51 protein-coding genes, 1 tRNA gene and 2 pseudogenes (2 of these 54 cut by a window edge) are annotated in these 57,229 nt (G+C 60.8%); 29 read left to right on the forward strand and 25 right to left on the reverse strand.

Annotated features, from left to right (window positions below; translation table 11 throughout):
* From BM017_RS25555 to BM017_RS25565, 3 genes are all read right to left on the reverse strand, one after another.
* Positions 1-1,043, reverse strand: partial view of a glutamine synthetase family protein gene (locus BM017_RS25555; RefSeq protein ID WP_092249714.1) — the 5' portion only. The gene continues 304 nt to the left of window position 1, outside the view; the window shows 1,043 of its 1,347 coding nt (coding positions 1-1,043); the start codon lies at positions 1,041-1,043; its stop codon lies off the left edge, out of view.
* Positions 1,044-1,054: 11 nt separating this feature from the next.
* The gene (locus BM017_RS25560; RefSeq protein WP_092249717.1) at positions 1,055-1,612 is read right to left on the reverse strand and encodes a helix-turn-helix domain-containing protein; all 558 of its coding nucleotides are present in this window, start codon (positions 1,610-1,612) and stop codon (positions 1,055-1,057) included.
* A gap of 85 nt (positions 1,613-1,697) precedes the next feature.
* Positions 1,698-5,963 (reverse strand): dermonecrotic toxin domain-containing protein, encoded by a 4,266-nt coding sequence (locus BM017_RS25565; protein ID WP_092249720.1) that lies wholly within the window; start codon positions 5,961-5,963, stop codon positions 1,698-1,700.
* Between the two features lie 174 nt (positions 5,964-6,137).
* On the opposite strand from BM017_RS25565, the gene BM017_RS25570 reads away from it, so the two are divergent.
* Positions 6,138-6,446: an RcnB family protein gene (locus BM017_RS25570; protein ID WP_092249723.1), complete on the forward strand. Its 309-nt coding sequence runs from the start codon at positions 6,138-6,140 to the stop codon at positions 6,444-6,446.
* Positions 6,447-6,523: 77 nt separating this feature from the next.
* A complete protein-coding gene (locus BM017_RS25575) occupies positions 6,524-7,717 on the forward strand; it encodes an MFS transporter (RefSeq protein WP_092249726.1) in 1,194 nt (397 codons plus the stop codon).
* Here BM017_RS25575 and BM017_RS25580 read toward each other — a convergent pair.
* Positions 7,680-7,952 carry a DUF1652 domain-containing protein gene (locus BM017_RS25580; RefSeq protein WP_071489650.1) on the reverse strand — a complete coding sequence of 91 codons (273 nt, stop codon included), beginning with the start codon at positions 7,950-7,952 and terminating at the stop codon, positions 7,680-7,682. The two genes, BM017_RS25575 and BM017_RS25580, sit on opposite strands and share 38 nt — an antisense overlap.
* Before the next feature lie 102 nt (positions 7,953-8,054).
* Positions 8,055-9,551, reverse strand: a complete 1,497-nt coding sequence (locus BM017_RS25585) for a PAS domain S-box protein (protein WP_071489649.1) — start codon at positions 9,549-9,551, stop codon at positions 8,055-8,057.
* Positions 9,552-9,670: 119 nt separating this feature from the next.
* Here BM017_RS25585 and BM017_RS25590 point away from each other — a divergent pair, with 119 nt between their 5' ends.
* Complete coding sequence (locus tag BM017_RS25590; protein ID WP_092249729.1) at positions 9,671-10,291, forward strand: transglycosylase SLT domain-containing protein; 621 nt, start codon at positions 9,671-9,673, stop codon at positions 10,289-10,291.
* 235 nt (positions 10,292-10,526) lie between these two features.
* Here the strand turns inward: BM017_RS25590 and BM017_RS25595 are convergent, their stop codons facing one another.
* From BM017_RS25595 to BM017_RS25605, 3 genes are all read right to left on the reverse strand, one after another.
* Positions 10,527-11,699 (reverse strand): hypothetical protein, encoded by a 1,173-nt coding sequence (locus tag BM017_RS25595; protein WP_170856120.1) that lies wholly within the window; start codon positions 11,697-11,699, stop codon positions 10,527-10,529.
* 14 nt (positions 11,700-11,713) lie between these two features.
* Positions 11,714-12,601, reverse strand: a complete 888-nt coding sequence (locus BM017_RS25600) for a nitrilase family protein (protein ID WP_092249731.1) — start codon at positions 12,599-12,601, stop codon at positions 11,714-11,716.
* Positions 12,602-12,713: 112 nt separating this feature from the next.
* Entirely contained in the window at positions 12,714-14,663 is a 1,950-nt protein-coding gene (locus BM017_RS25605) for a flavin monoamine oxidase family protein (protein ID WP_092249734.1), read from the reverse strand.
* A gap of 524 nt (positions 14,664-15,187) precedes the next feature.
* Here BM017_RS25605 and BM017_RS25610 point away from each other — a divergent pair.
* From BM017_RS25610 to BM017_RS25650, 8 genes and pseudogenes are all read left to right on the forward strand, one after another.
* Positions 15,188-15,315, forward strand: a pseudogene (locus BM017_RS25610) (type II toxin-antitoxin system HicA family toxin); the annotation flags it as partial.
* Between the two features lie 11 nt (positions 15,316-15,326).
* A pseudogene (locus tag BM017_RS25615) lies at positions 15,327-15,461 on the forward strand (type II toxin-antitoxin system HicB family antitoxin); the annotation flags it as partial.
* A 39-nt stretch (positions 15,462-15,500) separates the two neighbouring features.
* Positions 15,501-15,845: an FKBP-type peptidyl-prolyl cis-trans isomerase gene (locus BM017_RS25620; RefSeq protein ID WP_092249737.1), complete on the forward strand. Its 345-nt coding sequence runs from the start codon at positions 15,501-15,503 to the stop codon at positions 15,843-15,845.
* 446 nt (positions 15,846-16,291) lie between these two features.
* On the forward strand, positions 16,292-18,997 hold the full coding sequence (gene mgtA, locus BM017_RS25630) for a magnesium-translocating P-type ATPase (protein ID WP_092249740.1): 2,706 nt from the start codon (positions 16,292-16,294) through the stop codon (positions 18,995-18,997).
* Between the two features lie 16 nt (positions 18,998-19,013).
* Positions 19,014-19,730 (forward strand): MgtC/SapB family protein, encoded by a 717-nt coding sequence (locus BM017_RS25635; RefSeq protein WP_092249743.1) that lies wholly within the window; start codon positions 19,014-19,016, stop codon positions 19,728-19,730.
* Between the two features lie 301 nt (positions 19,731-20,031).
* Positions 20,032-20,658, forward strand: coding sequence for a response regulator transcription factor (locus BM017_RS25640; RefSeq protein WP_092249746.1), 627 nt, complete (start codon positions 20,032-20,034; stop codon positions 20,656-20,658).
* Between the two features lies 1 nt (position 20,659).
* Positions 20,660-24,274, forward strand: a complete 3,615-nt coding sequence (locus BM017_RS25645) for a transporter substrate-binding domain-containing protein (RefSeq protein WP_092249749.1) — start codon at positions 20,660-20,662, stop codon at positions 24,272-24,274.
* A 134-nt stretch (positions 24,275-24,408) separates the two neighbouring features.
* Complete coding sequence (locus BM017_RS25650) at positions 24,409-24,831, forward strand: ANTAR domain-containing protein (protein ID WP_092249752.1); 423 nt, start codon at positions 24,409-24,411, stop codon at positions 24,829-24,831.
* Here BM017_RS25650 and dkgB read toward each other — a convergent pair.
* A complete protein-coding gene (gene dkgB, locus BM017_RS25655) occupies positions 24,828-25,643 on the reverse strand; it encodes a 2,5-didehydrogluconate reductase DkgB (protein ID WP_092249755.1) in 816 nt (271 codons plus the stop codon). The two genes, BM017_RS25650 and dkgB, sit on opposite strands and share 4 nt — an antisense overlap.
* Positions 25,644-25,829: 186 nt before the next feature.
* On the opposite strand from dkgB, the gene BM017_RS25660 reads away from it, so the two are divergent.
* From BM017_RS25660 to BM017_RS25685, 6 genes are all read left to right on the forward strand, one after another.
* Complete coding sequence (locus BM017_RS25660; protein WP_092249758.1) at positions 25,830-26,468, forward strand: TetR family transcriptional regulator C-terminal domain-containing protein; 639 nt, start codon at positions 25,830-25,832, stop codon at positions 26,466-26,468.
* Positions 26,469-26,618: 150 nt separating this feature from the next.
* The gene (locus BM017_RS25665) at positions 26,619-27,410 is read left to right on the forward strand and encodes an enoyl-CoA hydratase/isomerase family protein (protein WP_092249761.1); all 792 of its coding nucleotides are present in this window, start codon (positions 26,619-26,621) and stop codon (positions 27,408-27,410) included.
* 27 nt (positions 27,411-27,437) lie between these two features.
* Entirely contained in the window at positions 27,438-28,598 is a 1,161-nt protein-coding gene (locus BM017_RS25670) for an acyl-CoA dehydrogenase family protein (RefSeq protein ID WP_092249764.1), read from the forward strand.
* Between the two features lie 18 nt (positions 28,599-28,616).
* Positions 28,617-30,725, forward strand: a complete 2,109-nt coding sequence (locus BM017_RS25675; protein ID WP_092249767.1) for an acetate--CoA ligase family protein — start codon at positions 28,617-28,619, stop codon at positions 30,723-30,725.
* Complete coding sequence (locus BM017_RS25680) at positions 30,715-32,322, forward strand: 5-guanidino-2-oxopentanoate decarboxylase (protein ID WP_092249770.1); 1,608 nt, start codon at positions 30,715-30,717, stop codon at positions 32,320-32,322. Before BM017_RS25675 ends, BM017_RS25680 begins: the two co-directional genes overlap by 11 nt.
* A 9-nt stretch (positions 32,323-32,331) precedes the next feature.
* Complete coding sequence (locus BM017_RS25685) at positions 32,332-33,030, forward strand: NAD(P)H-dependent oxidoreductase (protein WP_092249773.1); 699 nt, start codon at positions 32,332-32,334, stop codon at positions 33,028-33,030.
* Between the two features lie 15 nt (positions 33,031-33,045).
* Here the strand turns inward: BM017_RS25685 and BM017_RS25690 are convergent, their stop codons facing one another.
* Entirely contained in the window at positions 33,046-34,116 is a 1,071-nt protein-coding gene (locus BM017_RS25690; protein WP_092249776.1) for a 3-deoxy-7-phosphoheptulonate synthase, read from the reverse strand.
* Positions 34,117-34,724: 608 nt separating this feature from the next.
* Between BM017_RS25690 and BM017_RS25695 the strand changes: the two genes are divergently transcribed.
* Both BM017_RS25695 and BM017_RS25700 read left to right on the forward strand, forming a co-directional pair.
* Positions 34,725-35,474: a carbon-nitrogen hydrolase family protein gene (locus BM017_RS25695; protein WP_092249779.1), complete on the forward strand. Its 750-nt coding sequence runs from the start codon at positions 34,725-34,727 to the stop codon at positions 35,472-35,474.
* Entirely contained in the window at positions 35,475-35,906 is a 432-nt protein-coding gene (locus BM017_RS25700) for a GNAT family N-acetyltransferase (RefSeq protein WP_092249782.1), read from the forward strand.
* A 35-nt stretch (positions 35,907-35,941) separates the two neighbouring features.
* Here the strand turns inward: BM017_RS25700 and BM017_RS25705 are convergent, their stop codons facing one another.
* Positions 35,942-36,181, reverse strand: coding sequence for a DNA-binding protein (locus BM017_RS25705; protein ID WP_071489635.1), 240 nt, complete (start codon positions 36,179-36,181; stop codon positions 35,942-35,944).
* A gap of 82 nt (positions 36,182-36,263) precedes the next feature.
* On the opposite strand from BM017_RS25705, the gene BM017_RS25710 reads away from it, so the two are divergent.
* From BM017_RS25710 to BM017_RS25730, 5 genes are all read left to right on the forward strand, one after another.
* Positions 36,264-36,629, forward strand: coding sequence for a helix-turn-helix domain-containing protein (locus BM017_RS25710; protein ID WP_092249785.1), 366 nt, complete (start codon positions 36,264-36,266; stop codon positions 36,627-36,629).
* Between the two features lie 151 nt (positions 36,630-36,780).
* On the forward strand, positions 36,781-37,422 hold the full coding sequence (gene uvrY, locus BM017_RS25715) for a response regulator transcription factor GacA (RefSeq protein WP_003190387.1): 642 nt from the start codon (positions 36,781-36,783) through the stop codon (positions 37,420-37,422).
* Position 37,423: 1 nt separating this feature from the next.
* Entirely contained in the window at positions 37,424-39,247 is a 1,824-nt protein-coding gene (gene uvrC, locus BM017_RS25720) for an excinuclease ABC subunit UvrC (RefSeq protein ID WP_092249788.1), read from the forward strand.
* Positions 39,248-39,279: 32 nt separating this feature from the next.
* Entirely contained in the window at positions 39,280-39,840 is a 561-nt protein-coding gene (gene pgsA / locus BM017_RS25725; protein WP_003232771.1) for a CDP-diacylglycerol--glycerol-3-phosphate 3-phosphatidyltransferase, read from the forward strand.
* A 63-nt stretch (positions 39,841-39,903) separates the two neighbouring features.
* Positions 39,904-39,979 (forward strand) — tRNA-Gly (locus tag BM017_RS25730).
* 187 nt (positions 39,980-40,166) lie between these two features.
* Here BM017_RS25730 and BM017_RS25735 read toward each other — a convergent pair.
* Complete coding sequence (locus BM017_RS25735) at positions 40,167-41,381, reverse strand: MFS transporter (RefSeq protein WP_092249791.1); 1,215 nt, start codon at positions 41,379-41,381, stop codon at positions 40,167-40,169.
* Positions 41,382-41,479: 98 nt separating this feature from the next.
* On the opposite strand from BM017_RS25735, the gene BM017_RS25740 reads away from it, so the two are divergent.
* Entirely contained in the window at positions 41,480-42,430 is a 951-nt protein-coding gene (locus tag BM017_RS25740; RefSeq protein WP_092249794.1) for a LysR family transcriptional regulator, read from the forward strand.
* Between the two features lie 404 nt (positions 42,431-42,834).
* Positions 42,835-44,199, forward strand: a complete 1,365-nt coding sequence (locus tag BM017_RS25745; RefSeq protein ID WP_092249797.1) for an ArnT family glycosyltransferase — start codon at positions 42,835-42,837, stop codon at positions 44,197-44,199.
* Here BM017_RS25745 and BM017_RS25750 read toward each other — a convergent pair.
* Complete coding sequence (locus BM017_RS25750; protein WP_092249800.1) at positions 44,184-45,116, reverse strand: LysR family transcriptional regulator; 933 nt, start codon at positions 45,114-45,116, stop codon at positions 44,184-44,186. The two genes, BM017_RS25745 and BM017_RS25750, sit on opposite strands and share 16 nt — an antisense overlap.
* Before the next feature lie 137 nt (positions 45,117-45,253).
* On the opposite strand from BM017_RS25750, the gene BM017_RS25755 reads away from it, so the two are divergent.
* Together BM017_RS25755 and BM017_RS25760 are read left to right on the forward strand one after the other, a co-directional pair.
* A complete protein-coding gene (locus BM017_RS25755; RefSeq protein WP_092249803.1) occupies positions 45,254-46,585 on the forward strand; it encodes an MFS transporter in 1,332 nt (443 codons plus the stop codon).
* Between the two features lie 19 nt (positions 46,586-46,604).
* Positions 46,605-47,354: a creatininase family protein gene (locus BM017_RS25760; protein WP_092249806.1), complete on the forward strand. Its 750-nt coding sequence runs from the start codon at positions 46,605-46,607 to the stop codon at positions 47,352-47,354.
* Here BM017_RS25760 and BM017_RS25765 read toward each other — a convergent pair.
* From BM017_RS25765 to BM017_RS25820, 12 genes are all read right to left on the reverse strand, one after another.
* Positions 47,348-48,199, reverse strand: coding sequence for a DUF4198 domain-containing protein (locus BM017_RS25765; RefSeq protein ID WP_092249808.1), 852 nt, complete (start codon positions 48,197-48,199; stop codon positions 47,348-47,350). The genes BM017_RS25760 and BM017_RS25765 overlap by 7 nt on opposite strands.
* Positions 48,200-48,207: 8 nt before the next feature.
* Entirely contained in the window at positions 48,208-48,531 is a 324-nt protein-coding gene (locus tag BM017_RS25770) for a hypothetical protein (protein ID WP_071489626.1), read from the reverse strand.
* 13 nt (positions 48,532-48,544) lie between these two features.
* On the reverse strand, positions 48,545-49,483 hold the full coding sequence (locus tag BM017_RS25775; protein WP_256575689.1) for a metal ABC transporter solute-binding protein, Zn/Mn family: 939 nt from the start codon (positions 49,481-49,483) through the stop codon (positions 48,545-48,547).
* Entirely contained in the window at positions 49,480-50,385 is a 906-nt protein-coding gene (locus BM017_RS25780; RefSeq protein WP_092249810.1) for a metal ABC transporter permease, read from the reverse strand. The genes BM017_RS25775 and BM017_RS25780 overlap by 4 nt, the downstream gene beginning before the upstream one ends.
* Positions 50,382-51,050, reverse strand: coding sequence for a metal ABC transporter ATP-binding protein (locus BM017_RS25785; protein WP_092249813.1), 669 nt, complete (start codon positions 51,048-51,050; stop codon positions 50,382-50,384). Before BM017_RS25785 ends, BM017_RS25780 begins: the two co-directional genes overlap by 4 nt.
* Positions 51,050-51,997, reverse strand: coding sequence for a metal ABC transporter solute-binding protein, Zn/Mn family (locus BM017_RS25790; RefSeq protein ID WP_092249816.1), 948 nt, complete (start codon positions 51,995-51,997; stop codon positions 51,050-51,052). Before BM017_RS25790 ends, BM017_RS25785 begins: the two co-directional genes overlap by 1 nt.
* On the reverse strand, positions 51,994-52,695 hold the full coding sequence (locus BM017_RS25795; protein ID WP_092249819.1) for a DUF6162 family protein: 702 nt from the start codon (positions 52,693-52,695) through the stop codon (positions 51,994-51,996). Before BM017_RS25795 ends, BM017_RS25790 begins: the two co-directional genes overlap by 4 nt.
* Positions 52,695-53,183, reverse strand: coding sequence for a DUF6644 family protein (locus tag BM017_RS25800; protein ID WP_071489621.1), 489 nt, complete (start codon positions 53,181-53,183; stop codon positions 52,695-52,697). Before BM017_RS25800 ends, BM017_RS25795 begins: the two co-directional genes overlap by 1 nt.
* A gap of 32 nt (positions 53,184-53,215) precedes the next feature.
* A complete protein-coding gene (locus BM017_RS25805; protein WP_092249822.1) occupies positions 53,216-53,692 on the reverse strand; it encodes a DUF6644 family protein in 477 nt (158 codons plus the stop codon).
* A 21-nt stretch (positions 53,693-53,713) separates the two neighbouring features.
* Complete coding sequence (locus BM017_RS25810) at positions 53,714-55,201, reverse strand: alpha/beta hydrolase domain-containing protein (RefSeq protein ID WP_092249825.1); 1,488 nt, start codon at positions 55,199-55,201, stop codon at positions 53,714-53,716.
* A gap of 10 nt (positions 55,202-55,211) precedes the next feature.
* Positions 55,212-55,958 carry a hypothetical protein gene (locus BM017_RS25815; RefSeq protein ID WP_071489619.1) on the reverse strand — a complete coding sequence of 249 codons (747 nt, stop codon included), beginning with the start codon at positions 55,956-55,958 and terminating at the stop codon, positions 55,212-55,214.
* Between the two features lie 61 nt (positions 55,959-56,019).
* Positions 56,020-56,412 (reverse strand): DUF6152 family protein, encoded by a 393-nt coding sequence (locus BM017_RS25820; RefSeq protein ID WP_071489618.1) that lies wholly within the window; start codon positions 56,410-56,412, stop codon positions 56,020-56,022.
* A gap of 206 nt (positions 56,413-56,618) precedes the next feature.
* Here BM017_RS25820 and BM017_RS25825 point away from each other — a divergent pair, with 206 nt between their 5' ends.
* Positions 56,619-57,229: the 5' portion of an alginate export family protein gene (locus tag BM017_RS25825; protein WP_092249828.1), read on the forward strand. The gene runs 727 nt beyond the window's last position; the window shows 611 of its 1,338 coding nt (coding positions 1-611); its start codon is at positions 56,619-56,621; its stop codon lies off the right edge, out of view.

Below are 57,229 nucleotides of genomic sequence, written 5' to 3' on the forward strand. Positions count from 1 at the left end.
CGCAGGTTGCGCGGGTCGGATTCGGGGATGCGCACGCACGCGTCGCGGTCTTCAAAGCCCCAGCTGGCGCGGGTGGCGGCGTTGACCGTACCGCCCAGGCGGCGGAAGGCATTGTGGTTGGGTGAGAAGATCGGCATGCAGTGCGGCAGCAATTCCAGGCAGCCGGCCACGGCATGACGCAGTGGTTGCTGCTGGTGTGCCGCCAGCAAATTGTTACCCGCGCCATCATAGAGGCTGACATGCACGTGCATGCCACTGCCGGGGAATTGCAGGTAGGGCTTGGCCATGAAGCTGGCGCGGTAGCCGTGTTTCAATGCCACGCCACGGGTACTGCGGCAGAACAGGGCGGCCCAGTCGGCAGCGCGCATCCCATCGTCGAGGTGGCCGAAGTTGATTTCGAACTGGCCGGGGCCGATCTCGGCGGTGATCACGGTGATATCGATGCCCTGGTCCTTGGCGGTTTGCGCCATGTCATCCAGTACTTCGCTGAAGCGCGACAGCCGTTCGATATGCAGGTTGGGCTGGTCGTCGGCATCATCGCTCAGCGGGTCGCGGGCAAATTGCGGCAGGCCGTTGTCGAGTTTCTTGTCGAACAGGTAGAACTCCAGTTCAAACGCCACCACCGGGTGAATGCCCTTGTGTTGCAGGCGTTCCAGCACCTTGGCCAGCACTTCGCGCGGTTCGAACTCGATGGGCGCCTCGGTGCCGTCCGAGGTGATCAGCATCTGGCCCAGCGGCTGCGACTCCCAGCTCACCGGCTTGAGCGTGCCCGGCACCAGGCGGCGGTTGGCATCCGGGTCGCCGTCGTTGAAGCAGTAGTCGCCAATCTTGAACAATCCGCCCTGAGCCCCCAGCAACACGGCGTTCTGTGGCAGCTTCAACGGGCTGCCGGCGGCGACTTTTTCCAGCATCTCGATAGGGTAGCGCTTGCCGTAGAAGTGCCCGGGAATGTCCAGGGCGATCAGGTCGACATAACGCACGTCCGGATGGTTCTGGCGAAAGGTCCGTACTTCGGCCAGTAACGTGGAGGCATGACTTTTCACGGGTGTTGCTCCTAGTTGTAAACCCACAACACGCGGGCGGGCAGATCGGTGAGGTTGGCGTAACGGCAGTGAGCGAAGCTGGCCAGGTGAAAGCTGTCGCCAGGACCGAGGGTGACTGAGCCGGCTTCACCTTCCACCCACAACGTCAACTCGCCCTCCAGCACATACCCGGCCTGTTCGGCGCGGTCGCTCATGGTCTGTTCACCGCTGTTGGCACCGGGGGCCAGCAGGCTGTCGAGCATCGAGAAGGCGCCGTTCATGCTTGGCGAAACGAGGATGTCGGTGATGCCGTTGGCGTAATACACCGTGCGCCGCTCGTTCGGGCGGGTGATCCAGTCCACGGCCTTGGGTCTGGGCTGGCTGTAGAAGTACGTGGTAGGTACCCCGAGGGCGTGGCTGATGGCGGTCAAGTCGGCCACGGTCGGGCGTGACAGGCCGCGCTCGACCTGGGACAGGAAGCCCACCGAACGCTCGATTTTCTGTGCGAGTTGGGCGAGGGTGAGCTTCTTGTGCTTGCGCAGGTCATGGATCAGCGCGGCAAGGGTTGCAAGTTCTTCTTGAGGCGTCATGAAATTAATTTCAAATAATTCCATGAAAAATTACAGGAATTATTTCACGCAGACAAGCCGCTTTGTCTCCATCCACTCGCGGTGCTCAGGGTCGGAAGATGAAAGGTGATACCTGCGCCTGGCCGCTGCGTTGCACACCACCGATCAGCAGCTGCAGGTTGCCTGTGTTGCGTGCCTGGACAAGCATATCGCTCATCGGCGCCTGCTGTTTGCGCAGGTTGGCGGAAGTGGGAACCTCAGGGTTGTATTTGCGCGATGAAAGGACCCGGGCGTCCGTGTTGCGCAGCGTCATCCAATACACGGTCGGTTGGCCGGGTCGACGGAAGACCAGCTCGGTGTTGAACGCAGAGTCGAAGACTTCATAGTGACTGCCCACCAGCAGCTCTTTCATCAGCATCTTGGTGTTGGTGTTGGTAGTGCGTTCCAGCAGGTTGGCCATCAAGGTGGGTCGCAGGCCCTCGGTGTTGAACCGTATCAGTTCGAATTGATTGGAAACGTCCAATGACCATTCGAACGGGCTCAGTCCCTTGGACAACGTAGGCATCAGCGCCAGCGGGTCGCTCGCCAACACCGCGCTTTGCTCAGTCAGTGCCGCATCAACGCCCTTCGTCCAGGCCCTCCAGTCATGCACGTTCTTGATCAAGTGAGCGAAGCCATTCGCGTTCAACCCCAATGGGTTGGCCCGTTCGAACAGGCGCTGGCTCAGTTGCCCCAGCGTGTGCGGGGTGAAAAGAGGGAACATCTGGCTCATATGCCGGGTAAGGGGGCGGGGAAAGGGTACTTGGGGCACCACGAGCCAGTTATCCAGTTGAGCGTTGTATTCCACGATTCTGGGTTGTTCCAGGTTGGCATTCGCGAGGACATCTTCGAACTGCGCGAACGTCGAGTGCGGTCGGTTTGTCGGTGTAATGACGGTCTTGGCGCCTTGTACGGCGACGACGGTATCGCCGGGCAGAATCGCGTAGTAATGCTCGCCGATCTTGATGTAGTCCTGTAACGCCTGGCTGGGGGTGGCGTTGCTCCGCCGCCAGATGCCCGGGCGTCCCGGTACGGCGGTCATTGCCTGGTGTTCAAAGGCTTGCCCCCACTCCAGGAAGCGCTCGGCGGCCGGGCGTTGGGTGACCGTGGGCGGCGCAGGCGCAGGCGCAGGCGGTCGGTGCGGGCCGGGCGCGGGGTCGATTGTGCCGGCCGCGTGTGAGCCCGGCAGGTCTGTGCCTCTCAAACGTGCCCAGAAGCGCTCCTGGGAAATGCGCAGGTAGGTGAAGCTTGTATCGAGCTGGTCTGGCGCCAGCCTGAGGTGCAGCACCGTTTGCATTTGATGTTCCAGCACGCGGTTCACGGGAAAATCGAATGACTCGAATACCCGTCGGGCCTGCTGCTGATCCAAATGCGGGAAGAGGTCTATCAAGGCTCTTTCGGGCTGGGTCGGGTAAGAGTTTCCACCGCGCAAGCCCAGGTACGGAGAGCGTATTTCCCACACACCTTGTGCGGTGCGGTAAAGCGGGTCGCCTTTATAAGCGCTGGGCGCCCGCCGTGGGTCCCTCAGCCGCCAGACTTGCGCATCGTTATCCCGGCGGATCGAATACCAACGCTTGTTCTCCAGCAGAAAATGCCGGGGCGCCTCATAGGTGCCCGGCGTCACAGTGTCTTGCACGTAAATCTGCTGACCCGCCCAGCCCGCCAGGGGGGAGATGCCTTCCGGCTTCTTCCTTAATGCCAGCATTGGGTTGATCGCACGGCCGCGACCTATGGCAGTACCTGTGGGCGTGACGCGCGCAGCCCCCATGACGCCATCCAGCACGGCCCCGACCATCTCACCCAAGGCACGCACGACGTACCCAGCGGCGGCCGCACGGTCGCCGAGCTGTGCGGCTTCCACGGCATTGATGATCGACAGCAGACTTCTGGACAGACCGACAGGCAACATCACCTTCACCGGGAAAAACAGGGTCGCGAAGTCCAGGGCCGCGGTGAGGACGGTCGTCGCGCTCTCGAGATTGGCCTCCTGGGTGCTGGTCGACTGTGCATTCGCGTCATTGATCACCGCCGACGCTTCTGCCTGGTAGGCCTCTTCAAGAAAATGATCGGCGATGCGGCTCAAGGCGATCACTGTCTCGTTGGCGCCGCCTTTGAGCAGGCGCTGGATACGCGGGCGTGCGCTGAGTTCTACGCGGGCGGTCAAGTAGTCACGCCACGCCGCATGATTGATGAAGTCGCGGTGCATGGCCGATGCGTCGGCGTACTCGTGAAACAACCGCCCATTGGCGGCACCAGGGGTATACACCACTAGTGACGCGACACTCTGCGTCGCAGTGGAAAACACCAGGACGCCACGAACGCGTTCACCGCGCAGCTTCAGGCGGCTGACCATGATCCGGTGTTCTTCGACGGTAGGGCGCTTGTCGTCATCGACAGGCCCGGCGAGGGCGCTCATCACCCACTTGTAGCCGCGGTCCAGGCGGTCCGGCAGGAAGTCACCGGCGATTTTCGCTTCGATGGCGTCCACCCGCAGTTGCAGGGCCATGAAGCGGACGTAACGATCTTGCTCGGCTTGCGCTTCGTCGGAACTGATCAGGCGCTTTTTCAGGAATTGCTCGTAGCTGTTGCCAATGTTGACGCTGCGCACCAGGTCTTTGATTTGCTGCGTCGTCAAGGCGGAGTAAGGTTTCTGTTCGGTGTCCGTCAGCCGCGAAAAGTGGGTGAAGTTGAGATCCAGCCATTCGACGTTTTCAAGCGCCAACTCCGTCAGGCTGAGTGCGCGCTGCGTGTAGACCGGCGTGCCTGGCTCCGATGGATGCGGCTTGCCGCCGGGCACATAACTGCCGGTAGGCCGAAGCGCATAGGTTTTGGTGTGGATGATGAGGGTGTCGGGGTCGACCGCCAGGCTGTGGTCGTCGATAAGTCGCTGGCGCAGTTGTTCATTGCTGTAGGACAGCAATACGGAGGGATCACTGAATTGGGACAACGAAGGCAGCCCTTCCGACACGGTCAGGCCTTGTAATTCATCGGTGTAGTCCTTCACCGCATGCGCCCAGGTCTGCTGGTCGTCACGGCTTGCTTCCTTGAGAAACTGCTGGAGTTGGCGCCGCAGTTTCTTGGTGTGCCGGGCTATCAATACCCCACCGACGTCGAATGCGCGGGTGAAATCGGTCACCCTGTCGAGACTTGCCGGCAAGAGCCAGGCATCCAGCGTTGCGGCCTGACGCTGGTAGTGAGTGACCATCCAGGTGAAGTCCGCTTGCGTCCGTTCATGCAGTGAGTCCTGGCTATAGAGGAAGATCGATTCCAGCCGCTCGATGTAGCGAAATTGACCGCTGGCGATCTGTTGTTGATGAAACGCCAGGCCGCTCGCCCGGTCGTTTTCGCCCATCAGGCCCAGAATATCGGTGAACGCTTGGGGGTCGTTGAGTCGACGATGCAATTCGCGATCGAGGCTTGCCAGCGAATCGAAGGCTTCGAAGCCGCTGTTCGGCAGAAACAGCAAGACGCTGCCGACATTGGCCTGGGGTGTGATGTCACGCACCTGCGGTGGCGGCTCCTCACCCGCGCGGTGTACCTGGTCATCGTCCTGGTCACGGGCCGTGAGCACGAATGCGCCATACAGCGGGATATCCCGGGACAATTTGTCCTTGACCGCCAGCCCGTAGGCACAGGGACGATAGCCGTTCAAGGCACGACGGGATGCGGCATCCGGGTAGCCCATGACGCGCAGGAGCAGCAACTCGCTCGCTACATCGAGCACGCCATCAAGCTTCAACAGTTCCGCTTCGGCCCTCATTACGTCCAGGCGTTTCTCGGCCAGCCATTGCTTGCAGGTCCGCGTATCGTGGGGGCCGATGGGGGCATTCCAGAAGTGCTCCACATAGGTCTTGAAGCCCACGGCCAGGGTGCTGGTGAAGGTGTCGAGAAAACGGTCGAATGCTTGCGGGGTAAGACCCTGTACGGCACCGTCGTCACGGCCGTCGCTGGTCAGGTGGAAATGGGTCGGTTGCCCGGCATAGTGGGCGGCCTGTCGGGTGACCAGGCGTTCCACGACCGCATCCAGGAGGGTGGGTAGTAACGGGGTGGATGCGTCCTGCCGTGCGGTGGTGGTCGTGTTTGCTCCATGAGCTGTGGGCGCGGGGTCGATCCTGAGGAATGTCTTGGTCAGGTCGAGGGGCGTGGCCAGTGTGTTGAACGATTGATTGAACGCGTCCTGCACAAAGCTGCGGAAGGTGGGTTGTCGTTGGAACTGCTCGTTGATTTGGGCATTCAGCGTCTGGATTTTTTCGGTCAGGCGCATTTCCCGGCGGCTGTCGCGTGTGTGCAAAGTGGTGAGCATCGGGCTGGATAGGGCGTTGCTGTATCCCATGGCAATTACCTGCAAAGAAAGGTGAGCGGCCATGGTGGTGCTGGCGCGGGCACGCCGTGCGCTACTCAGGTAACACGTCAAGGCGGCACCTGGGAGGCGTCTGTCGCGGCGACGGAATGTTTGCGTGGCGCAGCGGTCCCAGCCTGGTAAGCCCCCATCATTGAAGGAGCACCCATGAAATCCAGATCCCTCGCTGCCTGCCTGCTGGTCGCCACCAGCCTGTCCACCGCCAGCTTTATCGTGCAGGCCGGTGACACCCCACAGGAAACCGTACAACCTTCGAACATCAATACCCGTGACTTGAAAGAAGGTGACCGTGCCCCGGATATCCTGATGCGCAAGGAGTCGGCCGTCAGCGACTGGAAAAAGCGCGGTCTCAAACAGCCTGAAGAAGACAGCCAGTGGGCGCGGGTAGGCGATAAGTTCGTGCTGCTCAAAACCACCAACGGCACCATTCTCGAGATCACCCCTGTCAAGAAATGACCTTGCATTTGTGCCCTGTTCCTGAGTTAAGGTAGCCGGCTGAAACGGCCGTGTTACCTTCAAGGAAAGAGAGCAGGATGCTTGCGACAATAAGAAACTACCCCCGCACTGTTAACCTGTTGCTGTCCGCCACATTGCTGCTCACGCTGGCCAAGGCAATCACGTTTCCCTACCTGGTGATCTACCTCACCCACCATTTTTCCCTCGACATCACCCAGGTTGGCCTGGTGATCGGCAGTTCGTTGATCGTCGGCTCGCTGCTCAGTGTGTATGGCGGTTTCCTGGTCGACCGTATCAACAGTTATCGGTTGTTGCTGACCTTCAGCGTGCTATTTGTGCTGGGCTTTGTCGGTACTGTTCTGGCCCAGAACATCTGGGCGTTCTACAGCTGCCTGATCCTGATCAACCTGGCTTATGCGGTGATCGATATCGCGGTCAAGGCCGGTTTTGCCAGCCTGTTGCCCGAAGACGCCCGCAGCGAAGTGTTTTCCATCAAGTACACCCTGACCAACATCGGTTATGCGGTTGGGCCCGCTTTCGGGGCGGTGCTGGCCAAGCTGGATATCAGCGTGCCGTTTATCCTTTCGGCGCTGTTGGGGGTAGGGTTTTTCCTGCTGTATTGGCGCTGGGGCGACCGTACCCTGGCCACCGTTGATGCCACGCAAAAGCCGGTGCCATTCCTTGCCGTCGGGCGAGTACTTTTAAGGGATCATCGTCTCGTGTGCTTCACTCTCGGCGGTGTACTCAGTGCCGTGGTGTTCGGCCAGTTCACCGCGTGGCTGTCGCAATACCTGGTGACCACCACCACCGCCGAATACACCTACACCGTGGTCAGCGCCGTGCTGACCACCAACGCGGTGTTGGTGATTGCCCTGCAATACCTGATCGGGCGGCGTATATCGCACCGTTACCTCGGCCAGTGGCTGGTCGCGGGCCTGGGCATGTTCATGCTGGGGATCATCGGGTTTGCGCTGTCCACCAGCGTACTGTGGTGGGTGCTGGCGATGGCGGTGTTCACCGTGGGGGAGATCATTGTGTTCCCGGCCGAGTACATGTTCATCGACCGGATCGCTCCGGACCACTTGCGCGGCATGTACTACGGGGCACAGAACCTGTCCAACCTGGGCGCCGCGCTGGGGCCGGTGTTGTGCGGGCTGGTGCTGGCCAGCCTGCCGGCGCATTACATGTTCTGGATGCTGGGAGCGTTTATCGTCGGGGGCGGGGTGTTCTACTTTATTGGGGCGTCGTTGAAGGCAAGTCATCCAGCGTGAGCTTGCCCATGGTGTTGCTCTGCAGTTCGTAACGCAGCTCTTCCACCATCTTTTCCACTTCTTGCGGGGTCTGCAGGCGGTTGGTGCTGATCCCGGTGACGACCAGGTCGACCCGGCCGGTTTCGGCGTCATAGACCTTGAGGGTCAGGGACGCATCCCGGCACAGGGTGAACTCGCACGTCAGCGGCGACAGGCCTTCTTCGATGCAGTTTCGCAGTTGAGAGAGGGTAAACATGCGGGTTCCTTCAGGCATTCAGTTTGATACCTTGAAGGTTATTGACTAGCCGTCGCCGCAATAAGGCGAATTCGCACTAGGTGCACTAGTGCATTTGCACTGTCACGGCTTGTTTTTGACCCGCAATTCCCCGGCGAACAGCCCGCGTTCACGGGCCCAGACGATGGCAGCGCTGCGGCTGTGCACCCCCAGTTTGGAGTACACCGTGGCCACATGATTACGCACGGTGTTGGGCGCCAGTTTCAGGCGCGAGGCGATCTCCTTGTCGGCCAGCCCCTCACAGATCAGGCCCAGTACATCGCGCTCGCGGGCGGTAAGGTCGGTAAAGGCCACGTTCGTTTGGCTGGCGCTGTTGACGCTCTTGGCGTTGGCCAGTTTTTCGATCAACGTCTGGCTGAACCACGAGGCGTCCTGCATCACTTCCTCGATGGCCGCCACCAGCTCCAGCTCCGAGCGTTTGCGTTCGGTGATGTTCATCATCACCATCAGGTAGCAGGGCACGTCCTGGATGATCACGGTGTCGGCGGAGACCACGCAGTCGATCACCTCGTTGCCTTTCTTGCGCACCTTGAGGTCCTGGCCGTCGAGGTTGCCGGCTTTTTCCAGGCTGGCGAACAACTGTGCGGCAGCCTGGGGGCTGTCGATAAAGTCGATGTCCTCGATCGATTTGCCGATCAGCTCTTCACTGATGTAGCCGGTGATGCTCATGAAGGCTTCGTTGATATCCACCACCTGGCGGTTACCGGCGCTGCACACCAGGGTCGGCACCGGAGTCAGGCGGAAGGATTTGGCGAAGCGCTCCTCACTCTGACGCAGGGCAATTTCCGCTTTGCGCCGTGGCTCCAGGTCCATGAAGGAAAACAGCATGCAGTCCTCTTCGTTCATGTCCAATGGCTGGCCAGCAACGATTACCAGCTTGCTGCCGCCTCCGGGCAGCCGTAGCTCCGCCTGCATCTGCGGGATGGTCGCGCCTTCGCCCAGGCGCTGGATGGCCAGGTCCTTGCGTTCGGCCTGTTCCAGTACATCCAGTTCATACACCGATTTGCCGATGACCTGGTCGCGGTTGTAGCCGGTCATCTCCAGGAAACCCTGGTTGACCTTGATATAGCGCAGGTCGCTGAGGCGACAGATCACCGCCGGCGCCGGGTTGGCATTGAAGGTTTTTTCGAAGCGCTGCTCGGCGCTGGCCCACTCGGTGGCGTCGCTGAGGATCAGCACCAGCAGTTCCGGTTCACCGTGGGAGTCGGTGATCACCAGGCTGCGCAGGCGGTGCACCCAGGTTTTTTCTTCGTCGGCGGTGGGCGTGACTTCCACCACCACGTCGCTGAACTCATCGCCCGCCGCGGCCCGGGCCAGCGGGTAGTTGTCTGCCTGCACCGGGTGGTTGTTGCGGTAGCGCAGGGCAAAGCGTTCGGCGTATTGCTGCCCGTTGGCCCCCAGCCCCATCACGTCACCCACGCCATGCATGGTCAGCGCGGCCTCATTGGCCCACAGGATGGTCTGGTCGACCTCGGCCAGAATCACCCCGTCGGACAGGCCGGAGATGATCTGCTGCAACTGGCGGCGGTTGGTTTCCTTGGCAAGCACATCCTGGGTCATAGGTCTTCCTGAGAGTGGGCGCATGGAATTACGACACCTGGGGCTCAGGATAGTGCAGGTGCACCAGGCGCAGACCTGCGTAAAATGCCCGTTTCATACGTATCAGGCACAGGTGCATTTTGAGCGCAGGCAAAGCCGTCGGACTGTTGTTACTCACCTCACTGCTGACGGCGTGCGGCACCTCGCCGCCACGTACACCAAATGATCTGTGCGGCATCTTCCGCGAAAAAGACGACTGGTACGACGCTGCCAAAGTCACGCAAAAACGCTGGGGCGTACCGATCCAGGTGCCGTTCGCGATCATGTATCAGGAGTCCGGCTTCCATCAGGACGCCTTGGCCCCGCGTAAATACCTGCTGTGGATCATTCCCTGGGGCCGCGTCTCCACCGCCGCCGGCTACGCCCAGGCCAAGGACGAGGTGTGGAACGACTACCGCAAGAGCACCGGCCGCAGCGGCGCCAGCCGCCAGGACTTCGACGACGCCATCGACTTCGTCGGCTGGTACATGGACAAGACCTACACCATCAACGGCGTCTACAAATACGACGCCTACGGCCAGTACCTGAACTACCACGAAGGCTGGGGCGGCTATCGCCAGCGCACCTACGCCGCCAAGGCCTGGCTGCCAACGGTAGCCAGCAAGGTACAGGCGCGGTCGCAGATGTATGCGGCGCAATATGCGCGGTGCAAGGATGACTTGGGGCGGGGGTTCTGGAGTCGGTTCTGGCATTGGTCTTAAGGGGCAGCCCTTTCAAGGTCTTAAGGTCACAGGCGGTAAGTACCCTGTGGCGAGCGGGCTTGCCCCGCGTTGGGTCGCGAAGCGACCCTGGAGGAAGGAATGCGGTGAATCAGGCACTCCTCGGCCGCTGGTTTTGGGGCCGCTTCGCAGCCCAACGCGGGGCAAGCCCGCTCGCCACAGTTGCAGTGACCGCCCTATTGGGAGGGTATCGTGAAGAGCACAGCGTGGGGATGAGCTACATCTGAATCAACCAACCCACCAAAGGCACTATCATCAGCGTACTCAACGCCATTGAGGTGACATTGCCAATGTACGGGTGAAAGTGTGCGGGCAAGCGACCTGCAATTGCACAGGCCAGTGGCGGCGCGATCAAAGCCCCGAGCAGTGCACTTGAACCGATGACGGTCCAACTGCCACCGTGGGTCAATACAGCCGCCGGGACCACTGAGACCAGTGGAACGTAGGTCGGATACCATCCGCGTTTCTTCCACTGTTTTCGCCAGATCGCGACACCCAGTGCCGATGTCAGCGCCTGGGCCGCTATCAGGGGCAACACCAGGCCTGATCCATACGCCGGGCTGATCGGGTTCAGCGCATAGGCTACCAGTACACCTGCCAGCAACCCGAGACTGGCAAGTTCGTTCCCGAAAAAAGGCGCTTCGGAAAAATCTGCGAGCACCCGACGCAGACTCCAGGCAATACCATAAGTGGGGGGCGGGGCGGGGGCCGGTTTGGCGAGGGCTATGTAATCAGAACTCACCAACGACGGCACTCGGCGACAAAGTACAAACGCAATGACGCTGCCGAGTGCCATGCCCACCACGTTGCCGATCACCACTGGAAGACCCAGTGGAACGCATACGAAGTTCACGATCAGCAGACAAAGGGGGGTCACCAGCAATGCGCCGAATACCGCACCGTTTACGGCAACTTTCCAGCCGCCGCCGAACATCAGCACCATGGCTGCCGGTAACGAGACGAATGCCGCAAACGTGGGTTGCCACGTTTGTGCGGTGACGCTCCAACCCCACAGAAGATTGCTCAACATCAGCCCCAGCAGTGAACTTGTCACCAACCAAGGCCATAGCCCTGTTCCGTAGGAAATAGAAAACCCTTGCCAGGCTTTACCGTGCTTGCTCGCCCACCATGCAAGGTAGGCGCCGCCCAACAAACCGAGCGATGCCAGTTCGTGCTTGTAGAAGGCTACTTCACTGATATCCCCGACTATCCACCGCAGCCAGGCAACGGGATGGGGCAGGCTTGTGATCATCTCGGTATAGCCCGGCCAGGACCACTGGTTGCTAAGTGCAACCCACAGCATCAATAGCACGCTGGCTAATCCCAACATCAGGACGGTTATATCGGCCATGGACCGGCGGGGCCTCGTTTCTGTAATGAGTGTTTTCATACAGAGCCCTCCGATCAGCGTGGAAGGGCAGGGTGGCGGGAGTAGCCAAGCATTTGATCGTAGAGATCATTGCGTCGATCACGCTGCAGGTCATTAAGGCTGTTCCAGATCGGAGCACTGCGGGCGCTGGTGATATCAATGTCGGCGAACAGGATTTCCTGGCGATTGGCTGAAGCTACCGGGCCTATAGGCCAGCCGTTGGTTCCGGCAATCAACGAGCATCCGAGGTAGCGCGCTTCCCGCTCTTCGCCAATGCGGCTGGCGGCAGCGATAAACACGTTATTGACGTGGGCGGCGGTCATCGTCAGGTACGACGCCATGCATTTGCCTGCCTCATCGAACAGGGGCGGAGGCGTCCACACCCAGTTGTTCAGGCTGCAAATGATATCGGCGCCCTGCTGGCTGAGAATACGTGGCACCTCCGGGAACCAGATATCCCAGCAAATCAGCAAGCCAATGCGGCCTATCGGCGTTTCAAATACTGGAAATCCGCTATCACCAGGCGTGAACCAGAGCTTTTCCAGGTTCCATAGATGTGCCTTGCGGTATTTGCCGATGAACCCATCGGGACCTAGCAGCACAGCCGTATTGAATAACTGCATACCGTCTATTTCGCACAGGCCCGCCACCAGGTACACCTGGTGCTTGCAGGCAAAATCTGCCCACGCCCGCACACTATCGCCGCCTGGTATCAGCTCTGCATGATCAAAGGCGTCCTGGCGGCTGCTGAAGAAATACCCGCAATTGGTAAGTTCGGGCAGTACGATCAGATTCGCTCCACCGTTTGCCGCCTCGGTCGCCAGTGCAAGACTTTGACGCAGGTTGTTGGTTCGGTTGTTCATGCCAACCTGAGGGTCCAGTTGGATGACGGCTACGCGGGCGGGGCTTGCTGGTTCGCTCATGGCGGTGACCTCTTATTGTTATGCAACCGGGAGTCGGTTGGGTGTTTATAAGAGGCGAACAAATGTTTAATTAAAAGTCAGGTGATTCCCGTTGCGTTGTAGTCTCTTTCTTTTACGGTTCAGCTTTGTAGAGTGGGTAGTCATGCATCGTAAAGTCGCCATTGAAATCGGCTTGGGTTTTACTGCAAATGTTTATCACGGTATCAATTGCTCCCCTGAAGCAAGGTTCCGTCCAACCCGCATCTACGGAGAAAGATTCACCGCAGAGATACAAACCTGAGGTGTGAGAAAAATCTCGATTGTATTTCAGTAGCTTCATGGCGTCGTAATAAGTACCTGCACGATAAAGTTTTGCACAGCCAAGGGAGTTTTTATCATTCATCCACCGTTGAACCACCGCGTTATCGCGTCCGATATACGGTGATATTCTTTCCTTTATATTGGCAGATTTCAAAAGAATTCTGTCGAGGTCTTCGATGCACCGGTCAACCAGTTCTTTGTCAGTAAATATCGATAGTTTGGTAGCGTCGTCTTCCCATGTGTAGCTGAGAAGGATGCAATCGTAGGTATTGGTAGCGTTGTAGCGGTAAGTGTATACGTCATGAATCAAGCTATCTGTGACGATGGCTTGAGGGATTTTTTTATTTTGAGAGAGAAACGACTTTTTGAGAGGTGCGTACACCTTGCAGCTGGTTTCCCAGTGGGCTGACTTATAGGCTTCTATGACTTCAAATGGAAGCATTTCCTGGGTGAAGTTTTCAATTGATATGTGTGTTTCGATCAGCCACGAAGGCAGTGTCATTACCACAGAGTCGTAATCGATGAACTCTTTCTTTGCCTGTTCTTTTTGTGTGATGTTCCAGTCGAAATAGACCCGTATTTTCCCGTTCTTTAGTTTCTTGAGCTTTGTCACTGCACTGCTGGTCATGAAACCTGAATGACTTTTTATGAGGTGCTCGTATAGAGACTCATGTGTTTCTTGGGATTTGATGAAAAGGAGTGATTCGGCCAGTGAACCAAGGCCGATGTAGGTGGGTTTGTTGAATGCAAGGCCTCTTGAATCCAAGGTCTCTGGATGATTCAAGTAAGGCGATGCTATCGGTTTACCGTCCACGTCTACGCGCCCGTGGATTAATTGCAGATGACTGCTGAATCCAAATATCGCCGTGCGAAGTGGGTAAAGCGAGCATACGTCATAGAATGCCCCCCAACTGCCGTCACCAATGCCGATGGCGTAGAAAACAGCGGATTCCTGTGCGGTCATACCCAAACCACCGAAGTTTCCAGGGTCGCTGTGGTGCCAGCCATCAAGGCTTGGCATTTTTACCAATTCGCGGAAGGAAACACTTTCATATTTTTTGACGATTGAATTCCACATGTGCTCCCAGCCTTCACAACCGTAATGCTCGGAGACAATCAGCGTCATTCGCTCGGCGAAGGTTTTCCATTTTGCGAAAACACTAGCCAGTGTTTGACCGGGAGGCGGTGTTTTGCCATCAGTATTTTTCCAGATAAGCATTGTGGGTTCGGTGCTGTCATCTATGCTCCCTTCACGTAGAAATATACCCGTGGACCGGACTGCAGGGCTGCCTGGGTTGGGAAAGTCTGTATGGCGCAATTCGAACTCGTTGGCGTAATAGGCCATGAGTGAACGCCCATCTTTAGGCAGTTCGTTTGATTTATTGAAGAACGGCATTCTCATTGCGCCCATTTCGAAAGGTGGTCTTCCAACGGTATCGGTATTGTTATTTCCAAGGGCCGTAAGGTGCCTGCCGCCTATACGTTGTGACTTTTCAATTAACGTTATGTTTGTGAAACCACATCGGTAAAGTTCACGTGCAGTTGTCAGTCCAGTAATGCCAGCGCCAATGATGCAAATTTTATGATGTGGCTCAGTGGCTTGGGCAATGCCATTGAATTGTTCCACCAAGGTGCGGTAGTCAAAACATAAGTCTGGTGGGTTTGGAAAGCTGGCCGCCCATTTGCTCTTGCTGGAGCGCTTTTTTCGATGAGCGTGTTGGGCTGTATCTGCGGGGTAATTAAAGGTGGAACCGATGGTCATTCTGATATTTCCTGTTCAGAGTTAACGGACTCTGAAAGGATGGATGTGAGCGCTGCTGGCCAGAAATAGGTTGCAGTTGGGTTTTGATGAGGGAAGTTCGTATTTTTTTGTAGGGGCGGTGCAAAAGATTTAGAGTGGGAGAGCATGCTTCACCCTTAACGACAGAGTATTACGAGCGAGGCTGCATGCACTCCAGTGAACGAGAATGGGCAGTGACCGACGAAGACTAGCCACGTGATTTGAGCGGCGCAAGCGGTTGGGATTCTTTCGGAAACGTTCTGCGAGATAAAGGGAAATGTCACTGACTTGAGGTGTGTCATCTCTCCAATATTCCGTATGGCGCCATAAGATCAAGGCGCAAAAACTGACATTAGTTCTCTGGCGCAAAGGTCTCGCACATCGTCATCATCACGGCACGCAAGCTTGCTTGAGGGGTAGCGGGCTTTTTTCATTGGTGTGTCATGTGTGTACAAAAAACGCATTGCCATTTAGCGGTGTGTAATATGCACACCTAAAGGTGGGCGATGAGAAGTCGAGAGGTGATTGACCTGTTGGTTGCAGATGGTTGGGTGGCGGTGAAGGGGAGTCATCACCAGTTCAAACACCCTGTGAAGCGGGGAGAGTAACCGTCCCTCATCCCAAGTCGGAGATTGCAGTATTTTCAAGTCAGTGCGGTTTAATGCCTCTTTGCCGGAACACCTGTTGCAACGCATTGATGAGCGTGTGCAGAAGGACCATCGCTATGCATCGCGGTCAGGGTTCTTGGCGACTGCCGCACTGCGCGAGCTTTCAGCGTAAACCAACTCAAGCAAACACTATCTATCCAACGGATTCCCCATGAGCCCCGAAGAACTCCAAATCACCGACATCCGCCCCGGCACCGGTAAAGCCGTGGTCAAGGGCGCGCTGATCACCACCCAATACACCGGCACCCTGGAAGATGGCACGGTGTTCGATTCGTCCTGGGAACGCGGCAAGCCGTTCCAGTGTGTGATCGGCACCGGGCGTGTGATCAAGGGCTGGGACCAGGGCTTGATGGGCATGCAGGTCGGCGGTGTGCGGACCTTGTTCGTGCCGGCGCATCTGGCCTATGGCGAGCGGTCGATGGGCGCGCATATCAAACCCAACAGCAACCTGCGTTTTGAGATTGAGTTGCTGGAAGTACTGACGCGGGATGATTGAGACCTCCTGGATAAACACTTCCTGAACCCTCCCTGAAGAATCTTCTTATTCACCATACGGAAACTTTCCTACGGTTTACTCTCCCATCATCGGGGCGTAAGCTTCGCGCGTTTTCATCAATAGCGGAGACCCTCAGTGGGTACTTGTTCGAGTGACAGTAGTCGGCCGGTTTCAGTAACCGGCACAGGCTTGGCAAGGTAACGCGCATTTTTCCGATGCCGTTGTCTCGCCACTAAAAGCGAGAAGCGGCATCCCGGCAGCGGCCAGTCCTGGCACCTGCCCGAATCCCTCTCATCGACGCTGACCAGCACCCGGTTCACCTCGGGATGCTACGGACGCGCCTGTCCTTTGCGGCAGGCGGGCCAAAGTGGCTGTGCCTGTAAACAGGGCGCGGCGCACAGGGCAGTACCTGCACGACGGTTTTTTCCTCGCGCAGGAGTAACACCATGAACCTCACTCTGCTCAAAGAGTTCTTTGCCGGCTTCCTGCGGACCCGGCACATCGCCCGGCATTTCCGCCGCCTGGCGATGCTCGAAACCGTGACCGACGCCAGCGTCAGCCGCGAAGTGCCGCCGACCCTGGCGCAAACCCTGGTGGTCTCGGCCAACAGCAGTGCCGTGCAATTGCTCGGTACCCTGGGCAGTCACGCCGAGGGGTTGAATACCCAGGAAGCCGACGCCCTGCGCGTGCAATACGGCCTCAACGAAGTCGAGCATGAGCAGCCGCTGCCTTGGTGGGTGCACCTGTGGCACTGCTACAAGAACCCGTTCAACCTGCTGCTGACGTTGCTGGCGGTGATCTCGTGGCTGACCGAAGACATGAAGGCCGCCACGGTGATTTTCTCCATGGTGGTGCTGTCGACGCTGCTGCGTTTCTGGCAGGAGGCCAAGTCCAACAAGGCTGCCGATGCCCTCAAGGCGATGGTGAGCAACACCGCCACCGTGCTGCGTCGCGATGAAGCCAAGCGCATCGAACTGCCGATCAAGCAATTGGTGCCGGGCGACCTGATCGTGCTGTCCGCCGGTGACATGATCCCCGCCGATTGCCGCGTGCTCAGTGCCAAGGACCTGTTCGTCAGCCAAGCGGCGATGACCGGCGAATCGATGCCGGTGGAAAAGTTCGCCCAGCAGCAGGACGCCAAGACCCGCAACCCGCTGGACCTGGAGAACATCCTGTTCATGGGCACCAACGTGGTGTCCGGCGCGGCGACGGCGGTGATCCTGACCACCGGCAACAGCACCTATTTCGGCGCGCTGGCCCAACGTGTAACCGCCACCGACCGTGCAACCACCTCGTTCCAGCACGGCGTCAACAAGGTCAGCTGGTTGCTGATCCGCTTCATGTTCGTGATGGCGCCGCTGGTGCTGTTCATCAACGGCTTCACCAAGGGTGACTGGACCGAAGCGCTGTTGTTTGCGCTGTCGATTGCCGTGGGCCTGACCCCGGAAATGCTGCCGATGATCGTGACCTCCACCCTGGCCAAAGGCGCGGTGTTCCTGTCGCGCAAAAAAGTCATCGTCAAGCGCCTGGACGCGATCCAGAACTTCGGCGCCATGGACGTGCTGTGCACCGACAAGACCGGCACCCTGACCCAGGACAAGATCTTCCTGGCGCGCCATGTGGACGTGTGGGGCGAAGAGTCCGATGACGTGCTGGAAATGGCCTACCTCAACAGCTACTACCAGACCGGCCTGAAAAACCTGTTGGATGTAGCGGTGCTGGAGCACGTGGAGGTGCATCGCGAGTTGAAGGTCGGCACCGCGTTCCAGAAAATTGATGAGATCCCGTTCGACTTCAACCGCCGCCGCATGTCGGTGGTGGTCGCCGAACAGGGTCAACCGCACCTGCTGATCTGCAAGGGCGCCGTGGAGGAAATCCTCTCGGTGTGCAACAACGTGCGCCATGGTGAAACCAATGAGGCGCTGACTGAAGAGTTGCTGGCGCGCATTCGTCAGGTGACGGCAGCGTTCAACGAAGAAGGCCTGCGCGTGGTCGCCGTGGCCGCACAGCCGATGGCACCAGGGCGCGATACCTACAGCCTGGCGGATGAGAAAAACCTCACGCTGATCGGCTACGTTGCCTTCCTCGATCCACCGAAGGAAAGCACCGCGCCCGCGCTCAAGGCGCTGAAAGCCCACGGCGTCGCCGTGAAAGTGCTGACCGGTGACAACGAACTGGTCACCGCCAAGATCTGCCGCGAAGTGGGCCTGGAGCAACAAGGCCTGCTGATGGGCAACGACATCGAGGACATGACTGACGCCGAACTGGCCAAGGCCGTGGAAACCACCAATGTGTTCGCCAAGCTGACGCCAAGCCACAAGGAGCGCATCGTGCGCCTGCTCAAGGCCAATGGGCATGTGGTGGGCTTCATGGGGGATGGCATCAATGATGCGCCGGCACTGCGTACTGCCGACATCGGTATTTCGGTGGACAGTGCGGTGGACATCGCCAAGGAAGCAGCCGACATCATCCTGTTGGAAAAGAGCCTGATGATCCTGGAGGAGGGCGTGCTGGAAGGCCGGCGCACCTTCGCCAACATGCTCAAGTACATCAAGATGACCGCCAGTTCCAACTTCGGCAATGTGTTTTCGGTGCTGGTGGCCAGTGCGTTCATCCCGTTCCTGCCGATGCTGCCGATGCATTTGCTGGTGCAGAACCTGCTGTATGACATTTCGCAGATTGCGATCCCGTTCGATAACGTCGATGACGAGATGCTGAGCAAACCTCAACGCTGGCAACCGGGAGATGTCGGCCGTTTCATGCTGTTTTTCGGGCCGATCAGTTCAATCTTTGACATCACCACGTTCGCACTCATGTGGTATGTCTTCGATGCCAACACCCCCGACCACCAGACCCTGTTCCAGTCCGGCTGGTTCGTGGTGGGGCTGCTGACCCAGACGCTGATCGTGCACATGATTCGCACCCCGAAGATTCCGTTCCTGCAAAGCCGCGCGGCGATGCCGTTGATGGCGATGACCGGCGTGATCATGGCGGTGGGGATTTTCCTGCCGATGGGGCCACTGGCGCACTACTTCAAATTGCAGGCGCTGCCGTCGCTGTACTTCGTGTTCCTGCCGGTGATCCTGCTGGCATACATGGCGCTGACCCAGGCGGTGAAGGGGTACTACATCCGTAAGTTTGGCTGGCAATGAACAGGGAAGATTTCCTATGCAAGCAATCAACAACATCAACCTCGAATCCCTGGTCGACACCCTGGTCAGCCTCACCGCAGCCTTCATCCTGGGTGGCCTGATCGGTTTTGAGCGTCAGTACCGCCAGCGCACGGCGGGCCTGCGCACCAACGTGCTGGTGGCGGTGGGCGCGGCGATTTTTGTCGACATGGCCAGCCGGCTCGGCGGTGCGGAAGGTGCGGTGCGGGTGGTGGCCTATGTGGTGTCGGGCATCGGCTTTCTAGGTGCCGGCGTGATCATGCGCGAAGAAGGCAATGTGCGCGGGCTCAACACGGCGGCCACCCTCTGGGCGTCGGCGGCGGTGGGCGCTTGCGCGGGTGCCGACCTGGTCCTCGAAGCGCTGCTGGGCACGCTGTTTGTGCTGGCGGCCAACACCTTGCTGCGTCCCATCGTCAATAACATCAACCGTCAGCCACTGGACGTGGTGTCGGCGGAAGTCACCAACATCTTGTACGTGGTTGCCCGGCGTACCCAGCAAAAGGCCGTTCTGGCTTTGCTGGAGGCCGAGCTGGCGCGCTGTAACTACCCGGCCAGCGATGTGGATGTGCGGCCTTTTGGCACGGAAGAAGTGGAAATCGAAGCCACCCTGGCCGTGACCTCGGTAGACGGTGATGAGCTGGACGCCCTGGTGGCGCGAATCTCGATGTCGACCCTGGTGGTGCAAGCGTTCTGGAGCCCCAGTACCACCGAGTAGTCCCCGCCTGTCAGGCCTTGCCCCGCGCTCAGCTGGTCATGCTATGACTAGGAAAAGTCCTACAAGCATTGGAGACTATCCCTTCATTTGACCGGACACGCCGTTGTTAAGGTTGCGCGCTTGCGTCTTCCCAGGAGGCAGGGCGCAGCTCTACGTGTTTAGCGTGTTCTATCAAAAGGAGGGGTCTGTACTGCCTGAGGTGTCATGCAGAGTAATCAGTACCGTTTGTCGGAACTGTTACTTTTCACAGGTAGATAGGTCCCGTGTGATATGTAAGCGTACTGATCCCTCGGGGAGTCTTATGAGCAAAGCTTTAATTGTGGACGATCACCCTTTTATCCGCGCCACCGTGAAGTACCTGTTGAAGCAGGAGGGCTTCGATACCATCTTTGAAGCGGGCAACGGCGCCGACGCCATGCAGATTGCTCGGGAGGAGCGCCCGGATCTGGTTATCCTCGATCTGGCAATGCCAAAGCTTGGTGGGCTGGAGGTGATCAGCCGGATAAAGGCGCTGGGACTGCCCTGCAAGATCCTGGTGCTCACGTCCTACCTGGCGGTATTTTTCTCAACTCGCTGCATGCGTGCCGGGGCCATGGGCTTTGTTGCCAAGACCGGTGAACTGGACGAATTGCAAAAGGCGATCAGGGCCATCAGGGCCGGTTACAGTTGCTTCCCGAGCACGGCCACCAGTTCAGTTCGCCGCGACGATTTGCAGACCACCGAACAGGAGTTGGTGGAGGCGCTGTCCGACCGCGAATTGACGGTACTGCAAAAACTGGCGCTGGGCCTGGGCAACAAGGAAATCGCCGAGGATATGCTGTTGAGCCACAAGACCATCAGCACCTACAAGACCCGCCTCAAAGAGAAGCTGCGCATGTCCTCGGTGGTGCACCTTTCCAAGTTTGCCCAGCGCAATCATCTGATCTGAAATGACCACCTCCCGGCTGGTGACATTCACGGCCATCCTGCTGATGGGGCTGTTGCCCTGTGCAGCGATGGCCCTGGACGAACCGCATGCCCTTCGACTGCTCGGCCATTCCACCCTGGAGCACCCAACAGTAGCGCTGGATGACAGCGACTGGCAGTGGCTGCGCGAGCGCCGCAGGTTGGTGATGGGCGTGTCGGCACCCGACTACGCACCGTTCGACCTGAGCAACGACAACGATTTTGAAGGCATCACGGCTGACTACACGTGGCTGATCAGCCTGATCTTGAATGTACCTATCGAGGTTCGGCGCTACGACACCCGTGATGAAGTGATCGAGGCGCTCAAGCTGGGCGAGGTGGATCTGGTGGGGTCGGCCAATGGTTATGAGGCGGCCGACAAGGCGTTGGTACTGTCGCGTTCCTACGCCAATGATCAACCGGTGCTGGTGACCCGCACGGGTGAAAGCCATTCCTTGAGCGCCGACCTGGCCGGCAAGCGCGTGGCGATGCTCTACCACTATATGCAACCCGAAGCTGTCCAGGCCTTTTACCCCCAGGCGCAACTGTTGTTGTACGGTTCGACTCATCAGGCTATCGGCGCCGTGGCTTTCGGCCAGGCGGATGTCTACCTGGGCGATGCCATCAGCGCCCGCTATCTGATCAACAAGAACCACCTTAATAACGTGCGCATGGCAGACTTTTCCGCGCTGGAGGTCAACCCGTTCGGGTTCGCGTTTACTGCCGACAACCAGCGTCTGTTGACGATCATCAATGCCGCGCTGGCTGTTATCCCGGCCAGCCAGCAGATGGAAATCCTGCGTCGCTGGAGTGCCGGCGGCAGTGGGTTCCTGGAGGCTGACCGATTACGCTTGAGTGACAGCGAGCAGCGTTGGCTGGAGAAGCATCCCCGGGTGAGAGTGGCAGTACTGGATAAGTTCGTGCCGCTGTCATTTTTCAATGAGCAAGGGCAGTTCATGGGGTTGAGTGACGAGGTATTGTCGCGGATCAGCTTACGCACGGGCTTGAAGTTCGAAGTGGTGCAGGGCAGTTCGCTGCCTCGGCAAGTCGACGAGGTCAGCGCCGGCCAGATGGACATGCTGGCGGTGATTACGCCCAGTGTCGAGCGTTCCGAAAAGGTGCGCTTTACCCGGCCCTACCTGTCCAATCCCTATGTGCTGGTGGTGCGCGCTGGCGACGAGCGTCTGCTGACTCTGGAGGACATGCCTGGCAAACGCCTGGCGTTCATTGGCGGCAACAGCCTCGCCGCGCAGATCGCCCGGGACTATCCAGGGATCGAGTTTGTCGACGTCGAGAACCCGGAGCAGGCCATGGAATGGGTGGCCAAGGGGAGTGCCGACGCGACAGTCATTTCATTGATCAGCGCACGCTACATGATCACGCGCAACTATCGCGATCGGCTGCGTATCACCAGCACGGTGGGTACGGAACCGGCGCGGATTGCCTTCGGCGTCAACCGCAGCCAGTTGGAGTTGTATTCGATCCTCGAGAAGGCGTTGTTGAGCATTACGCCGGAAGAGATGGACGAACTGACCAATCATTGGCGCAGTGAAATCATTATTGAAGACAGCTACTGGGTCAGTCATCGCAACGTGATTATCCAGGGGTTTGGCCTGGCCGCGCTGTTGTTGCTGATCACCCTGGGCTGGGTGTTCTACCTGCGCAACCTGATTCACAAGCGTGCCCAGGCCGAACGCGCCTTGAGCGACCAGATGCGCTTTATGAGCGTTCTGATCGACGGCACGCCTCACCCGATTTATGTGCGCGACCGCCAGGGGCGCTTGATGGCGTGCAACAACGCGTACCTTGACGTGTTCGGCTTCAAGCTGGAGGACGTGATCGGCAAGACTGTTGTGGAGACCGATACGGGCAACCCGCCCCAGGCCCAGTCGTTCCATGCGGACTACCTGGACTTGATGGAGCGCGGTGAGCCACAGATTCATGACCGAGTGCTGAAGGTGCCCGGTGGCGGTGTGCTGACGATTTACCAGTGGATGCTGCCGTACCGTGATAGCAACGGCAACGTGGTGGGCATGATTGCCGGCTGGGTGGACGTGAGCGAGCGCCAGCGCCTGTTGGGTCAGTTGCGGGAGGCGAAGGAAGACGCGGACGCCGCCAACCGTGCCAAGACCACGTTCCTGGCGACGATGAGTCATGAGATCCGAACGCCGATGAACGCAGTGATCGGCATGATCGAACTGGCGCAGAAAAATGCTGAGCAGGGGCACGTCGATCGAGATGCGCTGGAAGTGGCATCGATGGCCTCGCGCAGTTTGCTGGAGTTGATCGGCGATATCCTGGACATTGCGCGAATCGAAACCGGTCACTTGTCCCTGACTCTGGAGCCGGCCAACCTGCACGAGCTGTTGGCCTCTGTGGCGCGGGTGTTCGAAGGGCTGGCGCGGGATAAAGGCCTGTCGCTGAACGTAGAGCTCGACCCGATGATCGACCGACTGGTACTGATCGATCCGTTGCGCTTCAAGCAAGTGGTGTCGAACCTGTTAGGCAATGCGATCAAATTTACCTACTCTGGCCAGATACGCCTGTGTGCCCAAGCCGCATCGGTGTTGGCCGGTGAGCATTTGAACCTGCGGCTCTGCGTGGAAGATGCGGGGATTGGCATCAGTGCCGAAGATCAGCAGCGTTTGTTCAACCCGTTTATCCAAGGCAGCAATAACGAGCAATCGGCACGCAGCGGCTCGGGCCTGGGGCTGGTGATCAGCCGTAACCTGTGCGAGATGATGGGCGGCCAACTGCACCTGAGCAGCGTGCTGGGCAAGGGGACGCGGGTGGATGTGACACTGGCACTGGCGTTGACCACGGCAGCACCGGTTGGCTCACCGGTCCCCTGTGTTCCTGCCACGCAGGCATTGCAGCTTCTGGTGGTCGATGATTATCCGGCCAACCGCTTGCTTCTGGCTCGACAGTTGACCTTCCTGGGGCATCAGATCGTTACAGCCGAGGATGGCGCCGAAGGCTTTGCACGTTGGCAAACCGGGCATTTTGATGGGGTGATCACCGACTGCAATATGCCTGTCATGGACGGCTACACGTTGGCGCGTGATATTCGTGCCCAGGAACGGCAACGTGGCCTTGTGCCCTGCCTTCTGCTGGGATTCACCGCCAATGCCCAGCCGGAGGAGGTCGAGCGCTGTCGACAGGCCGGTATGGACGGTTGCCTGTTCAAGCCGACGGGGCTTGACGATCTACGTGCGGCCTTGGCGTCGCGCACTGCCAGCGCTGCAACGGAAGAAGCCAAAGCGCAATTTGATTTGAGCTCGCTGGTGATGCTGACAGGCGACGACACGGCCGTGCTCAACGAGTTGCTGGCACCCTTGCTCATTAGCCTTGCAGAGGACCTCCGAATGCTGTCGACCCTGCAGGACCGGGCCGATTTCGCCAAGTTGTATGACCTGGCCCATCGTGTCAAAGGCGGTGCGCGCATGGTCAAGGCCCAGGCGCTGATCACCTGTTGCGAGGCTTTGGAGGATGCGTGCGAAAGGCGCGACGGCGATGCGGTGGCGGTGGCGGTTGCGGCATTGAGCGTGGCTATCGATGGTTTGCATCATGACCTGAGCCAGTACTGCAAGCAGGCTTGACCGAAGCGGGCAGCCGTTCGGCGAATTTGGGAGAACTCCTACATGGAACGGGAACAAGCCTGATTTTGTCGTCGGTATATGTCTGGAGAATGGGCCTCGCTCACTGACGAGCACTGCCTGCCCAGGGGTTCGCCATGCCAAACAAAGCACTGACCATCCTGATTGCCGATGAGCAACACCTGCAACGCCTGTACATCGAAAAAATGCTCAACCAGTTGGGTTATCACCGCATCGTACCGGTGCAGACCTTCGAAGAGGTCCAACTACTCACCGCCATTCCGGCACAGCCTTTCGATGTGCTGATCATCAACGCGGGGCTGGCGATCCACACCTGCGGTCCTCAACCCCAGGTGCATCATGTGCTGGTCTATGACCACCTGGACCTGGGCCTGTCTGCCGACGCAACGCCGGCGGTGCTGGTACGCCTGCCCGGTGTGCCGGACAACGTCAATCTCGAACACTTCATGGACATCATCGACCCACCCGCGGCCGCTACGGGCCTGCGCGTACTGCCGTGGCTGCGGGAATTATCCCGCACGCCTGTGGCCGGGGTTTAGTCCCACTGGGGGGCGATACCCTTGGGGCTGGTGAGGCGATGGCCGCGTTCCAGCTCGGCCATCTGCGCCATGTCGGCAGGGCTCAAGGTCAGTTGCAGGGCCTTGAGGTTGCTTTCCAGGTTGGCGCGTTTGGTCGACGAAGGGATGACTGCATAACCCAGTTGCATCGCCCAGGCCAGTGTCACTTGCGCCGGGGTCGCCTGATGGCGCTCGGCGATTTGTCGGATCACCGGGTCCTTGAGCACTTCGCCGTAGGCCAGGGTCATGTAGGACGTGATCTGGATACCGTTGGCGGTGGCGAAGTCCACGACCTTGCGGTTTTGCAGGTAGGGGTGCAGCTCGATCTGGTTGGTGGCGATATTCTCCGCACCTACTGCCGCAATCGCTTGTTTCATCAGGTCGACGGTAAAGTTGGAAATGCCGATCCGGCGGGTCAGGCCCAGGCGCTTGGCCTCCAGCAACTGGCCCATGAATTCGGCGACAGGCACCTGGTCTTCCGGCGAGGGCCAGTGGATCAGGGTGAGGTCAAGGTAATCGGTTTTCAGTTTGCGCAGGCTCTCGCGCAGGCTGGGAATCAACTGGCCTTCGGCGAAGTTGGCGATCCAGATCTTGCTGGTGATGAACAGCTCATCGCGCGGGATGCCACTGTCGGCAATGGCCTGGCCAACATCGGCTTCGTTCTCATAGATTTGCGCGGTGTCGATGACGCGGTAGCCCAGCTCGAGGCCGGTGCTGACGGAATCGATCACCACCTGGCCTTGCAGACGGAAGGTGCCGAGGCCAAAGGCCGGAACGTTTTGCGTAGTGGACATCAGTAACTCCTGAAGGGGGGTGAACAATGGAGTCGAGTATCCGCCTGTCGTTCCTTCGGAAAAACCGTCGAATCCGAAAAGGACTCTTTACCGCAGATCACGAATTTACTGGGGGGGATGGGTGTCGCCGGGCTACCGCGACTGATGTAGAGTCGTGCTGCCGACTCAACCCAAGGAAATCGCCGCATGACCCAGGAATCCCGTTTCTCCCGGATGGACCCGGAAGTGCGCAAGGCCCATCTGGTCCAGGCCACGCTCACCTGTCTCAAGCGCGATGGTTTTCAGGGTGCGTCGATTCGCAAGATCAGTGCCGAGGCCGGGGTGTCGGTGGGGCTGATCAGCCATCACTATTCGGGCAAGGATGAGCTGGTGGCCGAGGCCTATCGCACCATCACCGACCAGGTCATGGGCCTGTTGCGCGCGACCATGGCCAAGGCGCCGCCGAACCCTCGGGAGCGCCTGTCAGCGTTGTTCCAAGGCTCGTTTTCCGCCGAACTGCTCGACCCGCACCTGCTGGACGCGTGGCTGGTGTTCTGGGGCGCGGTAAAGACCGCACCGGCGATCAACCTGGCGCACGAGCATTCCTACGGCGAGTACCGCACCATCATGCGCTCCGCCCTGACCGACATGGCCAGGGAGGAGGGCTGGAAGCACTTCGACGCCGACCTCGCCGCCATCGGCCTGAGCGCATTGCTCGATGGGTTGTGGCTGGAGTCGGGGCTCAACCCCGGTACGTTTACGCCCGAACAGGGCATCCAAATCTGCGAAGCCTGGGTGGATGGCCTGCAGGCTGGCGGTCGCCAGCGTTACCAGCTCAAACCCTGAGCCTTCTCCAGCCACCTGAACGCCAGGTTCAGGCAGGCCGTTTCCCTCCTGAAAAAATTTGCTGTTTGCTGATTGCCTTCTTGCTGAACACTTGTTTAGTATCGCCTCATGTCGCACCCCTCAGGTCAAATAAAACAATTCGAGGACGCCATGACTGCCGAATCGCCCGTGCTCACTCATGTAGAAGCTGGTGTTGCCTGGATCACCCTCAACCGTGGCCCGCAGCGCAACGCTCTGGACATCCCCACCCTCAAGCACCTGCATGCCTTGCTCGATGCCTTCAATACAGACGTCGCTGCGCGCGCGGTGGTATTGACCGGTAATGGGCGAAGCTTCTGCGCCGGTGCCGACCTGGCCGAGTGGGCGGATGCCGAAGCTCGCGGTGCCCTCGAAACCTACGGCTGGACCGAAACCGCCCACGCGCTGATGACGCGCCTGCACACTCTCGATAAACCCACGATTGCCGCGATCAACGGCACCGCCGTCGGTGCGGGCATGGACCTGACCTTATGCTGCGACCTGCGCATAGCGGCCCAATCGGCGCGCTTCAAGGCTGGTTACACCCGCATGGCCTACTCGCCGGACGCGGGCGCCAGTTGGCACTTGCCGCGCCTGATTGGCAGCGAACAGGCCAAGCGCCTGTTGTTTCTCGACGAGCTGTGGAGTGCCGAGCGTGCCTTGGCCGCGGGCCTGGTCGGTGAAGTCGTCGCCGATGACCAGCTCAATGCCTACACCACCGAACTCGCCACACGCCTGGCCAACGGCCCGACCTTCGCCTTCGCCCAGACCAAGACCCTGCTGCGTGAAGGTGCCGGGCGCAGCCTGCCCGAACAGTTGCAGGCCGAACGGGCGGCCGGCCTGTTGTGCGGGCGCAGTGCCGATGGCGCCGAGGCCTTGCGCGCGTCCGTGGAAAAACGCCTGCCGACTTTTTACGGCCAATAACACCACCACCTCCGAGCAGGTAGCGCCATGCATTTCCAACTCAGCCAAGAACAAGACATGTTGGTGGACGCGGTACGCAGTTTTGTAGCCAAGGAATTGTTGCCCCATGAAGCGGCGGTGGACCGTGCCGATGAGGTCTCTCCCGAGCTGGCCGCGCAGATCCGCGACAAGGCCATCGCTGCTGGCTTCTACGCCTTCAACATGCCGGAGGCGGTGGGGGGCGGTGGCCTGGACTATCTGTCCCAGGCCCTGATCGAGCGGGAATTGTCCAGGGTGTCGTGGGCGCTGCATGTGTTTGTTGCGCGGCCGTCCAAGATCCTCATGGCGTGTACGGGAGCACAGATTGGCGACTACCTGCTGCCGTGTGTGCAGGGCAAGAAAATCGACTGTTTCGCCCTCACCGAACCCGGCGCCGGCTCCGACGCCAATGCCATCAAGACCCGCGCCGTACAACGTGGCGATGAGTTCGTGATCAACGGCAGCAAGCACTTTATCAGCCATGCCGGGCACGCCGATTTCGCCATCGTGTTTGCGGTCACCGACACCTATGAACACAACGGTCGACAGCGCAACGCCGTGACCGCGCTCCTGGTGGATCGCGGCACGCCCGGCATGACCATCCGCCGTGGCCCCAAGTGCGTGAGCAACCGGGGTTATCACACCTATGAACTGTACTTCGACGACTGCCGCGTACCGGCTTCCAAGGTACTGGGCGAAGTGGGCAAGGGCTGGGACGTGGCCAACGCCTGGCTCAACGCCGGCCGTGTGATGGTGGCCGCCAACTGCGTCGGCCAGGCCCAGCGCGCGCTGGATGTGTCGCTGCAATGGGCGGCGGACCGCAAGCAGTTCGGCCAGCCCATCGGCACTTATCAAGGCGTGAGCTTCAAGCTGGCGGACATGGCCACACAGATCCGCGCAGCAGAACTGCTGACCCTGCACACCGCCTGGAAGATGGACCAGGGCAGCATGACCGATGGCGAGGCCGGCATGGCCAAGCTGTTTGCCAGTGAAACCCTGGGCAAGGTCGCCGACGAGGCGGTGCAGATTTTCGGCGGCATGGGCCTGATGGAGGAAGGGCCGGTGGAGCGCATCTGGCGCAACGCACGGATCGAGCGGATCTGGGAAGGCACCTCGGAAATCCAGCGCCATATCATCGCCCGTGAACTGTTGCGGCCGCTGTTGCGCTGATCGGCGCGGAGAACGCTTATGTCCCAGGCTATTCGCGACAACCTCAAGCGCCTGCTGGCGCCCCGGCACCTGGCATTCGTCGGCGGCCGCAGCATGGCCCGTGCGCTCAAGCGCTGCGTCGAAGGTGGTTTTAACGGGCCGATGTGGCTGGTCAACCCGCAGCATGACCGCCTCGACGGCATCCCCTGTGTACGCCGTGTGGCGGATTTACCGTGCGGGCCGGACGCGGTGTTTATCGCCACCAACCGCGAACTCACGTTGGCCTGCGTCGCCGAACTCGCGGCCATCGGCACGGGGGGCGCGATTTGCTACGCCTCAGGGTTTGCCGAGACCGGGGCCGACGGTGCCGTCCTGCAACAGCAGCTATTAAAGGCGGCGGGTGAGATGGCCTTGCTTGGCCCCAACTGCTACGGCCTGCTGGATTACCTGCACGGCGCAGCGCTGTGGCCGGTGGCCCATGGCGGCAAGGCGGTGGAGAAGGGCGTGGCGGTGCTGACCCAGAGCGGCAACTTCGCCTACAACCTGTCGATGAGCGACCGTTCGCTGCCGGTAGCCTACATGGCGTCGGTGGGTAACCAGGCGCAATTGGGTGTTGCCGAATTGATGGAGGTGCTGCTCGATGAACCGCGCGTCACCGCCATCGGCCTGCACCTGGAAGGGTTGAAAAATGTGCCGGGGTTTGCCCGTGCCGCCCACAAGGCCCTGGAAAAAGGCATTCCGATCATTGCGCTGAAAACCGGCGTGTCGCAGATCGGCGCCGAGCTGGCCTTGAGTCACACCAGTTCGCTGTCCGGCTCCGATGCGCTGTACGACAGCCTGTTTGCACGCTTGGGCGTGATTCGCGTGAGCGGGCCGGTGAGTTTTGTCGAAACCCTCAAAGCTGCGGCATGCGGCAACCTTCCTGCGGGTAACCGCCTGATCGCGCTGGCCTGTTCCGGGGGCGATGCGGGGCTGATTGCCGACTATGCCGAACGCAATCACCTGGCCTTGCCAACGCTCGACGCAGGCCAGCGCCGTGAACTGGCGCAGGTGCTGCCCAGCTACGCCAACCTGGTCAATCCGCTGGATTTCACCACGGCCATCTGGGGCAACCGTGCGGCCCTCGATGCCATGCTCGACACCGCCCTGCGCACCGAAGCCGATGCCGCCCTGTTGGTGCTGGATTACCCGGCCGAGTCCACGGGTGAGCGCAAGGAGTGTGACCTGCTGCTGGAGTTGTTCTGCAACGCGCTTGGCCGGCATGGCAAGACGGGGTTTGTCACCTCGGCCTTTCCCGAGTTGCTGCCGGCCCATGCCCGCGAGCGCCTGCATGCTCAAGGCATCGCAGCGCTGCAAGGCGTGGAAGACGCATTGGCGGCGTGGGGACGGATTGCCGGTTACCCGGGCAATCGCCGCGTGCTGCTGGAGCGCGGCGAATCGATCCTCGAACCGCTGTGCCCGAAGGCCCTGCAAGGCAGCGGCGAGGCCCTCGACGAATGGGCTTCCAAACAAGCCTTGCGCGCGTTCGGCCTGGCCACGCCAACCGGGGTATTGAGTACTCCGGCCAGGGCGATCAGCGATGCCGCGGTGGTTGGCTATCCCCTGGTGCTCAAAGCCGTCAGCGCGCAGTTGCCGCATAAAACCGAAGCCGGTGCAGTGGTGCTGAACCTGCAAAACGGTATCGCGCTGACCACTGCACTTGCGCAGATGCGCGAGCACATCGCCGCTTATGCGCCGGATGTCGCGTTCGATCAACTGCTGCTGGAGGCCATGGCTGCGCCACCTTTGGCGGAGTTGATCGTGGGCATCAAGCGAGAAAACGAGTTTGGCCTGGCACTGGTCATCGGTACCGGTGGCATCCTGGTAGAGCTGCTCAAGGACAGTCGCAGCCTGCTGCTGCCCACCACCGACAGCGCCATTTGCAATGCTCTGCTCAGCCTGCGCAGCGCCCCGTTGCTGCAAGGTTATCGCGGCCGTGACGCGGCGGATATGCATGTATTGGTCGCGGCCATTCGGGCGGTGGCCGACTACGCCTGCGCCAACGCCGGGCAGTTGCTGGAGCTGGATGTGAACCCATTGTTGGTCAGTGCCCAGGGCGCTACGGCGGTCGATGCATTGATACGTCTAGGAGATGAGCATGCACGATAAGGTGATGACCGGCGGCCAGGCCCTGGTGCGGTTGCTGGCCCATTATGGGGTGGACACCGTGTTCGGCATTCCCGGTGTGCATACGCTGGAGCTGTATCGCGGCCTGCCCGGCAGCGGCATTCGCCATGTGCTTACGCGCCACGAGCAAGGCGCCGGTTTCATGGCCGACGGGTATGCGCGGGTCAGCGGCAAGCCAGGGGTGTGCTTTGTGATCACCGGGCCGGGAGTGACCAATGCCGCCACCGCGATCGGCCAGGCGTATGCCGACTCGATTCCGCTGCTGGTGATCTCCAGCGTCAACAGCACCGCCAGCCTTGGCAAGGGCTGGGGCAGCCTGCACGAGACCCAGGACCAGCGGGCCATCACCGCACCGATCACGGCGTTTTCGGCGGTCGCACTCAGTGCCGAGGATTTGCCCGAACTGATCGCCCGCGCCTATGCGGTGTTCGACAGCGAGCGGCCTCGGCCGGTGCATATCTCGGTGCCGCTGGATGTGTTGGCGGCACCGATCAAGCGCGACTGGAGCGATGACGTGGTGCGCCGCCCGGGTCGCGGCGTGCCGTCGGCTGACGTCTTGGGCCAGGCGGTGGCCAAGCTCGCAGCGGCCCAACGGCCCATGATTATCGCCGGGGGCGGTGCACTGGCGGCAGGCGAGGCGTTGCAGCGTTTGAGCACGCAGTTGGCCGCGCCGTTTTTCACCAGCGTGGCCGGCAAGGGGTTGCTGCCGATCGATCACCCGTTGAATGCCGGTTCCACCCTGTGCGTCGAGCCCGGCTGGCAACTGATCAGCGAGGCCGATGTGGTGCTGGCGGTGGGCACGGAAATGGCCGACACCGACTATTGGTGCGAGCGTCTGCCCCTCAACGGTGAGCTGCTGCGGGTGGATATCGACCCGCGCAAATTCAATGATTTCTACCCCAGTGCCGTGGCGCTGCGTGGCGATGCCAATCAGACGGTGCTGGCGTTGCTGGAGCGTTTGCCAACCGTGTCGGCTGACGCGGAAACGGCAGCCAAGCGTGTTGCGGCATTACACCAGGCCGTCGAGCGGGGACACGGCCCGTTGCAGTCCATCCACCGTGCCATTCTTGACCGCATCGAAGCCGAACTGCCCGCCAATGCATTCATCAGCAGCGACATGACCCAACTGGCCTACACCGGCAATTACGCCTATCGCAGTCGCGCCCCGCGCAGTTGGCTGCACCCCACCGGCTACGGCACCTTGGGTTACGGCCTGCCGGCGGCCATCGGTGCCAAGTTCGGCGCACCGCAGCGGCCAGGCCTGGTGCTGGTCGGTGACGGTGGTTTTCTCTACACCGCCCAGGAACTGGCCACCGCCGTGGAGGAATTGGACAGCCCGCTGGTGGTGCTGTTGTGGAACAACGACGCACTTGGCCAGATCCGCGACGACATGCTCAACCTCGACATCGAACCCGTCGGCGTGCTGCCGCGCAACCCCGACTTTGGGCTGTTCGCCCAGGCGTTCGGCTGCACCGTGAACCAGCCCCACAACCTGGATGAATTGCAGACGCACCTGCGCAACGCTTTCCAACGCAATGGCGTAACCCTGATCGAACTGAAACAGGCCTGCGCTGTTTGAGGAACTCACATGAAGGTTTTGATTGTTCACGCCCATCCCGAGCCACAGTCGTTCACGGCGGCACTGCGTGACCAGGCGCTCGTCACGCTGCAAGGCCGGGGACACACCGTCAAGGTCAGTGATTTGTACGCCATGCAGTGGAACCCGGTGGCGTCGGCGGCGGATTTTTCCATTCGGGAAAACCCCGATTACCTGGTGTATGCGCTGGAGCAACGCCTGGGAGTGAGGAAACAGTCGATAGCGGCGGATATTCAGGCTGAGTTGGACAAGCTGCTGTGGGCCGATCTGTTGGTCCTCAACTTTCCGATCTTCTGGTTCTCGGCGCCGGCCATACTCAAGGGCTGGATTGACCGGGTGCTGGTGTCGGGCGTGTGTTACGGCGGCAAGCGCTTTTACGATCAGGGTGGGTTGGCGGGGAAGCGGGCGCTGGTCACCGTGACCCTGGGCGGGCGCGAGCATATGTTCGGCGAGGGCGCGATTCATGGGCCGCTGGAGGATATGTTGCGCCCGATCCTGCGCGGCACGCTGGCGTATGTGGGCTATGAGGTGCTGGCGCCGTTTGTGGCGTGGCATGTGCCGTATATCAGTGCTGAGGCGCGGCAGGATTTCCTGGTGGAGTATGAGCAACGGCTGCAAGGGCTGGCGGATGAGCAGCCCTTGGTATTTCCGAAACTTGAGCAATTTGATGAGGCGCTGTACCCGCTGTAGCAGCGCCTTGGTCGTTCAGCCTTGTGCGCGCAAGCGCTCGGCGGCGCTACGCAACAACTGCTCGGTGGCATCCCAGCCCAGGCAGCCATCGGTCACCGACACGCCGTACTTCATCGATGTGCTCAACGGCTGGCAGCCTTCGAACAGGTGGCTTTCGAGCATCATGCCGATCAGCGACGTGTCGCCCTGCAAGCGCTGCTCCAGCACGTCGTTGAACACCGCCGGTTGACGCAGCGGGTCTTTGCCGCTGTTGGCATGGCTGCAATCGACCATGATCCGCGCCGCCACCTTGGACTTGGCCAGGTCGTGTTTCACCTGCGCCACGCTTTGCGCATCGTAGTTCGGCCCACGGTGGCCGCCGCGCAGCACCAGGTGGGTGTCGGGGTTGCCCGGGGTCTGGATGATCGCCGGGTGCCCCTGGCTGTCGACGCCGAAGTGACGGTGCGGGTGGGACGCCGAGCGCATCGCGTCGCAGGCAATCGCCACGCCGCCGTCGGTGCCGTTCTTGAAGCCCACGGGCATGCCCAGGCCGCTGGCCATTTCGCGGTGGATCTGCGATTCGGTGGTGCGTGCGCCAATCGCGACCCAACTGAGCAGGTCATCGAAGTAGCCGGCGGCCATCGGTTGCAGCAGCTCAGTGGCGACCGGCAGGCCCAGGCGCAGCATTTCGCGCATCAGTTCGCGGGACAGGCTGAGGCCGGCGGCCATATCGTCGCTGCCATCCAGGTGCGGGTCGTAGGCCAGGCCTTTCCAGCCGATGGTGGTGCGCGGTTTTTCGACGTAGGCGCGGATCACCAGCAGCATCTGGTCGCTCACTTCGAGTGCGAGTTTCCTCAGGTTGCGTGCGTATTCCATGGCCGACTCCGGGTCGTGGATCGAGCACGGGCCGACGATCACCAGCAAACGTGAATCCTGGCCATTGAGGATGGCGCGCACGGCGTGGCGATGGGCGTGGACTTGTTCATTGAGGAACGGGCTGAGCGGCAGCTTGAGCTTTAAATCAAGCGCGCTGGGCAAGCGCTGGGTCAGGGCTTCATTGGCGCTGGTCAGGGCAGAAACGGGCAGAGCGGCGGTGGCAGAGTTCATATTCAAGGCTTCCTGGGCAAGCGGCGGGCTGTTCCCGCGCGCCTGGCCCTACTGGGGTGTTCGACAGTGGGCCGTACTGGCTGTGTGTGTTGGCTTGCCACCCATAGGTGACCGATCGGAGGCGGCAGGCTGTCCCGAGCGGAGCTGGCTAAATCGCCATGCAGTGGAAGTGTCGTAGCGGTAATAGGTGGCGTAGTTCATGTCGTGTGTCCTTTAAGTGTTCATCAAAAAATATTGGGGCCTGAAAAAACAAAACCCCCGGTCGGGGAGCCGACCGGGGGTTTGGATTTCTCTGGTAGGCGACCCCTTGAGTAGTGGGCGCCGATTTCAGGTATCAGGCGCGCCAGTGGCTAAACCAATACCCAAAATAAAAGCTGACCAGTGCGCTCGAACCGTTCACACGGGTAGCCGATACCGAGCGCGGGGCGCTGGCAACAGGGCAGACCTGAGGGGTGGTGAGTTGCAACATGGTGTGTCTCCAAATGATGGGGGGAGCTTACTAGAGGCACGCAGGTGGATTCAATCAGTAATTTCTATTGCGCGGGGGTACTGACCGCTATCGACCGCGATATGCTTGTCACACCTTGGATGATTGCCTGGACGCGACCATGACTGCCCTGACCCTTGCTGCTGCTCAATCTGTTTCCATCGCGGGCGACGTACCGGCCAATATCGAACGGCACTTGGCCCTCATGCACGCGGCGGCCGAACATGGCGTGCACGTGCTGGTGTTTCCGGAACTGTCGTTGACCGGCTATGAGCCGTCACTGGCGGCCGCATTGGCGATTGCTCCCGAAGACGCGCTGCTGGCACCGCTGCGCGAAATGGCACGGGAGTGGGGCTTGACGGCGGTGGTCGGCATGCCGATTCGCCTGGCACCTGGGGCAGGTGTGCTGATCGGCGCGCTGGTGTTGGGGGCAGACGGTTCTCTTGCGGTGTACACCAAGCAGCATCTGCATCCAGGCGAAGAAGCGGTGTTTGCCCCAGGGCAGGGGGGAGCGGCGCTTGACATCGGCGATGAGCGGATTGCGCTGGCGGTGTGCGCGGATTTCTCCCGCGCCAGTCACCCGCGCCAGGCGGCCCAGATGGGCGCCACTGTCTATGCCGCCGGTGTGTTGATCAGCGAAGGCGGCTACGCAGCGGACAGCGCGTTGCTCCAGGGGTATGCGGCCGAGCATGGCCTGGTGGTGCTGGTAGCCAACCATGGCGGGCCATCGGGTGGCTATGTGTGTGCCGGTAGCAGCGCCATTTGGGCCGCAGATGGCCGTTTACTGGCTGCTGCGTCGGGCCTGGGTGATGCGCTGGTAATCGCCCGTCGTGATGGCGCCGTGTGGGCTGGCCAAGTGGTAGCGCTGTAAATGGCGTTTCACCTGCGCGCTGCGACGGACCAGGACTTGCCGTTCGCCCGAACCCTGACCTTTGAGGCCATGAGTCGCTATTACCTGCAATACGATCTGGTGTGGTCCAACGACGGCTTCGATGTGGCTTGGGCGGGCCGCGAAAACTGGCTGATCTGCAACGACGAGACCGTGTTGGGCTTTATCAGTTTGAGCCGCGACAGCCGCGCACTCTATATCCGTGAGCTGCATATGCTTGCGGCATGTCGTGGGCAGGGCGCGGGCAGTTGGGTCTTGGAGCAGATGGCGCTCAAGGCTCAGGCCCTGGGGTTGCTGCGTCTGACCGTGTTCAAGACCAATCCGGCCCGAAGGCTCTATCAGCGCATGGGGCTGAGTATCGTCGGTGAAGAAAACTGCTTCTGGCGCATGGAACGTCTCTGTCCATCAAGCTAAACCACGCACCCAATTCTAATAAGCGCATACTGGCTTCAGGAAATGACCTCCTGATCGTTTTTTTGAGCATCAGCCTCAGAATGGATGATCCCTTCTTTCATGCCCAGGAGGACCGCTACCTTATGGGCCTCTCCACGTCGTCCCTTTTTGCGCCCAGCGAGCACTTGATAGGTGGTTGCCGGATCAACGCCATGTTCACGGGCGAACGCTTGAACTGACTTTCCTTGATGTTCCAGCCAGGCCTTGGCTTGTGCGGCAGTACGGATTCCGGGCATAGTTCAAAACCGTTCAAGTTTGTTCAGCAAAATGATGAGTGTGTCACCTCTTGGGGTGTCCCAACCAGGATCATACATCCAAATGAGTGGAATCGGTTCGCGTTTGAGGCAAGAAAGGGAGCGACTTGGCTTGTCGCAAAAAGTTTTTGGTGAAATAGGCGGCGTTGAAGCCAACGCACAAGGTAAATACGAAAGTGGAGGACGGGCGCCTAAAGCGGACTACCTGTCGCGTGTCGCCGAGAAAGGTGTGGATGTGCTGTACGTGTTGACCGGTACGCCTACCCCGATTCAACTGGACAACCTGAGCCAGGTTGAAGAAAAAGTATTGGGTGACTACCGCGCGATGTTCAAGGAAGACCAGGCTGCAATCCGTCGCTTGACGTCAAGCCTGGCCGAGCACTCCGTGTCACTGAATGGAAAAAGCAGACCGCAGCCCCAGGAATCCTGACCTGCTGCCCAACAAATAGAGCTGTCCACCGCAGGGTGGACGGCTGCTGTGTATTCAAACTCTATATATATGACGCTTGCAGCTAGGTCTGCGCCTTGGTTTTTTGCTAAGGTGTTCAGCAACCTATAAGACCATATCGCGAGGTGTCTGCTTGATTAGGGTGCTAGTAGTCGATGACCATGATCTCGTTCGTACAGGCATTACACGAATGCTGGCTGACATCGATGGCCTGCAAGTAGTCGGTCAGGCCGAGTCCGGGGAAGAGTCCCTGATCAAGGCCCGGGAGTTGAAACCCGATGTGGTACTGATGGACGTCAAGATGCCCGGTATCGGTGGTCTTGGCGCCACGACCAAATTGTTGCGCAGCCACCCGGACATCAAGGTCGTGGTGGTGACCGTGTGTGAAGAAGACCCGTTCCCGACGCGCCTGTTGCAGGCCGGCGCGGCCGGTTACCTGACCAAGGGTGCCGGTCTGGCCGAGATGGTGCAAGCCATTCGCCTGGTGTTTGCCGGGCAGCGTTACATCAGCCCGCAGATCGCCCAGCAACTGGCCATCAAATCTTTCCAGCCCACCAGCGACTCGCCGTTCGATGCGCTGTCGGAGCGGGAAATCCAGATCGCCCTGATGATCGTCGGCTGCCAGAAGGTGCAGACGATCTCCGACAAGTTGTGCCTGTCGCCCAAGACCGTCAACACCTACCGTTATCGCATTTTCGAGAAGCTCGCCATCAGCAGTGATGTTGAATTGACCCTGCTCGCGGTGCGCCACGGCATGGTGGACGCCAGCGCCTGACATGACCACACCGTTTGATCCCAGTGCCTTCCTCTCGACCTGCAGTGGCCGCCCCGGCGTGTACCGCATGTTCGACAGCGAGGCGCGCCTGCTGTATGTCGGCAAAGCCAAGAACCTGAAGAACCGCCTGGCGAGCTACTTTCGCAAGAGCGGTCTCGCGCCGAAAACCGCCGCGCTGGTGGCGCGCATCGCCCAGGTCGAAACCACCATCACCGCCAATGAAACCGAAGCACTGCTGCTTGAGCAGACGCTGATCAAGGAATGGCGGCCGCCTTACAACATTCTGCTGCGCGATGATAAGTCCTACCCCTACGTGTTTTTATCCGACGGCAACTTCCCACGCCTGAGCATTCACCGGGGCGCGAAGAAGCAGAAGGGCAAGTATTTCGGGCCCTATCCCAGCGCCGGCGCGATCCGCGAAAGCCTGAGCCTGCTGCAAAAGACCTTTTTTGTGCGCCAGTGCGAAGACAGCTTCTACAAGAACCGCACCCGGCCGTGCCTGCAATACCAGATCAAGCGCTGCAAGGCACCCTGTGTGGGCCTGGTGGAGCCGGCCGAGTACGCCGAGGATGTGCGTCACTCGGTGATGTTTCTCGAAGGGCGCAGCAATGCCCTCACCGACGAACTCTCCGGCGCCATGGAGCAGGCGGCCAGCACCCTGGATTTCGAAAAGGCCGCCGAACTGCGCGACCAGATCTCCCTGCTGCGCCGCGTGCAGGACCAGCAGAGCATGGAAGGCGGTACCGGTGACGTCGATGTGATCGCCGCCTTCGTCAACCCGGGCGGTGCCTGCGTGCACCTTATCAGCGTGCGGGGCGGGCGGGTGTTGGGCAGCAAGAACTTCTTCCCGCAGACCGGTATCGACGAAGACGTGGCTGAGGTCATGGCGGCCTTCCTGGGCCAGTACTACGTGAGCAGCCCGGAGCGCGATTTGCCGTCGGAGCTGATCGTCAACGTGGTGCACGAAGACTTCCCCACGCTGATCGAGGCGATCCACGAATTGCGCGGCCGCGAGCTGGACATCAGCCATCGCGTACGCGGCACGCGAGCCCGTTGGCAGCAACTGGCCGTGACCAATGCCGAGCAGGCCCTGGGCGCACGCCTGGCCAATCGACAGCACGTCGCCGCACGCTTCGACGCCCTGGCCGAAGTCCTCAACCTGGACGAGCCGCCGCAGCGCCTGGAGTGTTACGACATCAGCCACTCCAGTGGCGAAGCCACGGTGGCGTCCTGCGTAGTGTTCGGGCCGGAAGGGCCGATCAAAGCCGATTACCGTCGCTACAACATCGAAGGCGTCACCGCCGGCGATGACTATGCGGCCATGCACCAGGCCCTGACCCGGCGTTTCAGCAAGTTGAAGGACGGCGAGGGCAAACTGCCGGATATACTCCTGGTGGACGGTGGCAAGGGCCAGCTGTCCATGGCCCGCGACGTGCTCAACGAACTGGCGGTGCCCGACCTGATCCTGCTCGGCGTAGCCAAGGGCGCTACGCGCAAGGCCGGTTTCGAGACGTTGTACTTGAATGATGCCGCCCATGAGTTCACTTTGAAGGGCGACTCACCGGCGTTGCACCTGATCCAGCAGATCCGCGATGAGGCGCACCGTTTCGCCATTACCGGTCACCGCGCCCGACGCGGCAAAACCCGTCGAACCTCAACCCTGGAGGGGGTGGCGGGCGTCGGGCCGACACGGCGACGCGACTTGCTTAAACATTTTGGTGGCTTGCAGGAGCTATCCCGTGCCAGCATTGACGAAATAGCCAAAGCTCCCGGTATCAGTAAAAAGCTCGCTGAGTTGATTTATGCGAATCTGCACAGCGAATAGAATGCCTTTCCACCTCGTAGCCAGTTGTGCCGATGAATATCCCTAATCTGATCACCGTTCTACGCGTCCTGCTTATTCCTATTTTCATCCTGTTGTTTTATTTGCCGTACGAATGGAGCTATGCGGCCTCCAGCTCCGTCTTTGCCTTCGCGGCTGCCACCGACTGGCTCGACGGCTACCTGGCCCGTCGCCTGGAACAGAGCACGCCGTTCGGCGCGTTCCTCGACCCGGTAGCGGACAAACTCATGGTGGCCGTCGCCCTGGTCCTGCTGGTGCAGGAACACGGCAACCTGTGGCTGACCCTGCCGGCCGCCGTGATCATCGGCCGCGAAATCGTGGTGTCCGCACTGCGCGAATGGATGGCCGAAATCGGTGCCCGCGCCCATGTCGCTGTCTCCAACATGGGCAAATGGAAAACCGCCGCGCAGATGCTCGCGCTGGTGATCCTGCTGGCAAACCCGTCGGACTTCTCCTTTTGGGTGTTGACCGGCTACGCCCTGCTGCTCATCGCCGCCGGCCTGACCTTGTGGTCCATGCTCCAGTACCTGCGCGCTGCCTGGCCGCATCTGCGCACCACCGTTGAAAAGAAATAAAACATTTTCGAATCAAGGGGTTGACCGGTTCTGATAATTCTATAGAATGCGCATCACCAAGACGCGGGAATAGCTCAGTTGGTAGAGCACGACCTTGCCAAGGTCGGGGTCGCGAGTTCGAGTCTCGTTTCCCGCTCCAAACACAAAAAAAAGCCACTCTAACGAGTGGCTTTTTTTTGCCTGCAATTTACTGGGTGGGCGCTTCGTCCTCTTTTTTCGTGACTTTGATTTTTATCGACGTGCACGGGCAAATGGACTCATTTGGTGCAGAGTCGTGTCCGCCATTCGGCCAGTCTCGATTGCCGATTGTTAGCACAGCTCAACGGTCAACGCCTGAAAGCATGCCTCTTGGCCACCGATACCATCATCAGCGCCGGCAGCAACAACGCCAGCGCTACCCAGGGAATAGCGCTTGCCCCCCAGGTTTCCAAGAGAACGCCACCGATCACACCGCTGCCTGCAAACGCCAGGTTGAAGACGGTGACCAGCATCGATTGCGCAATGTCAGCGCCGTCTCCGGCAACTTCAGCCAAGGCGGTTTGCAGTAAGGTTGGCGCGCCACCGAAGCTCATCCCCCACAAGACCATGCTGATGTAGATCGCACTGGCGGGCAGGTCACCCAGCCCAAGGACAAACGACACCAGGGTGAATGCTGTCAGGCTGAGCAGTACCAGGCTACGAAGCCTGCCATGAATCAGCGTGCCGATCATCCATAGACCGAACAAGGCCGCAATACCGAATGCAAGGAGGCCCTGATCAACCTGATCGGCCAAGCCAACAGAAGCCAGGAACGCAGCAATATAGGTATAGAAGGTGTAATGGGCCAGGATCCAGACCATGACCACCGCCAGTACCGGCCGCACCCCCGGGGTTTGCAAGACCCTGCGCAGCGGCAGGCGTCGATCGGCGCGTTGTCCGGGGTAATCAGGCACTTTCAGATAGATCCAGGCCATCAGCAAAAGGCTGAGTCCTGAGAGCGTCCCGAACACGCATCGCCATCCCAGCAGTTTGCCGAGCCAGGCACCCAGCGGTACGCCCAGGGCAAGTGCCAGAGGGATGCCGAGCATGGCCAGCGCCATAGCGCGACCTTGCAGTGGTGGGGTGACCAACCGTCTGGCGTAGCCGGCCAGCAGGCTCCAGGCCAGACCGGTTGCAATACCCACCATGAAGCGAGCCGCCAGCGTCAATGCAAACCAGGGCGACAGGGCGGTCACCGCATTGCAGGCGCAAAACACCCCGACCGCCAGTAACAGCACCCCGCGCCGACGCCAACCCTGCAACGCGAGCGTCAAAGGAATAGCCGCCAACCCTGAGCCCAGTGCACACAGTGTCACCATCTGACCGGCCCATGCTTGCGACACACCAAATGCTTCGGCGATTTGCGGCAAAAGTCCTGCCGGCACCGTTTCGTTGGCGGTGGCGATAAAGCTACCCAATGTCAGCGCCAACAGGGCCGTCAGTGGGAGACCCTCGGTAGTGAGGTGTTCGATATTGCTCGATGTTGTGAAAGAGCCATTTTCAACCTGTGATTTGCCGGTCATGACTTGTGCTCAATGGGAGAGGAGGCATGAGTGTGATGAATTGCCTACGATTTGATAATTGGCTTAACATTTGATGAGCTATCAAATTTGAATTGAATATGGCCACTGACCGATTGGGTGATATGCGTTTGTTTGTCGAGGCGGCAGCACTCGGCAGCCTGTCTGCCGCAGGGCGCAAACTGGCGCTGTCGCCAGCCGCGGCCAGCGCGCGCCTTATCAAGCTTGAGGCGGCGCTGCGCACCAAATTGTTTGATCGCACAACGCGTCAGTTGCGCCTTACGGAAGAAGGTCGGTTTTACTTGCAGCAGTGCTGGCTCGCATTGCGGGCTATTGATGAGGCGGAAGCGGGGCTTCAAGCCAGTCAAACTGAGGTGCGTGGCAAGGTACGGATATCCGCGTCTGCCGATTTTGGCCGCAATCTTTTGAATGACTGGCTTGAGGCATTCAGTAAGTTGCACCCGGAACTGTCCGTTGCGCTGACGTTGTCGGATTCGGTGTCGAATCTGCTGCAGGACGATATTGATCTGGCAATCCGGTTTGGGCAGCCACATGAAAGCTCGATGATCGCCAGGCAGTTGGCGCCCAACTGGCGAGTACTGTGCGCTTCGCCTGACTATCTGGCGCGATACGGCGAACCGCAGACCCCTGCTGACCTGGTGAACCACAAGTTCATCGTGCTGGTGACTGGCGCAGGGCCCTTGAACACCTTTCACTTTGTGGTGGACGGTCAGGCATGGAACTACACCGTACCTATGAGCCAGGCATGGGAAACCAATGATGGCGCACTCGCGCGCGCATGGGCGTTGGCCGGGCATGGCATTGCACGCAAGACCATCTGGGATGCGGCAGCCGATATCTGTGCTGGACGACTGAACGTCCTGTTGCCTGACTTTTGTGTCCCAGAGGCCGGCGTCTACGCGGTGCTACATGGCAACCGTTACCGGGTTTCCCGCGTGCGTGTATTGCTGGACTTCCTTATCGAACAGTTCGATTGCGCAACCGATCAGTTGTTGTCAGGCCTTGAAATGCCTGATGCCAGGAGGCTGTAAGCCACGCGATCTTATGAAGAGGGATTGAGGGGGAGAACAGGGAGTTGATGTGCGGATAACTGATTGATGTACCACCGGGTGTCTACCCTTGCTTTTTGCTCTTGTTCCGAATTTTTGCACGGACTGCTTATTTTTCAAGGTGACCGGATTGTTTATAAAACTATTCCTTGGTGCCTCTTCACATGACGCACACAACAAGACGCTAAATTAAATTCAGTTGAAGTTTTTCTTAGGCTGACTTCGCATTTTTTTAACGCATGTTCAGCGAATGTTCAGAATGCCACGGCGAGTTGCCGGGTTGAATGAATACAGTGTGCGGCCTTTACAACTCTTCACTTTTCCAATCTGGAACGCCTGAAAAGCAAAGTGCTAGTCTGCGCTTTTTTCAGGGACGGCAAGGTCGCATGAATAAGCTAAAGGAAGTGGCTGTAAAAAAGCCCTGTTCATTTATTTTTGTGGTCGCGTTTATTGTATTGGCTGTCCTGCAATACAAGCCCGCCGTGCTCAATTACACCACGCGCTTTGTCGACTTTGCCCAATATATGCTTGCGCACGGCGTCACGCTGTTTCCAATCGCCGAAGATCTGCAGCCTTACCCCGATTACACGGTGATCAATACACTCCTGGTTTATCTGGTGTCCTTGCCGTTTGGCCGTGTCTCCATTCTGTCGATGGGCGTGCCTTTTTGCGTCGCTGCCGCGTTGATGTTGGTGTTCATTTATAAATTGGGGGCTTTGCATGAGAAGAAGTGGGGCGCCTACGGGGTGGTGTTTGCGCTGTTCACCTGGTCATTTCTGGACGGCGTGAACTCCCTGGCGCTGGATGTGTACCCGGCACTTTTTACGGTGGTGTGCTTTTACCTGGCCTACGCGGGCGAGGTGCACCAACAGCGTTATCGGTTGCCGCTGGTACTCGCGGGCCTGGCACTGGGCTTTGCGTTTCGTGGCCCGATCGGCCTGATCGGACCTGCCAGTGTCGTCGCCTCTTATTACCTGTTGAGCCGGCAGTGGCGCATGCTGGTGGTGTTCTCATTATTGGCGGGCCTGGTCCTGGCCACGGGTATCGCGGTGCTGACCTGGGCGGCCTATGTGCAGGGCGGCGATGCTTTTCTGCAAGAGGTTTTGATCATGCAAGGACTCGGGCGGTTCGGCAGTGATCACGCGCCCCGTTATTACTTCTACTTTTCGGCAGGCTTGCTGACCTACGGTTTCACCGCCTTGATTGCAGTGAGTGTGATCATCAGAAAGGGCAAACACTTTTTCGACAGTACGCCTCATGCCGCCACGAACATGCTCCTGTACCTCACCGGCTGGCTCCTTATGATCATTGTGCTGTTCACGATTCCAAGTTCGAAAAAGGCGCGTTACATACTGTCGATCACACCAGCTATTTCGTTGTTGGCGGCCTATGTCTTCGTGGACCGCAGTGAAATGTTTGCAAACACCCGGAAAAAACTGCTTGGGTTCTGCCTGGAGTTGCCGCTGATAGGCCTCGTGATGCTGTTACTTGCCTATGGGTACAGTTTGTATGCGGTGACCCCGCTGCAGCCCAACTACCTCGGTGCCTGCCTGGGTCTGATTACGCTAGTCGCCGTGCGGCCCTGGTTGGAATCACGTTTTCACGGGCATCCCCATCGTGAGTTCGTCATCTTTTCTTTCGGGGCTGTCACCTTTCTCATACTGGATATGTTTTTCTTCAATTGCGTTACTTACCATCTGGAGTTGGCCCATGAGCCGACGCCTAAATTCCTGCCTTATTGGTTCTGGTGAACAGTGGGCATGCAAAACATCGGCAACCGCTCCAGCATCCACGTCAACAATTCCTGAGCGGGCGCCGCCAGCGGTCTTGAGGCCTTCACCAACAGCTTGGCCTCCACCCCCAGCAACAGCGGATGGTCGATCAGCACCGACGCCAGCTCGCCGTTTTCAATTTCTCGATAGGCCGCGAACTCCCCGGCCAGCGAGGCAAAGCCGCCAGTGGCAACCAGGCGCTTGAGTGCCGCCAGGGAGTTGCTGACCAGGGTCGGGCGCACTTCGATCTTCTCGGCGTATTCCAGCAGGGTGATGGCATGGCCAATACCAAATGTGGTCGGCGTCAGCACCAATGGGGATTCCAACACCTCCGTCACGGTCGCCATGGTGCCGCGCACTGCCAGCGGATGATCGGGACGCACCAGCAACATCACCGGCTGCAGCGAGGCGGCGCGGTAGTCGATGTGTGGATGGGGCGGCGGGTTGTAGGCCAGGCCGATATGCGCACGGTTTTCGGCGACTTCGTTGAGCACATCGTCCACCGGCAGGATGTCCAGGGTGACTTCAAGCCTGGGGTATTGCTTGCTGAAAGGCGCGAGCACGTTGTCGACCAGCGCATCCACATAGCCTTCGCTGATCACCACCCGCACATGGCCTTGCTGCAGGCCCTTGATGGCTTGCAACTGGTCTTCGAGTTTTTCCTGGTGCGAGCGATAGCCGCGCCAGAACTCCAGCAGATGCGCCGCCGCCTCGGTGGGCTGAACGCCACGGGCCTGGCGCTCGAACAGCTTGGCGCCCAATTCCTCTTCCAGCAGCTTGATCTGGCGGGTGATCACCGAGGGCGAGGTGTTGATGCTGTCCGCCGCCCCCCTGATCGAACCGTGCACCAGCACTTCGTGGAAGTAGCGAAGACGTTGTTGATTGATCTCACGCATGAAGGATGACCCGCTCCAGAAGTTGTGTTGCCTGCAGAGCAACGCTAAGTGAACTTAGTTGCTCTTGCTGCTTATCGTGGGCCGGCGCACCCTGAATTGGCAAGTACGCAGACCCACAAAAACAACTGGAGACTCGTATGCCAACCTCCCTGGCACCGGCAGAAAGTGCAGCCATTTCTGCCCTCTACCACAAGCTCAACTGGCGGCTGTTGCCGCTGTTGTTCATCGGCTATGTCTTTGCGTACCTGGACCGCATCAACGTGGGCTTTGCCAAGCTGCAGATGCAAAGCGACCTGGGCTTGTCCGATGCTGCCTACGGCGCCGGCGCGGGGATTTTCTTTATCGGCTACGTGCTGTTCGAACTGCCCAGCACCCTGATGCTGCCCCGCATCGGTGCGCGTAAAACCTTTAGCAGGATCCTTGTGCTGTGGGGCATTACCTCGGCGTGCATGTTGTTTGTACGGGACGTGCCGACGTTCTATGCGATGCGTTTTCTGCTCGGCGTATTCGAAGCCGGGTTCGCTCCCGGCATGATCTATTACCTGTCGCGTTGGTACGGCCCGAACCGCATGGCGCGGGCGATTGCCATTGTGTTTATCGCCGGTCCCATGGGCGGCATTCTGGGCGGACCCTTGTCGGCCTGGCTCATCACCACGCTTGCCGGTGTCGGCGGTCTGGCCGGCTGGCAATGGATGTTTTTGATTGAAGGCTTGCCCTGTGTATTGCTCGGCGTGCTCATGTACGTCGTGCTGTCCGACCGGCCCGCCGATGCGCCTTGGCTGAATGAGGCGGAAAAACAGCTGTTGGAAACCGAACTGGGCACGGCGAATGCCCGCAGCCATTCGTTCCGTGCGGTACTGCGCGACCCTAAGCTGTATGTCCTGGCCTCGGCGTACTTCTGCATCATCTTCTCGATCTACGCCATGAGTTTCTGGCTGCCGGCGATCATCAAGACCCTGGGCCTGCAAGACACCCAGCAAGTGGGCTGGTATGCCGCCATGCCCTATGTCGGGGCGGCACTGGGCATGTACTGGATCGGGCGCCGCTCGGACCGCCTGGGCGAGCGCCGGCTGCACTGCGCCGTCCCGGCGGCCACCGGTGCGCTCCTGCTGATGCTCTATCCCCTGGCGGGCGGCCACCTGGTGGGGTCGATGATCGTGCTGACCCTGTCGATCAGCATGATGTTCATGGCCTACACCGTGTTGTGGGCGATGCCCTCCGAGCACATCAAGGGCGACGCGGCCGCAGGCGGCATTGCCTTGATCAACACCATCGGCCTGTCCGGTGGTTTCTGGGGCCCGGCCATGATCGGCTGGGCCAAAACCGCCACGGGCAGCTTGAACACGGGGGTCGTTGCCGTGGGCTGCGTGTTCCTGTGCGCGGCGTTCGTGATCATCGCGACCAAACCGCGAACGCGCACCGGCTCGGCGGGCGAATACAGCGCGGGTCGAGTGGCCCGCCATCATTGAAAACCCTGAGGAACCCAAGATGCTTCTATACCTGTCGACCTGGGCCGAGATCGGCCAATTTCTCGAGCGCAGCCGCACCATCGTCATCCCCATCGGCTCCAACGAACAGCACGGGCCGACCGGGCTGCTCGGCACCGACTGGATGTGCCCCGAGATCATTGCGTGCCAGGCGCAAAAAAGCGCCGATATCCTGATCGCGCCGACCTTCAATATCGGCATGGCCCAGCACCATATCGGCTTCCCCGGCACGATCTCATTGCGGCCCTCGACGTTCATTGCCGCGATCAGCGATTGGGTGCATTCGCTGGCGGCCCATGGCTTTGAAAAGATCCTGTTTCTCAATGGCCATGGCGGCAACGTCGCGTCCATTGAAGCGGCGTTTTCCGAGCTGTATGCCGAAGCCAGCTTTGCCCGTCGCCCGGCGGGGTTCGCCCTGAAGTTATGCAACTGGTGGGACCTGGAAGGCGTGGGCGAACTGGCCAAGGCGCAGTTCCCCACCGGCCACGGCATCCATGCCACGCCGTCCGAGATCGCCGTGACCCAATGGGCCTACCCGGACTCGATCAAAACCGCCGACTACTCACCCCGGATCGCGCCGTGGGGGCCGATCCGCGAGGCCTTCGACTTCCGCGCCCGCCACGTCGACGGGCGCATGGGCTCGGACCCGGCGCAGGCCTCGCCGGAGAAAGGGCGAGACCTGGTGATGATGGCGGCACAGGGCTTGATTCGCGAAGTCGAGGCGTTCAGTCGCGAGCCAATAGCTCAATGAGCGATACCTGAGTCCTTGCCGGGCACCATGTCCCTGGCCTGCACCCACAACACCGCATCCTGCGACAGCGGCTTGCCCTTGTGGGTCTTGGTCGCGCCGATGTCGAGCGCGGCAATGCCCCACCAACCGGCGCGGGGCAGGCCCAGGGTCACGATGCCCTGGGCGTCCGCGTAGGTGCTCTGAGCGTTGAATGAAGCTTGCGGCGCGGTGACGTAGGCTGCCTGGCCGAAGCTATTCTGCTCGATATCGACGGCATGGTTGAGGTATTCGATTTCGACTTCGGCGAACGGCACCGGTTTTCCATCGGCCAGTACCACGGCGCGGAACACGCCACCCGTCCAGTTTGCGTAGGGTTTGCTCAGCGGCTGGATCTCCACCGGCAAGCCCTGCGGCTCGGCCCAGTCGCCGGGGACGCCGCCGACGTTGACGATCAGCTTGGTGAACTGTTGGATGTACAGGCCTTCCTCGGCTTCCAGGTAAGGTTCGGGTTCGAGGACGAAAATATGATCGCCCAGCGAGCGCATCAACTCCCGCGGGATTGAAGCACGATAGGCCGTCGCCCGGTTGTCGCGGCTCTGCCACTGCACCGGCCGCAGGTATTGGCGCAGGTCGATGGTCTTGCTGCCGTGGGCGCTCACCTGGCTGAACGCCCGGGGCTTGTCCATCACCAGGGTGGGGCCGCCGGAAAAGGGGTGGGTGAACACCAGCGCAAACTCCAGCTTATCGCCGCGCTGTGGCGCCGTGTCTTCGACGTAGAGCATCTGGAAGTGGGCCTGGGCGGCACAGGCCACGCAGCCGAAAGTGGCGCCGGCGAGGGTTTGGAACAGTCGTCGTGTGAAGGTCATGGTCTGTTTCACCTGGAAATGTCGGCGGACTGGATCGTCGCGTCATGGTTGTCGCCACCCAGGAACAACACGGTGTAGTCGCCTGCGGGGGCCTGGAACGTATAGGTGTTGTCCGCGCCGATGCTGCCTTCGAGCAGCAGCTTGTTGCGGGCATCCTGGACACGGATTTTTCTCCCGACGGCGGAGCTGCCGTCGGTGTAGCCGGCCTCGCATTTCACCTGGTCATCGTGTTCGAGGTAGCAGTCGAACACCGGGCCATGGGCGAAGGCCGCCTGGCAGCACGACAGGGCTGCTGTCATCAGTATCAAACGGGTTGGACCCAAGGGTTTCATGAGCGCTCCACAGTCAAGGGTGTTGCAGGGGGGCGAAGGCCGCCAGCAGGGCGTCCAGGTTCGAACTCAGCAGGGCCTCGTAGCCGTTGCTTGCATCGGCGCCGGTGTCCAGGAGCACCAGGCGTGCGCCACCGTCTTCGATGGCCTTGGCGATCCTGGTGTCCGGCGCCCACTTGTGCACGACGACGCGAATGTCACGCTCGCGCAGGTAGCGGGTCAGCGCAGCACAGTCAGCGTCGCTCCAATCGATGTCCTGCCGCACGAACCAGCCGTCGACATAAATGCCGAACTCGCCGAACAGGTAGATGAATTCGTCGGCCAACGACAGCACGCGCAGGTCCGGCACCGCCAGCAGCCGGGCGCCGTAGTCGGCCTTCAGTCGGCGCAAGCGGCTGTCGAGTGCGGTGAGGTTGCGCTCTATGCGTGGCGCGTCTACGGGAGACAAGCGTTCCAGGTCGGCCGCGATCAGCGCCGACATGCGCATGGCGTTGACGGGGCCGAGCCAGGCATAGGGTGACAGGCCGTCGTCGGCCACTTGCGCGCCCGCCCAGGGCACGTCGTTTGGCGGCACGCGGGCCACGGCCACGCCGGGCTTGATGGCGTCCCAGGAATGTGACGCGTCGATCTCGACGATCCGCAGGTTGTGGCGACGGGCCGCGGCATACAAAGGATCGGCGCGCCACAGGCTGCTCAAGGTGACCACCGCCGTCGCCTGCTCGAACACACTGGCGTCCAGGCGTGACAGCGCATTGGCCTGGCTTTGCAGGGACACCGCCGCATCGGGCGGCACGCGCACCACCTCAAGGCGAGTGCCGTCGCCGAGTGCCGAGGTGAGTGCATACAGCGCCGGCAACGCCACCAGCACCTGGTCCGCCTGGGCCAGCAACGGGCCGCCCAGCAGTACCGCCAACAGCGCCAGTCTTGGGCGGCACGTAGCATTCAGCCATTTCATACGCTGGCCCCTCTGAACCGGGCCGTGGTCGCCCGAATGACGGTGGTGACGACGAACACCAGTGCCGCAACGATCACGATGGCGCCGCCCGTGGGCACGGGAATGTGGAACTGCATCGGCGCCAGGATGCCGACCACGCAGGAAAACGTCGCGATCAACACGGCGCGGGTAACCAGTGCCGGCAGTGAATGGCTGATGTTGCGGGCCGCCGCTGCCGGTATCAGCAACAGCGCTTCGACGAGCACGGCGCCGATGATTTTCAGGCAGGCCACTGTGACCAGGGTGACCAGCACCACGAACAGGTAGTCGACGCTGCGCACCCGCACGCCGCGCGCATGGGCCAGGCTTGGGTTGAGGCTGGCCAGCAGCATGCCGTTGTACAGCGGCAGCCCGATCAGCGCGCAGATCGCGGTGACTACCAGCAACACGTTCATGTCGGTGTGGTCCACCGCCAGGATGGAGCCGAACAGCACGCTCTCCATCACATGGGTGTTGATCTTCGCCGACACGAACAGCAGCAGCGAGGCGCCCATTGCCAGCGAGATCGACAGGAACACGCCGATCAGCGTGTCATTGGCCAGCGTGGTGCGATGCTGGGTGTACTTGAGCGTCAGGGCGAACAGCAGGCAGAAGCCGAACATCGAAAAGTAAGGCGAGGTGTAGGACTCGCCGATCAGCACGCCAATGGCCACGCCGGTCATCGCTGCGTTGCCCACCGATTGGCTGAAGAACGCCATGCGCTTGATCATTACCATCGAGCCGAGCACGCCCAGCAGCGGCCCGATCAGCACCGCGCAGAGCAATGCGTTGATCACGAACTCGTACTCGAAGGGTTGCGGCAGCACGCCCGTCGCAGCGAGCGCCTGGAGGTGCTCGCGAATGAAGTCGTACAGCGCGTTCATCGCACGTTCTCCCATTGGGCGGGGCTGCCATGGAACGACACCCGTTGATTGATCACCGTGACCGATTGCGCAATGCGCCTCACTTGTTCCAGGTCGTGGTTGATCCACAGGATGGTGACGCCTCGGTCGTGCAGTTCGGCGACCAACGCCTCCACCAGGCGCACGCCGGGTTCATCGATGCCGGCGGTCGGCTCGTCGAGGATCAACAGCCAGGGCACCGGGCTGATCGCCTGGGCCAGCAACACACGCTGGCGCTGGCCTCCGGACAGACTGCCGAAGGGGTTCGCGCCCATCGCCGCCACGCCGGTACGCGCGAGTGCCGCAGCCCTGAGTGCCTTGGCTGCGCGGCTGGAACCCAGGAAGGCCGGTCGGCGTTGGCCGAGCATGGCCATCACGTCGTTGACGGTCATCGGCACATTGCGGTCGAAGTCCAGCAGCTGCGGGACATAGCCCAGTGGCGTGGTGATCTCGCCCTCCAGCCGTACCGACCCCGAATGCGGCATCTGGCCCAGCAGTGTGCGCACCAGTGAAGTCTTGCCGCCGCCGTTGGGGCCGACCAGGCAATGCAGGGCGCCGGCCTCGACCCGGAAACTCACGGCATCGAGCACCCGGGTGCCGCCCAGTTGCAGGGACACGTTGTCAAACACGATGGCAGGTCCACGCATCACGGGGTGCTCCTGGCTGGCTGGGTGAACTCAATGGCCTGGGCCAGGGTTTCCAGGTTCTCGGCCATGGCCACCTCGAACTCGTCCGCGCTATAGGCGTTGCCGGTGATGTGCGACAGCGCGAAGACCTTCACGCCGGTGGCGGCTTCGATCGGCTTGGCCAGGTCGAGGGAGAAGTTCTTCTCGGCAAACAGTACGCGCACGTTGGCGCGCTTGATGGCCTCGATGGTGTTGGCCAACTGGCGTGCCGTCGGGGCCACGCCATGGCGTGGTTCAATCACCGCGCTGACGAACAGGCCGAACTCCTGCATCAGGTAGTCGTAGCCGGCATGGGTGGTCGCGCAACGGAACGCCGAGAGGTCCAGCGCGGCGAAGCGGGTCATGAAGCGCGCGCGCAACTCGCGGATCCGCGCGGCATACGCCAGGGCGTTGTGGCGGTACGTCGCTGCGTTGTCCGGGTCCAGTTCGCCCAGCCGGCGGGCGATCTCGAACACCTGCTGGATCGCCGCGGTGGTGGACACGAACGTGTGTGGGTTGACCACCTTGACCCCGCTCTGGTCGCCCGCGATGGGAATCAGGGCCACCGATGCATTGGCCTGGATGATCGGCAACGTCGCCGTGCGCCCGGCGGCCTTTACGATCTGGAAAGCCCATTCATCGTGGCCGATGCCGTTGACCACCAGCACATCCAGGTTCATCGCCCGGGTGATGTCGTCGGGTTGCGGCTGGTAGTTGTGCGGGTTCGCCTCGGGCGGGATCAGCGCAATGACCTGCGCCCGGTCACCGACGATGTTCGCCACGAAACTGTAGTAGGGGTGGAGCGTGACGCCAATCCTGAGCGGTTTGCCCGAGGTGGTCGCGGTGCCTGCGAGTGCAACCACAGGCATCAGCATCAACAGCGCAAGGCATCTGCGCCACCGTGACGGGCGTTGGGTAGCGGTAGTCATGGCTGGGTTCCTTTGACACGTTCGACTTCGCTGGCGCCGTCGTATGGAATGACCTGGCGCCAGCCATCGCCGACCAGCGACTCGGGCTTGACGATGCCAGGGTAGGGCGCGTTCGGGTCGGGATGGACCCAGATCGTCGCTTGGTTGGCCCACATCACACCGGCGTGGGCGTGACCGATGACCAGCAGGTAGGCGCTCTGGCCCGTGGCGCGGCCGCCAACGCCGTAGTACACCGTGGCACCCTGGCCCTGGGTGGCTTGCGACACCTGGTTGGCGCTCGGATCCGCCGGTGCATGGGCGTCGCCGGAAAGCCCGTGGGCCTGGTGGGTACCCGGCAAAATCAACTGCCATTGCACCTCGCCATGGGTCTTCCAGAAACCATCGCGGTAGAAGGGCGGCAACAGCAGCTTTTGCGCATGCTCCAAGGTGATCCAGCCGCCCGTGTCGTTGTTGAACCAGATGATTTCCTCGCCGGCCGGCAACAGCGCGCTATGGATCGCCTGGTCGACTGCGCCCAGACCGTCGAAGGAGCGCACCTGCCAGCTCAAGGGGATGGGCGGGCCGGCTTTCTGCGGGCGCAGGGTCACATAGCCGGCCACGCCGGCGATCACGGCCAGGGTCGCCAGCAGCAGCGCCAGCGACTCCCAGCGCCCGGAGCGCGGGCGCACCACCGTGATTGCATCGCTCAGGCTGGCCATCAGAGAAACGCAATCCAGCGGCCGAGGAAAATCACCCCTGCCCACAGCGCCAGTGAACTGAAACCCGCCACGCGTGCCTGGCTGGGCGGCGGTAGCGTGGTGTCCCATTCGCCGATGCGGCGAAAGGCGCCCAGGTGGAACACCCCCATGTTCAGCCCGGCCAGCACCAGCAGGCCCATCTTCCACAGGAACGCGGTGTTTTGCACATAGGTCGTGCCATTGGCGCAGAACATCAGCAGGCCGGTCATCACGCACACCACGAACGCGACCCAGGTGTAGGGCAGCAGATCCTGGATCAGCTTCAGCGCACTGCGCCGATGGGAGGCCACGCCCAGCAGGCGCAGGTCCACCACGGCGATGGTGCCGTAGACGATGGCGATGCCGATCACATGCACCGATTCAAGCAATGGGAAGACCGAGCCCGACTCACGGATGAACGCGGCGACGGGAGTGTCCTGGAGGGTTTGCAGCAGCGGTTGGATGTCCATGGCGAGTACCTCAAGGCTTGGGTTGAAAACGCTTAGATCGTGTAGGCGATCCAGCGACCGCAAATGATCACCGCGCACCACAGGCCGATCGACAGCCAGGCCAGTGCCTTGATGGGGCGCGTTTCGCGTTCATCGGGGGCTCGCAGCAGTGGGCGCCGCAGGAGTAACGTCAGGGTGAACGCCGTCACCACCAGGACCATCTTCAGCCAGAACGTGGTGTTGACGAGTACCCGGTCGGGCTCGGCGATGATCATGATCAGCCCGGTGAAGAGCAGGACCATGAGGGCGTTGCGCATCCACGGGTAGTAGCGGCGCACCACACCCCGCAAGGGCTCGTCCGTGGCGAGCACCCCGGCCAGGCGCAGGTCGCTGACCAGCGCCGAGCCGAACAGCACGGTGATGGCGATGATATGAATGCTCTGGACCGTGGGGATGACCCAGAGGACGTCACGGATGGCGGTGCTCAAGGGCGTCGCATAGAGCCAGGCAATGATGAGTGACGATGACATCGGCGTACCTTCCTCGTGGGGTTAGAAGTCTTGGGGCGTGGCGATCGGGCGCAGGCCCGCCGCATCGTCTGGAAGCAGGTAGCCTTCCTTGACCGACTGGGCCTTGGCCTCTTCGAATTTCTGGGCGTAGCGGTTGAAGTTTCCATAGCGCCGGCCAAGCACGTCCTTCGCATAAGGCACCTTGGTGTCGTAGATCAGCCCGCAGCCGGTCTCCTGGTCGGTGAGGTAAGTCGCGCTGGGCACCTGCACCCACGGCGGGCGCACGCCGCCCAGCAGGTTGCCGGTGGAGGGCGCGCGCGCAGCGGCTTTGCCGTCACGCACCACCCGGGACGCACGGGGCATGGGGGTGCCCTCGCGCACCCATTGATCCATGCGCTCGAACAGCGCCGACACCACCAGTTCCACCGGTTCGTCGTACAGCGTCTGGCAACGTGGGTCGTCGCCCTTGCCGACATCGGCGGCGAACCGTTCGGTATGCTGCGTGCCGAGGTCGGCCAGGCGCAGGTGGGGCATGCCGGTGACTTCGTAGTAGCGCACCTGCGGGCTGTCGGTGTCCGGCGGCAGGGGGATGCCTTCGAGCACGTCATGCATCAGTTCGGACTGGCTGTAGACGGTCACGAACGGCACGCCCTCGGGCATCCGGCGTGGCAGCCGGATCACGTCGCCACCGACTTCGCCATAGGCCATGCGGCCGGTCATGTAGGCATCGATCAGTGGTGTGTCGTCGGGCATGCGCCATTGCTGGTGGCGGCCCTGGTCGAGGTAGTCCATCCAGACCTGGGCGGTCACCGCCCAGCTGTTCACATACACGCGCTGTACGGCGAAGCCGGCCAGTGGACCTTGTGTCGCCGGGGTCTTGAGCAGCAACGCGAGTTGCGCGCCGATGCCCTGGGATTGCGGCACGAACGGGTCGGGCGCGTTGCCCCGGGTGAAACGTTGCGGGTCGTAATAGGTACCCAGCGGTGCGTACCGTGCGAAGTCGAAGCGGCGCATGAACTCGAAGTTCACGATCCGCCCGTACTGGGTAATCCCATCGGCCTCGGCCGCCGGGGTGTCCGCGATGAACTTCGGATCAACGGCCGGCTGGTTGAGGTTCAGGGTGTACCCGACAAACGCATAGCCGCGCCGCAGCAGGTAGTCACGGGTCAGGATCCAGCCGGCACCGCGCTCGCCGAACCAACTGAACGGCTCGATCACCACGGTGCCGTTGAACCGCGCCGGGTCCGTTGGCTTACGCACCAGGATGCGCGTGGTGTAAGGCGCCTCCAGCAGGGTTTGACCCGCTGCGGTAATGGCCGGGGCGACGCCTTGCAGGTAAAACTCTTCCTCGGTGTAGCCGTACCTGTCGAGGTCGCTGTATTCGGTGCCGGGACGCCTGGCCGACGACAGCGGCAACTGGCCCGACGGCGGGATGGCAATCGCCGTGGGCATGCGTGGCACTTCTGCCCACGCGTTTGCCGTGAGGGCCAGCGATAGCAGCATGCCGCCGAGGATTATCGAGCGTTCCATGCGGTCAACCTCACTCAAGGCTGAGGGACGCCTTGCCCTCGCTGTCGATCACGATCTGGTTGTTTTCGCAGACGTACTCCTGGATGGCGTAGCTGGAGCGTTTGTACTCGAAGGTGAAGCGATAGGGCGTGGCAAGCACCTGCGGGTCTTCGATCAGCACCTGGTCTTCCAGGCGGTCCGGCCCGCGCAGGCGGATGCGTTCGGTGATCTTCATGTCCGGGCCGTGGGGCACGTCATAGAACCGCACATCCGTACGCACCCGCTGGGTCTCCACCACCAGGGTGTCGCCTTCCCAATGCCCACGGGAATGGCCCTGGTAGAGCGGGTCGAGCTTTTCCTTGGGCGGCATGGCCTGGTTCAAGCGGATGCGGCGGACCTGTTGCAGGTACTCGCCGAGCACGATCACGTCCTGGTCGTCGTGGATGATCTGGATCGGGAACAGCGCCGCCATCAGTGTCGGCATGCCCTCGGGCAGGCACCGCGAGCTGGTGGTGGCCAGCGGCGTCCCGGCTTCGTTGGCCGCCGCCTGTTTCTTCTTGAGTGCGGCGTATTCGGCGGCGTAGGGCGCCTTGAGGTCCATCGGCCCGCCCGGGTGCACAGGGTCGTCCGGGTTCTCGCCGAACCAGTCGTCCGGGGTTCTTTCCCAGGTGCCGCTGATGTCGGGGCGGTGTTTATTCGGTGTTGTCGCGGCGTTGCCGATGCCGGCGCAGGTCACAAGGACCACGGCCAGGGCGAGCAAGGTTCGTGTCGGTTTCATGGGGTGTCTCCACGCGGCGGATCGATGCAGTTCGGATGTCGTGGCGCAGGGCAGGGGCGATCTATCCGCCGCCCGAGAGCACCACGTCGCCGATCTTGATCTCGACAAGGAGCCCGCCGGGTTCACCGTTTTTCAGGGGCTTGAAGGACACCTCGGCAATGTCGCCGGCCTTGATCGAGTCCGCGCTCCAGCCGGTGCGTTGCAAGGCGTTGACGCTGCCGGTCTCGATCTTGTAGCGCTGGGGCGGTGGCCCGTCGGCATCGAGGTAAAGGGTGATGTGGGGGTTGGTCCAGGCGAAGCGCTCCACCACGCCCTTGACCGTGACCGTGCGGGTCTGGTCGAACAAGGCGAACGAATGGTGGGCGGTGGCGACCGACGACAGCACGCTGCAGGCAGTGAGAGTCAGCAGACACAGCGCCTGACGGAACAGCGGGGAGGGGGATGAAACGCTCATGACGGGTGCCTCGGTTTTTTTATGGTTCTTATGGGCCCAGCATAGGGGGATGGCGTTCTCGGGCCGTAGCCCAAAACGGCAACCAATGAGGGAGGAGGGGGGAATGTTTTGAGCAGCCTCGCACATGCTGATTTGGGTTACCGCCTGCACGCCGCAATCGGAACACTCGTGTCTCGCCTCATAAATATAAAAACAGGAGAGACGTCATGCGCACACCCCCCTATGCCCCCCTGCTTTCGCTGGTTGCACTCTGTGCCTTCGAGCCGCAGGCCCACGCCTACACGCTCTATAACGAAGACGACGGCGGCACGCTGTTGAACGCGGAACTGGGCGCCGGCTTTGGCTGGTTCGGCAGCACCCGCAACTACCTCGGCGACCCGCAGAAGGCGCCCGGCAGCATGCGTTGGCAGGAAGGCTATGCCAAATATGGCCTCAACGGCTCGACGGACAAGCTCATCGCCGGGTCGGTCTACGGCGGGTTCAGCCTGCTCAGCTCCGGCACCTGGGGCGATGGCGACACCGGTGCGATCACTGCCGGCAACGAGCGCCGCACCGCGGTGGAAGATGCCTTCCTGGGCTGGCGCTCAGGTGACCTGGTGCCCGCCCTGGGCCAGGACGGCGTCGACTTTTCCTTCGGCCGCCAGCTGGTGACGGTGGACGGTTTCCTGATCACCGACGATGGCTTCAACCCCGGCAATGCCTTCAGTCCCATCGAGGGGGTGCGTGACGGGCGCTTCAACCGTGGCGGCGCGTTCTACCTGGGCCAGCGCCTGGCGTTCGGCAACACGGCGGTGCTCAAGTTGGGTGGCAAGGATGG

The organism is Pseudomonas sp. NFPP04, assembly GCF_900113815.1.
GTDB classification, from domain to species: Bacteria; Pseudomonadota; Gammaproteobacteria; order Pseudomonadales; family Pseudomonadaceae; genus Aquipseudomonas; species Aquipseudomonas extremorientalis.

Bases quoted from the DNA above. Each gene is read 5' to 3' on its own strand.
- BM017_RS25685 (WP_092249773.1), top strand. From the start codon at position 32,332: ATGAAGGTTTTGATTGTTCACGCCCATCCCGAGCCACAGTCGTTCACG.
- BM017_RS25585 (WP_071489649.1), bottom strand. From the start codon at position 9,551: ATGACCCAGGATGTGCTTGCCAAGGAAACCAACCGCCGCCAGTTGCAG.
- BM017_RS25570 (WP_092249723.1), top strand. From the start codon at position 6,138: ATGAAATCCAGATCCCTCGCTGCCTGCCTGCTGGTCGCCACCAGCCTG.
- BM017_RS25700 (WP_092249782.1), top strand. From the start codon at position 35,475: ATGGCGTTTCACCTGCGCGCTGCGACGGACCAGGACTTGCCGTTCGCC.
- BM017_RS25650 (WP_092249752.1), top strand. From the start codon at position 24,409: ATGCCAAACAAAGCACTGACCATCCTGATTGCCGATGAGCAACACCTG.
- BM017_RS25770 (WP_071489626.1), bottom strand. From the start codon at position 48,531: ATGAAACCCTTGGGTCCAACCCGTTTGATACTGATGACAGCAGCCCTG.
- BM017_RS25795 (WP_092249819.1), bottom strand. From the start codon at position 52,695: ATGGCCAGCCTGAGCGATGCAATCACGGTGGTGCGCCCGCGCTCCGGG.
- BM017_RS25760 (WP_092249806.1), top strand. From the start codon at position 46,605: ATGCTTCTATACCTGTCGACCTGGGCCGAGATCGGCCAATTTCTCGAG.
- BM017_RS25735 (WP_092249791.1), bottom strand. From the start codon at position 41,381: ATGACCGGCAAATCACAGGTTGAAAATGGCTCTTTCACAACATCGAGC.
- BM017_RS25750 (WP_092249800.1), bottom strand. From the start codon at position 45,116: ATGCGTGAGATCAATCAACAACGTCTTCGCTACTTCCACGAAGTGCTG.
- BM017_RS25810 (WP_092249825.1), bottom strand. From the start codon at position 55,201: ATGGAACGCTCGATAATCCTCGGCGGCATGCTGCTATCGCTGGCCCTC.
- BM017_RS25560 (WP_092249717.1), bottom strand. From the start codon at position 1,612: ATGACGCCTCAAGAAGAACTTGCAACCCTTGCCGCGCTGATCCATGAC.
- BM017_RS25690 (WP_092249776.1), bottom strand. From the start codon at position 34,116: ATGAACTCTGCCACCGCCGCTCTGCCCGTTTCTGCCCTGACCAGCGCC.
- BM017_RS25710 (WP_092249785.1), top strand. From the start codon at position 36,264: ATGAGTGGAATCGGTTCGCGTTTGAGGCAAGAAAGGGAGCGACTTGGC.
- BM017_RS25595 (WP_170856120.1), bottom strand. From the start codon at position 11,699: ATGAAAACACTCATTACAGAAACGAGGCCCCGCCGGTCCATGGCCGAT.
- BM017_RS25815 (WP_071489619.1), bottom strand. From the start codon at position 55,958: ATGAAACCGACACGAACCTTGCTCGCCCTGGCCGTGGTCCTTGTGACC.
- BM017_RS25780 (WP_092249810.1), bottom strand. From the start codon at position 50,385: ATGAACGCGCTGTACGACTTCATTCGCGAGCACCTCCAGGCGCTCGCT.
- BM017_RS25575 (WP_092249726.1), top strand. From the start codon at position 6,524: ATGCTTGCGACAATAAGAAACTACCCCCGCACTGTTAACCTGTTGCTG.
- BM017_RS25580 (WP_071489650.1), bottom strand. From the start codon at position 7,952: ATGTTTACCCTCTCTCAACTGCGAAACTGCATCGAAGAAGGCCTGTCG.
- dkgB (WP_092249755.1), bottom strand. From the start codon at position 25,643: ATGTCCACTACGCAAAACGTTCCGGCCTTTGGCCTCGGCACCTTCCGT.
- uvrC (WP_092249788.1), top strand. From the start codon at position 37,424: ATGACCACACCGTTTGATCCCAGTGCCTTCCTCTCGACCTGCAGTGGC.
- pgsA (WP_003232771.1), top strand. From the start codon at position 39,280: ATGAATATCCCTAATCTGATCACCGTTCTACGCGTCCTGCTTATTCCT.
- BM017_RS25635 (WP_092249743.1), top strand. From the start codon at position 19,014: ATGCAAGCAATCAACAACATCAACCTCGAATCCCTGGTCGACACCCTG.
- BM017_RS25695 (WP_092249779.1), top strand. From the start codon at position 34,725: ATGACTGCCCTGACCCTTGCTGCTGCTCAATCTGTTTCCATCGCGGGC.
- BM017_RS25680 (WP_092249770.1), top strand. From the start codon at position 30,715: ATGCACGATAAGGTGATGACCGGCGGCCAGGCCCTGGTGCGGTTGCTG.
- BM017_RS25620 (WP_092249737.1), top strand. From the start codon at position 15,501: ATGAGCCCCGAAGAACTCCAAATCACCGACATCCGCCCCGGCACCGGT.
- BM017_RS25565 (WP_092249720.1), bottom strand. From the start codon at position 5,963: ATGGGATACAGCAACGCCCTATCCAGCCCGATGCTCACCACTTTGCAC.
- BM017_RS25775 (WP_256575689.1), bottom strand. From the start codon at position 49,483: ATGAAATGGCTGAATGCTACGTGCCGCCCAAGACTGGCGCTGTTGGCG.
- BM017_RS25800 (WP_071489621.1), bottom strand. From the start codon at position 53,183: ATGGACATCCAACCGCTGCTGCAAACCCTCCAGGACACTCCCGTCGCC.
- BM017_RS25645 (WP_092249749.1), top strand. From the start codon at position 20,660: ATGACCACCTCCCGGCTGGTGACATTCACGGCCATCCTGCTGATGGGG.
- BM017_RS25805 (WP_092249822.1), bottom strand. From the start codon at position 53,692: ATGTCATCGTCACTCATCATTGCCTGGCTCTATGCGACGCCCTTGAGC.
- BM017_RS25755 (WP_092249803.1), top strand. From the start codon at position 45,254: ATGCCAACCTCCCTGGCACCGGCAGAAAGTGCAGCCATTTCTGCCCTC.
- BM017_RS25740 (WP_092249794.1), top strand. From the start codon at position 41,480: ATGGCCACTGACCGATTGGGTGATATGCGTTTGTTTGTCGAGGCGGCA.
- BM017_RS25765 (WP_092249808.1), bottom strand. From the start codon at position 48,199: ATGACCTTCACACGACGACTGTTCCAAACCCTCGCCGGCGCCACTTTC.
- BM017_RS25820 (WP_071489618.1), bottom strand. From the start codon at position 56,412: ATGAGCGTTTCATCCCCCTCCCCGCTGTTCCGTCAGGCGCTGTGTCTG.
- BM017_RS25675 (WP_092249767.1), top strand. From the start codon at position 28,617: ATGTCCCAGGCTATTCGCGACAACCTCAAGCGCCTGCTGGCGCCCCGG.
- BM017_RS25745 (WP_092249797.1), top strand. From the start codon at position 42,835: ATGAATAAGCTAAAGGAAGTGGCTGTAAAAAAGCCCTGTTCATTTATT.
- BM017_RS25705 (WP_071489635.1), bottom strand. From the start codon at position 36,181: ATGCCCGGAATCCGTACTGCCGCACAAGCCAAGGCCTGGCTGGAACAT.
- BM017_RS25600 (WP_092249731.1), bottom strand. From the start codon at position 12,601: ATGAGCGAACCAGCAAGCCCCGCCCGCGTAGCCGTCATCCAACTGGAC.
- BM017_RS25790 (WP_092249816.1), bottom strand. From the start codon at position 51,997: ATGACTACCGCTACCCAACGCCCGTCACGGTGGCGCAGATGCCTTGCG.
- BM017_RS25605 (WP_092249734.1), bottom strand. From the start codon at position 14,663: ATGACCATCGGTTCCACCTTTAATTACCCCGCAGATACAGCCCAACAC.
- mgtA (WP_092249740.1), top strand. From the start codon at position 16,292: ATGAACCTCACTCTGCTCAAAGAGTTCTTTGCCGGCTTCCTGCGGACC.
- BM017_RS25670 (WP_092249764.1), top strand. From the start codon at position 27,438: ATGCATTTCCAACTCAGCCAAGAACAAGACATGTTGGTGGACGCGGTA.
- BM017_RS25640 (WP_092249746.1), top strand. From the start codon at position 20,032: ATGAGCAAAGCTTTAATTGTGGACGATCACCCTTTTATCCGCGCCACC.
- BM017_RS25665 (WP_092249761.1), top strand. From the start codon at position 26,619: ATGACTGCCGAATCGCCCGTGCTCACTCATGTAGAAGCTGGTGTTGCC.
- BM017_RS25785 (WP_092249813.1), bottom strand. From the start codon at position 51,050: ATGCGTGGACCTGCCATCGTGTTTGACAACGTGTCCCTGCAACTGGGC.
- BM017_RS25660 (WP_092249758.1), top strand. From the start codon at position 25,830: ATGACCCAGGAATCCCGTTTCTCCCGGATGGACCCGGAAGTGCGCAAG.